The sequence below is a fragment of the Herbaspirillum hiltneri N3 genome, from assembly GCF_001267925.1.
Classification (GTDB): Bacteria; Pseudomonadota; Gammaproteobacteria; order Burkholderiales; family Burkholderiaceae_D; genus Herbaspirillum; species Herbaspirillum hiltneri.
The window spans coordinates 3,376,190-3,433,170 of the sequence record NZ_CP011409.1 but is presented as its reverse complement, the minus strand read 5'-3'; the positions used below and the strand labels follow the sequence as shown (position 1 = coordinate 3,433,170).

Here is a 56,981-nt window from a genome sequence, read left to right as displayed (position 1 = left end):
GTTGTTCTTGTTTGATGCACTCTTATAAAAACAGCGGCGTCAGCGCCAGATCTTCGCCAGCGTCTTGATCGCTGTGGTGATGGAAGCCTCGTCGGCGCCGCCGAAACCCATCACCAGCCCGGCCTCGTGGCGGCGTGCCGAACCAGGCAGCCAGAAGCGCGTCAGGCCGTCGATCTCGATACCGGCTGCGGCGGCGCGGTCGATCATGTCGTCCTGCTGTCTGATGGTCGGCACGCGCACCGAGCAATGCAGGCCCGCATCGATTTCCGGCAGGCTGATGCCGCCCGGCAGATGACGCTGCCAGCCGTCGACCATGGCATCGCGGCGCGCCCGGCTGGCGCGGCGCATGCGGCGCACGTGGCGCTGGAAATGGCCTTGCGCCATGAACTCCGCCATCACCGCTTGATCCGGCACCGAAGAGTGGCGGTCGTATTGCATGCGCAGGTTGATCAGCGGCGTCGCCAGCGCCGGCGGTGCGACGATGTAGCCGAGCCGCAGGCCGGGGAAGGCAATCTTGGAAAATGTCCCCATGTGCAGCACGCGGCCGCTGCGGTCGAGCGAGGCCAGCAAGGCCAGCGGCGTGCCGCTGTAACGGTATTCGCCGTCGTAGTCGTCTTCCAGGATGTAGCTCTGGCTGGCCTCGGCCCAGGCCAACAATTCAAGCCGGCGCGCCAGCGACAGCGTGACGCCGCTGGGGTACTGATGCGACGGCGTGACGTAGGCCAGACGCACATCCGGATGGGCGTGCAATTCCTGCGTGATGATGCCTTCGGCGTCGACGCCGATGCCGACCACCTTGCCGCCGTTGAGCGTCAGCGCCGATGCGGCGCGCGGATAACCGGGATTTTCCATTGCCGCCGTGTCGCCCGGATTGAGCAGCAATTGCGCGCACATGAATAACGCCTGCTGAGTGCCGGCGGTGATGATGATCTGGTCGGGATCGCACATCAGTCCGCGCGAATTGCGCAAGTAGCCGGCCAGCATTTCGCGCAGTTGCGGATCGCCGGCGGGGTCGCTGTAGCCGATGCGGTTTTCGGTGCCGCGCCGCCAGAAGTCGGCCTGCAAGCGCGCCCAGACATCGCCCGGGAACAGGTCCAGGGCCGGCACGCCGATACGGAAAGTGCGCGGCTTGCCCGGCGGCGGCAGCACCTTGGCGGACACGGCCATGCGCTGTCCGAGTTCGGAAAGGCGCGGTGCGATGTCGATCCTGCCGGACGCCGGTGTGCGCGCAATGTCGCTGGCCGGCGCCGAGACGTAGGTGCCGTCGCCTACGCGCGCGCTGATGTAGCCCTCGGCGTACAGCTGGTCATAGGCGCGGACCACCGTGGTGCGCGAGATGCTGAGCGCCAGCGCCAGTTCGCGCGTGGTCGGCAGCTTCACCTGCCGGTCGATCTGGCCCTTGAGGATGCGGTCGCGCAGGCCTTGGTACAGCTGCACGGCGAGACCTTTGCCGGGCGCGAGGTGCAGCCCGGTCAGGTCGAACGGAAACGGCGAAGCAGGGATGCTGTTCTGCATTGGTTTTATGAAAATAGAGAATATTGGCTCTTTTGAAAGACCAAATTTATCATTAATCTGTGCAGCATGCTCAACAATTCTTCAAGAAAACCGTGAACAGCCCAGCCATGACGATCTCTGCAAATTCCGCTGTACAGAACCGGTTCGGACAACCGGTCGGCGCCGCCCTGCCGGACTGGACACCACGTCCATTGCCTCCGGCCAGCCCCATGTACGGGCGTTACTGCCGCGTCGAGCCGATTCGTCCGGCGCACGCGGACCAATTATTCGATGCCAACGGCGACGACCAGGACGGCCGCAATTTCACCTACCTGTTCGTCGAACCTCCGGCCGGTATTGATGAATACCGCGCATGGGTGGAAAAGATGAGCGTCAGCAAGGATCCGATGATGCACGCCATCATCAATCTCGACAGCGGCGAGGCGGTGGGCGTCGGTTCCTTCATGCGCATCGATCCCAATTTCGGCGTGATCGAGATCGGCAACATCAATTTTTCGCCGCGCCTGCAACGCACCCGCGCTGCCACCGAGGCGATGTTCCTGATGATGCGCCGCGCCTTCGATGAACTCGGCTATCGCCGCTACGAATGGAAGTGCGACAGTTTGAATGCGCCGTCGCGCGCCGCGGCTGCGCGCTACGGATTCACCTTTGAAGGCGTGTTCCGCCAGGCAGTGGTGTACAAAAATCGCAGCCGCGATACGGCGTGGTTCTCGATCATCGACAGCGAATGGCCGCAGGTCAAGAGCGCCTTTGAACACTGGCTCGATCCGGAGAATTTCGATGCACAAGGGCGGCAGCGCGAGAGTCTCGGCGCATTGATGGCGCGCCACCGCAAGGCGAAGTAAGCCGCCGCGCCATAAAATGGCGTCTCCGATTTATCCGTAAAAGTAAAAAGACATGCGCGAATCCAGTTTGTCGTCCCGCCAGGCCATCGTCCTCCTTGGTGTCGTTGTATTGATATGGGGCACGACCTGGCCGGTCAACAAAGCCATCCTGCATTACCTGTCGCCGATCTGGTCGACGGCGATACGGTCGTGCATCGGCACCTTGGTGCTGGTGATCCTGTGCCTGGCGCGCGGCCGGCTGGTGCTGCCGCAGCGCGGCGACCTGCCGGTGGTGTTCAGCGTCGGCCTGCTGCACATGACCGCGTATTCGATACTCGGCAATGTCGGCATGCAGCACGTTGCCGCCGGACGCTCGGTGGTGCTGGCCTACACCACGCCAATGTGGGTCGCGCCCTGTGCGCGCCTGTTCCTGGGCGAGGCGTTCACGCTGCGACGCGCCATCGGCACGGTGTTCGGCTTGCTCGGGCTGGTGCTGATCTTCAATCCGCTGGCGTTCGACTGGGGCAATCATGACTCCGTGCTCGGCAACGGCCTGATTTTGCTGGGAGCGATGTTCTGGGCCGCCAGCATCCTGTATGTGCGCGGTCATCGCTGGATCGGCGAACCGTTCGATCTGCTGGTGTGGCAGGCGCTGACCGCAAGTTGCGTGCTGGTACCGTGCGCCTTCTTGTTTGAAGGCCCGCCGCAGTTCGAGTGGAGTGTTCCGCTGGTCGGCTTGCAAGTCTACAGCGCCACGTTCGGCATCGCCATTGCCTACTGGGCGATCAATAAAGTCAACCATTCGCTACCTGCGATGACCACTTCGCTGGGGCTGCTGGGAGTGCCGGTGTTCGGTATCGTCTGTTCCTCGCTGGCCCTGGGGGAAACGCTGGAACTCAGCCTGGTGGCCTCGATGGCGCTGATCATCATCGGCATCGCCATCGGCGCATTGCCGGAAAAACGGGCAGCGGCCTAGGAGGCAGTGGCAGCAGGCCACTCTTCCAGAATACGGCGGCGCGTGGCGCCTGAGTTCAGCCATTGCAGTGTTTCGTTCCACAGGCTCTGGCGGAAACGTTCGTGGAAGAAGGCGAAATGGCCGATTTCTCTGATGTGCAGATCGGCCGGGGCCAGGCTCACCAGCGTGCGTGCGCTGCCGGTGTAGTAATGCAGCAGGCGCGTCACCGCAGCGGGAGTGCCGAATGGATCGTCGCTGATCGTGTAGGCTAGGGTAGGGCCGCCCAGGTTGCCGAAATATTGCACCCGCGCGGCGTCGGGATGTTCAAGTTTCGCACGGCGGAATGCCCATTCGCGCGCGACGCCGGCCGGCAAATCTTCCAGCCAGCCTAGCAGGCGGCCGGGGAAGTAGCCGGCCACCGCGGTCAATAGCGGCATCAGCACATGCCATTTCAGGAGCATCCGCTTGCGCGCAGCGGGCGCATAGTCGCGCCAATAGGCGTATTGCGCGCCGACGATCAGCAGCCGGTCGATCCTCCAGTTCGATGCTGCGTAGCCGGGCATGACGCCGCCGATGCTGTGGCCGATGACATGGATGGCGCTGTCGGGGAAGTTATTCGCGGCCCATTGCAGGATGCCCTCGAAGTCCTTGCTGCCCCAGTCGAACTTGCCGGCGCGCAGTCGTCGCAGGGAATCCGTGCGCGAGGCGCCGATGCCGCGGTAATCCCAGGTGATCGCCAGATAGCCGTGTTCGGCCAGAAAGCGGGCGTAGCGCGCGTAGTAGGCAGCCTTGACGCCGGTTGCACAATTGATGATCGCGATGCGGCCGGGTAGCGGCGCATCCCCGGTGTAGAACAGCGTCGCGCCGAGCAGGTAGCCGTCGGTCGCTTCAATCTGGATGGGGGATTCGATGCGCATGGGTCGGCAAGTGGGTGAATTGGAGGCAACCAGGGAAATTTGTTGTAGCGCCTTCATTGTAGGAAGCGCTTCACCTTTGCATAAGCTATGCTGTCTTCATCAATTTGTTGAGAATAAGTCACCAATATGAGCCTCGATGCCAATTCACTGATCATCTTCTGCCACGTCGCCAAGGCCGGTAGCCTGAGCAAGGCCGCCAAGGCACTGAGCCTGTCACGCTCGGCGCTGAGCCACCGCATCAAGGCGATCGAAGGGCGGCTGGGTTGCCAGCTGCTGATGCGCACCACGCGCCGGGTCGGGCTGACCGAGGCCGGCTACCGGCTGGCTGAACACGCCGACCGCATGGCCGACATCCTCAAGGACGCCAACATGCTGGCGCACGGCCTCAATGAAGACACGGCGGGACTGGTGCGGATTTCGGCGCCGCTGACGCTCGGTTCGGTGTGGCTCAAACCTCTGCTGATGTCCTACATGCAGGCCAATCCACGGGTGCAGGTCGACCTGCGTTTCAGCGAGCAGGCGGTCGACGTCACCAGCGATCCGGTCGACCTGGCGATCCGGGTAGCGTCGCAGTTGCCGGACAATGTCGTGGCGAAGAAGCTGTTCGGCATTTCGTGGCGGCTGTGCGCCAGTCCCGATCTGGCGGGGCGCTACGCCGCTGAGCTGGCGGCCGGCAATCTGGCGGTGCTGCCGCTGGCGGGTTTTTCGCGCAGCCGCCAGTTCACGCAGCCGTTGATTTCACGCGGCGGCGTTGCCATGCCGCTGGCGAACGAGACGGTGCTGCTGTCGAACGACCTCGATGTCGTACGCGAAGCGGTGCGGCGGTCCTTGTGCGTGGCGGTGATGCCGGATTATTTCATCACGGAAGACCTGGCGTCGGGACGTCTGGTCAATCTATTGCCGGACGCGCAGGTGGAGGTTGGCATCGGCGACCACGTGTATGCGCTGCACTTGCCGGGACGCCTGTTGCCGGCGCGCGTGCGCAGCCTGATCGCGTTCCTGGCGCAGGAGAGCGTGAGACAGTGATCTGCATGTTTGGTCTCCCTGATTGTTGAGATTTTTAAAACACAAGATGGGAAAAATCTTTTTGCGCGAGACTTCTTCCCAAGCGCGAAACAGTTGACGTAGAATCGTCAACGGACCTCTCGGGTCCAACGTCGCTCGGACGGTTCCGGGCGCTCACGTGAAAGTACAACATGACTCAATCCCGCAGTCCGCGCAGCTTTGCGCGCATCGATCGTCTTCCCCCCTACGTTTTCAACATCACCGCCGAACTCAAGATGGCCGCACGCCGCCGTGGCGAGGACATCATCGACATGTCGATGGGCAATCCCGATGGCGCCACGCCGCCGCATATCGTCGAGAAACTGGTCGAAGTGGCGCAGCGTCCCGACACGCACGGCTATTCCGCGTCGAAAGGCATTCCACGCCTGCGCCGGGCCATTGCGCACTGGTACAAGAGCCGCTACGACGTCGAGTTCAACCCGGACAGCGAGGCGATCGTCACGATCGGTTCCAAGGAAGGCCTTGCGCATCTGATGCTGGCGACGCTGGACAAGGGCGATACGGTGCTGGTGCCGAATCCGAGCTATCCGATTCATATCTACGGTGCGGTGATTGCCGGCGCCGACATCCGCTCGGTGCGCATGAGCCCGGACGTGGACTTTTTCTCCGAACTGGAACGTGCCATCCGCGAGAGCTATCCCAAGCCCAAGATGATGGTGCTGGGCTTCCCGTCGAATCCGACCGCTCAATGCGTGGAGCTGGAATTCTTCGAGCGCGTGATCAAGCTGGCGCGCGAGCACAACATCCTGGTGGTGCACGACCTGGCGTACGCCGATATCACCTTCGACGGCTGGAAAGCGCCGTCCATCATGCAGGTCGAGGGCGCACGCGAAGTGGCGGTGGAATTCTTCACGCTGTCCAAAAGCTACAACATGGCAGGCTGGCGCATCGGTTTCATGGTCGGCAACAAGGAACTGGTGGCGGCGCTGGCGCGCATCAAGAGTTACCACGACTATGGCAGTTTCACGCCGGTGCAGGTGGCCGCAATCGCCGCCCTGGAAGGCGATCAGTCCTGCGTGGAAGAAATCCGCGCCAACTATGAAAGCCGCCGCAACGTGCTGGTCAAGGGCTTGCACGAAGCCGGCTGGATGGTGGACGTGCCGAAGGCGTCGATGTACATCTGGGCGCGCATTCCCGAGGCCTATCGTCATCTCGGCTCGCTGGAGTTTTCGCGCCAGTTGCTCGACAAGGCCAAGGTCTGCGTCTCGCCCGGCATCGGCTTCGGCGAATACGGCGACGAATACGTGCGCTTCGCGCTGATCGAAAACGAAGCGCGCATCCGTCAGGCGATCCGCGGCATCAAGAGCATGCTGCGCGGTGAAAAGGAAGCCCCGCCGAAAGACAAGGCTGTCCGCAGATCTCAGGCCTGAAGCAGTGGTCCGAGCGCACCGAGTGTGACGACGATCAATCCGAGGATCAGGTTGATGCCGACGATGCGCCGGATCTGTCCGAGTGCGGCCCCGCCGGCAGCCCAGTCTTCAGCGGCCACGGCGCGCTTGAGGCGGCGGTAGGGGGCGAAGAACAGGTGCGCGAAGATCAGCATCATCAGGATGCCGAGTCCGGCCATGCCCGAGATGTACACCGGCGGTTTGCCCATCTGCGCCATCATGGGCAGGCCGCTGGCGAGGATCAGCGCGATTGCCAGCCACACCCACGTGAAGAACTTGCCGAACACGCCGTTCCACAGCGCCAGCCGTGCCGGGGGCTGCAACACGGCGGCCGCAACCGGACGCAGGCAGAGGTAGGCGAAGAACATGCCGCCGACCCAGACGGTGAAACCGAGAATATGCAAATATTTGGCGAAGAGCATCATGGCAGTAGCGAATAGTGAGAACCTGGCAATGGACTGCTGGCAGTCCGGCGAAAGCCGATTGTCGCATGCCCGGCGCAAGTACGGGACGCCGCCGTTCGCATTGCCCCAGATCATAAAAATAACCTTGTGAAGACCCATCCATGATTACCCTGAGCGCCTTGTACATCTACCCCATCAAATCCTGCGGCGGCATCAGCCTGTCGCAAGCCGCCATCGGCGAGTTCGGCCTGGACCTGGACCGCAGCTGGATGCTGGTCGACCGCGACGGACGCTTCCTGTCTCAACGCGAATACGGGCGCATGGCGACGATCTCTACGGCATTGGAAGACGACACGCCGGCGCTGCTGACGGTGCGGGCCCCCGGCATGGCAGACCTTCACTTGCCGTCACGCATCGAGGACGGCGCCGCCAGGTTGGCGGTGACGATATGGGACGATGGCGTCGACGCACTTGACTGCGGCGCCGTTGCGCATCGCTGGTTTTCGGATTACCTGCAGGCCGACGTGCGACTGGTGCGTTTCGATCCGCAGTCCCGGCGCGTCTGTAGCCCGCGCTGGACTGGCGATCACACGGCGACGACGCAATTTTCCGACGGCTTCCCGATTCTGGTGATCGGAGAAGCATCGCTGCAAGACCTGAATCAGCGCCTGCAAAAGAAGGGCGCACCGGCATTGTCGATGGATCGCTTCCGGCCCAACCTGGTGTTGTCCGGACTGGAGGCATACGAAGAGGATTATGTCGACACGCTGAGCTTCGGTCCGGCAGGCAGGGAGGTGGTGCTCAAGCTGGTCAAGCCGTGTGCGCGCTGTCCGGTGCCGGGCATCGATCAGCGGACAGGTCTGCGCGACGCCGGCTGGCCTGATGAGCCGCTCGACACACTGGCCGCTTACCGCGCCAACGAACGCGTCGGCGGCGGTCTGACCTTCGGCCAGAATGCGATCGTGGTGCAGGGCTGGGGCAATCTGATCAGCGTCGGGCAAGACGTCGCGGGAGAACTGGCTTTCTGATCCCTGCCTTCAGACATGTGCTGCCGCATCGCCTCTAATTTCCACAGGGCAGCGTTCTTTTATTTGTCCTACTCGGCATCCGTTCTTTGAGGTACATTCCCATGAGAATGGGCATAAAACTTGCGATCCCCGGCCAGGAGATCAATGTTTTCCATGCAAGCGTATTGTTGAGAATCTGGGGAAATGAACGAATGAAGATGCTGGGTTCTTTTAAACTGCTGTGCCTGGGCGCAGCAGCGTTGTTGTCGGTGGCCGCAATGGCCGAAGACAGGACCGTATTGATAGGCTACGCGGCGCCGCTGACCGGCGCCTCAGGTTCCATCGGCGCCAGTCTGGTGCAGGCGGCGGAAATCGCCGTCGACGATGCCAACCGGCAAGGCCTGCACATCAATGGTGACAAGCTGGTATTCAAGCTGCTGGTGCAGGACGACCGTTCCGACATGCGTACCGGTCTTCTGGTGGCGGAATATTTGGTGAAAAGCGGTGTCGTCGGCGTCATCGGTCACTGGAACTCGGGCGTCGGCATTCCGGCTTCGCGTATCTACAGCAAGGCCGGCGTCGTCCAGATTGCGCAAGCCACCACATCGCATGCCTACACGCAGCAGTCCTTTCCGACCGCTTTCCGCATCGTGCCGCATGACGACGAGAACGCTTACTACACCGCCGAATACGTGGTGCGCCAGATGAAGGCGCAGCGCATCGCCATCATCGACGACCAGACCCCGTTCGGTAACGGCTACGCCAAGCAGTTCGCGCAATCGGTCGCGTCGTTCAAAGGCAATATCGTCAGCCAATACGGCATCAGCAGCCGCACTTCGGATTTCAACGCGGTGCTCAGGAACATCATGAAGCAGAATCCCGATGTGGTCTTCTTCGGCGGGCTCGACGCGCAGGCGGGACAACTGGCGCGCGAGTTGCGCCGCTTCGGCATCGAGGCGCCGCTGGTCGGCGTCGGCGGCACAGTCGGGCCGCAATTCCTGAAGGCCGCAGGTGAAGCCGCCAACGGCACCATCGCGCTGGAACCGGGTCCGGCGTCTTACAAAGGGATGCAATGGCAGCAGTTCGACAAGGCTTACAAGAGCCGTTACGGGGACGACATGGGCTTGTACGCGCCGTTTTCCTACGATGCGGTGCAGGTGCTGGTGGCGGCGATACGGCAAGCCAATTCGCTTGAGCGGCAACGGATAGTGGCGGCGATGCATCAGGTCAGGCACAATGGCCTGACCGGGCCGGTGGCGTTCGATGAAGAAGGCAACCTGGCCAATCCGGTGTTCACCATTTACCAGGTCCGGAACCAGAAATGGATGCCGCTGAAAACCATCGGCGGCAAGAAATAATCATTCCGCCAGACCATCAACCAGCCCGAAAATACATGCCCGTCATCCGCATCATCACCGCCGTCAATTTCAACAAGCAAGGCCACGTGCAATACGTGCGCTGGGGACTGGCGGATACCGACACCAATCGCTGGACCAGCGCGCCCAGCGAGAGCCATATCGTCCATGTGCTGGAAGCGCTCAAGTATGGAGAGGACGTGTGGACGGTTTTCCCTGAAGGCGACCAGGTCGTGGCAGGCCCGCGCGTGCATGCGGTGAAGCTCAGACCGGGACTGAAGACGATCGCGATCCTGCATCCGGAAGGCGAAGAGCCGGAGTCACGGTATACGCTGGAGCGGTTGCCGGTGTTCTGATGCGGAGGAGCGGGAAGAGAGGATAGAGGCAGGGGATAGCGGCGGCGGGGATGGCGTCATCCCCGGCAATCGAGGCCCGGGGATGCCGGGGATGCCGAGGATGATCTAGCGGCGGCGTTTATTTCTTCGGACGGCCGACCTTCAATGGCGTCAAGCCTGCCAGCAATGTTTTCAGCTTGCCGGTTTCCAGGTTCTTGATCAGCGACACGCCGATGCGCAGCAGATCGCTCTTCTTGATTTCAAATCCGGCCTTGAGGCAAGCTTTCTTGACCTGGCCCAGGACTTCGTATTCGGTTTCCGGCATGGTGAAGCTGTCACGCACTTGCTTGACTTTCTTGAGCTTCAGTTCGGCCTTCTTTTCGATCTTGGCGACGGCTTTGGCAACTGGTTTGGTGACCGGTTTGACGATGGCTTTGGCGATCGGTGCGAGCGGCTTCTTCAGCGCGGGTGCAACTGGCTTGACGACCGGTTTTTTGGCGGCGACGGTCTTTGCTGCGACTGCCGGTTTGGCTGCGACTTTTTTCACCGCAGGTTTTTTTGCTGCGGGCGCTTTCGCCGGCGCCTTGGCTGCAGGCTTCGCAGCCGGCTTTGCTGCTGCGCGTACAGCTGGTTTTGCCTGAGTTTTTTGTGTTGCCATGGTTGCTCCCTTAAAAAATAATATAAACAATATATATTTTTTTAACGCATTGGGCAATCGCAAACGCGCTGCCCGCCTGTTTTCAACGCTTTTTACCGATTTTGCTTTCACATGAAAACAGTGTAATCGTTTTCATCGTCATTTGAATCCGCATCGCATTACGATGCCTCTCCATCCCGGATCCAGTCCCGGATCTGTTGCGCCACCCAATCCGGCTCGTCCAGGGTGAGGTCGTGTCCGCCGTTTTCATGTGCACGCAGCGGCGCTTGCCAGCGTTGTGCCAGCGTCCGGGAGCAGCGTGGATTGACCAGCCTGTCGCCCAGCCCGCACAAGACCAGCAAGTCTGCCGCCGGCGGCTGTTGCGGCGCCTCATAGCGCATCGCCGCCGACAACTGGCGCAAGGCGTTGGTGCGCGTCACCGGCTGTTCGCGCAGGTAGCGCATCCATTCGCTCAGCAGCCGCGCCGGCGGATGGCGGTTGCTGGTGAGGCGGAGAATGGCGCGTTCGCGCCAGGCATTGTCGTCCTTGCCGACGGCCAGGCGCAGCAGCGTCGCATAATTGCGCGGGCGCAGACGCTGGTAGAACGGACTGAACGGACGTAGGCTGGTGTTGATCAATACCGCTTTTTCAATCTCGCCGGCGTGGCGCGTCGCCCAATCGCAGGCCACCATGGCGCCGAGCGACAGCGCCAGCAAGTTATAGGGTGGGGCGATGCCGCGTTCCTGCAACTGTCGGCGGCAGGCTTCGCTCATGTGGTGTACGGAGTCGGGACTGCGCTGGCGATACAGGCTGCCGTTGCCGGGAAGATCAAGCATGACGATGTCGGCGGCCGGCACATGCGTCGCCAGAATTCGCGGAAAGTCCCCCCAGTGCCGCGTCTCGCGCATGAGGCCGCGCAACAGGATCCATGGCCTCATGCCGGCGTCACCCTGACCGGCGTGCTGCCGTCTTCGCTGGGCAGCCAGTGCTGATGGGCGCAAGCGGCGCGCGTGAGGAAGTCGAACCATACCAGGTGGCTACGCAGTACGCGTTGCAGCCGATGCGGCGCGTTGGGGTTGAACATGCCGGCGCGCGAGAAGAGTTGGCGCGGATTCTTCTTGACCCAGCGCCATGAGCCCATTTCCAGCGTCAGCGGCAGGAACACGTGGTCGGTCTCCGCAGCGGTCTGCAGATACAGGTAATCCCACAAATCGCCATGCGTCAGGTATTGCATGCTCTGCGGTTCGAACAGGTAATTGTGGTCGGCGTAGGTCTGGCTGAACAAGTCCTGGAGCGCCTGGATCTGCGGCATGTGGCGTATCGGTTGCGAGCTGTGCGCGAACGGAAACCAGATGCGATCCTGCAGGCCGAATCCCGAATGGCAATCGAGCGCGACACTGAATTTGCGGCTGCTCAGTTCCTGCCGCACGACATCGCACAATGCCTGCGCCTCGGCCTGCATCGGCGCGTCGGCCGGTCCGCGATACCACGGCAGGCGCGCGCTGAAACGCTGGCCGCCGAGCATGAAGGGGACTTTTTCCAGCGAGTCGACGGGCGCATTGCGCATCAGGTCGATGCCGTTGGCGTTGCAGCGGGTGTTGTTCCACATGCCGGCAGGATTGACCAGCGGCATGAAGATCAGGCGCACTGATTCGAGTTGATGGTGCAAGACCTTGTCCCACTTGAGACGGCCCAGCAGGCTGCGCAGAAAGGCCAGCAGGATCCGTGTGCCGATGCGCTCCAGCCCGTGCACGCCACCGAAGAATCCGACCGCAGGCGCTTGCGGATCGGTGCTGCCGATACTGAGTACGTACACCGGGAAATGGTGCCCCTGGAATTCGACGTTGCAGGCCGAGCGCGCTTCCAGCAGCGGCGCACCGGCCTGGATGATGCGTTCCAGTTCGATCAGTTCAGATAGCTTCAAATCCATGCGGCTGCCGGCTCCATAGGCACAACGTCATTATGCGGACTGCTGTCCGCAACTATTCTTGCACACAAATGCGGCGGCAAAATGACAAGGATGTTTCACGAGTGTGAAACGAGCGAGCAAAAAAAGGAGCCTGTGCCCACCATCATAGCGATGGCGAGGACAGGCCAAGAGGGGAAGAGCAAATGAAACTGCTTGCTACAGGAGACGACGGCGCTACAAAAATTCTTCGTGCCCGCACAAACCGGGCCGGTCAGGCAATCTTGGCCAGACGCACGGGTGGTTCTACTGCGTTCTTTTCTTCTTCAGCGGCGTGGACTTCATGCAGGTATTCGCTGAATTCCTTGCCCACTTCGGCGTGCTTGGCGCCCATCGCCACGGTGGCTTTCAGGTAGCCCAGCTTGGAGCCGCAATCGTAGCGCTTGCCTTCGTAGCGATAGGCGAGCACGGTTTCGTCGTGCATCAGATCGGCGATGCCGTCGGTCAGCTGGATCTCGCCGCCGGCGCCTTTGCCGATGTTTTCAAGGCGATCGAAGATGGCCGGGGTCAGCACATAGCGTCCGACCACGGCGAGCGTGGAGGGCGCCATGTCCGGCGCCGGCTTCTCGACGATGCCGCTGATGACGTCCAGGCGATCGCTGTGGGCGCTGCCGGGGTCCGTGCTGACGATGCCGTATTGCCGGGTGTCGTTGCGCGGCACGTCCTGCACCGCGAGCAGACTCTTCTGTTCGGTGTCGAATACGTCCAGCATCTGCGCCAGCACGTTCTTGCCGCCTTCGGGCGCGTCCATGAAATCGTCCGCCAGCACGACGGCGAAAGGCTCGTCGCCCACCAGCGATTTGGCGCACAGCACGGCGTGGCCCAGACCCAATGGCGCCGACTGGCGGATGTAGACGCAGTTGACGTGTTTGGGGATGACGTTGCGCGCAAATTCCAGCAGCTTGGTCTTGCCGGCCGCTTCCAGTTCGGTTTCGAGTTCGTAGGCCGTGTCGAAGTGGTCTTCGATGGCGCGCTTGTTGCGGCCGGTGATGAAGATCATTTCGGTAATGCCCGCTTCAACGGCTTCTTCGACGGCGTACTGGATCAGCGGCTTGTCGACGATGGGCAACATTTCTTTCGGCTGCGCTTTGGTGGCCGGCAAAAAGCGGCTGCCGAGACCCGCGACGGGGAAGACGGCTTTAGTGATTTTTTTCATGATGTTCCTGGCTGATTGAAGGAAGGACGAATATGGAGCGAATGCAAGGACATGCCGTCAAGATTTTTGTCTTGCCGACTGTCGCTGGCGCCGGGTCTTGTGCAGCGACACCAGCATCGCGCAGGAATGAAACAGCGGCGCCGCGCCGGGACAGGCCTGGCTTAGAAACCCGGCAGCGAGGAAAGGCCAGGAGCCGTCATCGCCAAAGCGATTGCTCAACCGATTGCCAAGGCGGTTATTGATCTGCGTTCGAACCTTGCGAAGTTGATGCATGGCGCTTCCCCGTTATTTAGTTGACGCCAGCATAAAAAATCCACCCGGTGTTTGGCTATAGGAAACATTCCTTTTGATTTGTAGGAATTCGAGAATGTAGGACAAGCCGCGAAGTCCCTGAACGCGTGCATTTGCCGCTTGTCCTACACGTGATTTGGCGGCTGTCCGATATTTCTGTTCCGGTCCTCCAAATAAGATTCTTGCAGCTGCCCGCCAACCGACCGGTTGCAGGCGGTGCTTAAAGAAAAATAACTTCGAAAGGAACATCATGTCTCATGGAATCATTGTCTGGCTGATCATCGGCGCGGTTGCAGGCTGGCTGGCCGGTGTACTGGTCAAGGGCGGCGGCTTCGGGCTGCTGGTCGATATCCTGGTCGGCATCGTCGGCGCGTTCATCGGCGGCTGGCTGGCCGGCTTGCTTGGCATCGGCATCGGCGGCGGCATCGCTGCATCCATCGTCACCGCCACCATCGGCGCGGTTGTTCTCTTGTTGATCTTGCGGCTTGTCCGGCGCGCTTAGAACGTGTTTACGATCTGTAGCGAGCGGCCCTCAGTTGTCGCTAAACGGCACGGAAACACCGGAATGTACATAAGTACATGAGGATGTTGAGTACCGTTTAGCGGCAAATCAGGAGCGCGCAGTAAGATCGCAAACACGTTCTCAGGCTGCCAGTCTGCGCGCCAGCACCTGCTTGCCTTGTTCGGCCAGGTCCCAGAACAGGCCCGCCATGACTTGCAGCGATTCGCGCGAGACGCTGGCAAGTATATGCTCGTTGGGCGCGTGCTGTGAGCAGGCCGGGTAGGAATGCGGCACCCACAGCGTGGGCAAGCCGAGCACGTCGGAGAATACGTCGTTGGGCAGCGATCCGCCGAGGTTGGGCAGCAGCGTCGGCTGCTTGCCGCTGGTTTCCTGCATCGACGCCAGACCCCAGCGCACCCACTCGTCATCAGGATTGAGGCGGGTGGCGGAAAACTGGATGCCCGACAGCGTCACTTCGACATCGGTATAGCCATGGGCATCGAGATACGAACGGATGTTGGCGATGAAATTGCGGTCGTCGCTGCCGACCACGAAACGGATCTGGCAATGTGCGTGGGCGTGACCGGGAATCGCATTGACCGGCGCTTCCGGATTGCCGGTCTTGAAGGCCAGCACTTCCAGTGTGTTCCAGCCGAACACGCGCTCGGCCGGCGTCATGCCGGGTTCGCCCCAGTCGGCATCGACTTCTGGATCATTGGGGCCGCCGCCGACTTCGACATCGCGCAGCGCGTGGCGCACGCTGTCGGGCAAGCCATCCGGCAACAGGCTGGGCACGCGGATGCGGCCCTTGCCGTCGACCAGGCAGGCAATCGCATTGGCCAGGCGCACGCCGGGGTTGCGCAGCAGGCCACCCCAGTTGCCGGAGTGGTGGCCGCCGTCGCGCGCGTTGACGCGCAGGTCGAAATTGCAGCCGCCGCGCGAGCCCAGGAACATGGTCGGCGTCGGCGCATTGACGCGCGGACCGTCGGAGGCGATGAAGAGATCCGACCTCAGTTTCTCGGCGTACTGTGCGGCGACTTCCTTGAGCCCCGGCGAACCGGCCTCTTCTCCCATTTCGAGGATGACCTTGACGTTGTAGCCGAGCTTGCCGCCGCGCAGTTTCAAGACCTCCGCCAGGGCGGCGAAATTGATGGTGTGCTGGGCCTTGTTGTCGGCGATGCCGCGACCGTACCAGCGGTCGCCTTCGACCACGATTTCCCAGGGCTTGAGTCCGGCGCGCCATTGATGGTCGTAGCCGCGCACGACATCGCCGTGGCCGTAGGTCAGCAGGGTAAAGGCAGCGCCTTCCTCGATGCGCTCGGCAAGCAGGAACGGCGTGCCGTCCGGCAGCGGATTGTCGATGATCTCGCAGTGGAAACCGAGGTCTTCCAGTTCGGGCTGGATTTCCAGTCGCAGGTAGTCGTACAGGATAGGCCTGCTTGCGGCTTCCTGGCTTTCGGTACGGATGGCGACGCGTTTTTGCAGTGCCTGCATGAAACGGCCATCGTCAAAATAGGCGCTCGCCTGCGCGATGGCTTGTGCTCTGCTCATGTTGCTTCTCCTGTGTAGTCGTCAATCATTTTTAATGTGGCCGGGCGCGGCCGGCTGCTCTCATTCGCTCGCCGCCAGCTCCGGAATGCCCAGGCCCGGCTCGGGCGTCAGCGCCGACGCCAGCAGCATGCGCGTGTAGGGATGTCCGGGAGCGGAGAAAATCTTTTCACGGGTTTCCAGTTCGACGATGCTGCCCTTGTGCATGACGGCGACGCGGTCGACCAGGTGTTCGACTACGCCCAGGTCATGGCTGATGAAGAGATAGGTCAGGCCGAACTCGGCCTTGAGGTCCAGCAGCAGATTGAGGATCTGCGCCTGCACCGAGACGTCCAGCGCCGACGTCGGTTCATCGCAGATCAGGATGTCCGGCTGCAGAATCAGGGCGCGCGCAATCGCAACGCGCTGGCGCTGGCCGCCGGACAGCTGGTTCGGATACTGGCCGTAAGTGCGCTCCGGCATGCCGACCAGGTCGAGGATCTTGCGCACCGCTTTTTGCCGGTCGGCGGAAGAGCCGACGCGATGCAGCCTGAGCGGCAGGCCGACAATCTCCGACACGGTCTTGCGCGGATTGAGCGAAGAATAGGGGTCCTGGAAGATCGGCTGGATGTGGCGTGCGTTGTCCTTGCGCAGCGTCGGATCGACTTCCTGGCCGTTGATCAGCACATTGCCGCTGCTCGGTTCGAGCAGACCCAGCAGCATCTTGGCCAGCGTGCTCTTGCCGCAACCCGACTCGCCGACCAGGCCTAGCGTCTCGCCGCGATACAAGCGCAGCGACACGTCGTTGACCGCCCTGATCTCGCCGGGCGCCTTGAACATGCCGCGCTTGAGCGCGTACACCTTGCCCAGTGAACATAGCTCGAGCGCAATGTCGCGGTCCGGCTGCGTGTCCGGTGGAGGCGCGGTCGGCGCTACGCCGGTATCGATGGTATTCATGCAGCCACCTCGTTCAATGGCATCGCTTGCGCAGCCGCGATCTTGTGGCAGCGCGCGTAGTGAGTCTTGCCGTCGGCCGCAGTGTTGAGCATCGGCGGCTCCTGTTCGCAAACAGCGTCGGCCAGCGTGCAGCGATTGCGGAAAGCGCAACCGCGGACCTCGCCGGTCAGGCTCGGCACCACGCCGGGAATCGCTTGCAGCCGGCTGCCCGGCGGCGTCTTGCCGCGCACCGGAATGCAGTTCAGCAAACCGCGCGTATAGGGATGCAGGGGCGCCGCGAACAGCTGCGCGACGTCGGTTGTCTCCACCACCTGGCCGGCGTACATCACGGCGACGCGATCGGCGATGCGCGAGACCACGCCGAGATCATGGGTGATGAACACCACGGCAGTGCCGAACTCGCGCTGCAGATCGCGGATCATGCGCAGGATCTGCGCCTGGATGGTGACGTCGAGCGCGGTTGTGGGCTCGTCGGCGATGATCAGGTCGGGACTGCACATCAGCGACATGGCGATCATCACGCGCTGGCGCAGCCCGCCCGATAGTTGATGCGGATATTGGCGCAGGCGGTCCTCGGCGTTGCCGATGCCGGTCCTGTGCAGTAAATAGATGGCGCGCTCGCGCGCTTCGGCGCGGGTGACGCCGGGGTGTTCCAGCATCGCCTCGCACAGCTGGTTGCCGAGCGTATAGGCCGGGTTGAGCGACGTCATCGGCTCCTGGAAGATCATCGCCATGCGCTGGCCGCGCAGCTGGTTGAGCTGTTTTTCCGTCAATCCCTGTAGCTCGACGCCGTCGAATGCGAGGCGGTCGGCCGTACAAATGGCCTTGCGCGGCAACAGTCCCATCAGCGCCAGGGAAGTCATCGACTTGCCGCAGCCGGATTCGCCGACCAGGCACAGCATTTCGCCGCGCCTGACATGGAAGTCGATGCCGCGCTCGATCGCGATGCCGGCCACCTGCAGCCGTTCAGCCAGCAACTTTTCATGCCGGTCCTGCGGGAAGATTTGCAGGAAAGGATAGGGCGTCAGGCCCTCGCCGATGGCGCCGAGCTGCACGTGCGCTCTGTGTTCGCCTTCGGTCCAGAGATTGAAGGCCTGGGCGCGATGCCCTTCGGCCAATACTGCATCGGCCAGGTCGAGCTGGCGGTACAGTTCCAGGGTGCGCGCCTGCACCACCAGTGCGCGCGACGCCGTGCCGGGCGCAGCGGCCTTGTCGAGGATGCGCACACGCACGCCGAACTTGTTGAGCCACAAGGCCAGCACCATGCCGGTAGGGCCGGCGCCGATGATCAATACTTCATGCTGTGCCATGGCAAACGCCTTTCAATGATGGCCGCTACGCATCGATATGCGCCACCAGCGGCAGATGGTCGGATGCGATGCGCGCCAGCGGGCTGGCATGTACATGCACCCGGCGCAGCCGGCGGCGCGGACTGATCCAGATGCGGTCGAGCGAAAACAGCGGCCAGCGCGCCGGAAAGGTGCGCGGTGCCGGCGCCGCCTCGAAGTGCGATACCAGCCAGCGCAGCGGACGTCCCCACACGAACCATTCGTTGACGTCGCCCATCAGGATCACCGGCATGCGATCGGTATCGAAGGCCTGCAGCAGTCGCCTGATCTGGTCGCGCCGCTCGGCAGGACGCAAGCCCAGATGCGTCGCCACTACGCGCAGCGGCTGGCCGTGGCAGTCGAGATCGGCATCGAGCGCACCGCGCGCTTCGCGGCTGCCGAACGACAAGTCGATGGCGCGTGTCGCAAGTACGGGATAGCGGCTCAGCACCGCATTGCCATAGCGGCGTTGAGGTACGTCTTCGGTCGGACCTTCGACGGCATGGAAGCCTGTGGCTTCCTGCAATACCTTCAGTACGTCGGGGCTGTTCGATCCTCCCAGCGGTACTTCCTGCAACGCGATCACGTCGGCGCCGATGTCGAGCAGCACACGTGCAATGCGTTCGGGCGCGAAGCGACCATCGGTCCCGATAGCGCTGTGGATATTGTACGTGGCGACGAGCAGCGGCCAAGGGCCGGCCGATGCCGTCTGCACCGGCGGCGCGAGCACGGCGGCGACCTGATTCATCGTGCGCTCGCAGGTTGCGGGGAAAGCAATTTCTGCAAGCCCAGCGCCATGCCGATCAGCAACACCCCCATGCCCGCCAGCAAGGCGATCGTCGCCAGGCTGGGATGGCGGATCGCTTCCGCCAGATTGTGGGCGAACGCGACCGTGACGACGATGCCGGGCGCCATCCCGAGAAAGGTGCCGATCAGGTAGTCGCGCAAGCCCAGGTGCGATACGCCGGCCACCACATTGGCGACCGTGAATGGCGCAACCGGCAACAGCCGGATCACTACCATGGCTGGAATGCCGCGCCGCGCAAAGCGTCGGCTCATGCTGTTGACACGGCGGCCAAGCAATTGCTGCAGCGTCTCGCGCCCCAGCCAGACACCGAAGCCGAAGCCTGCCAGCGCGCTCAGCAGCGATCCCGCCAATGCATACAGGACGCCATAGAACGGTCCGAACACAATGCCGGTCACTGCGATCAGCAAGGTCACGGGGAACATCAGCATGCCCGCCACGAGATACACCGCCATGACCGCCAGCGGCGTGAAGGGCAGCGCTTCCAGGCCGCGCGCCAGGGCGATCAGCGAACTGAGGTTGAGCCACTCGCGCAGCGGCGTGAAGCGCCATGCCACGGCCAGCGCCAACAGCAGGATACCGAACACGCCGAGACCGATCAGGCGGCGCGGCACCGGCTTGCGCGCATGGGCGGGCACGAACTGTGCAATGAGCTCATCGGGGTTGATCGGTGTTTCCGGATCGAACATCACCTTGTCCGGCATGATCGCTTCGATTTGCGGCAATACGACCGGATCGAGCGGGGCCATGGTGCGGCCTTCGCTTTGCAGGGAAGTGATGGCGGCATGCAGACTGGAACGGCCGGCGATTTCCTGTCTCACCGTTTGCGTGTCGACATTGAGATGCTCGGCCAGCAAGCGGTTGCGCATGTCGGCGATCGCGGTGCGGATACGTGCCTGCTGCGTGGCGTCGCCGTGGGCTTCGATGACGAGATTGCATTCGGTGTCATAAGCCATGGAACGGTTGCTCATGTTGGCCGAGCCGACGCAAAACAGATGATCGTCGACGGCGAACACCTTGCTGTGCACGTTGAGGCAGCCGTCTTGTTCGCTCGCCAGCCGGGGGCAATACATACGGTAGCGGCCGTGCTGATCGGCAGCTTTCAGGCGCTGGTGGATACGCGCGCGCAAATGTCCCATGGTGGCTTGCTCCAGCCAGCCGCTCTGGTTCTGCGGCGATACCACAACGACTTCCGGCGCATCTGCTTCAGCCAGGCGCGCTGCGAGCGCATCGTGCAGCACGTTGGACGTGAAGTATTGGTTCTCGAAGAACAATGCGTGCCGTGCGGCGGCGATGGCGTCGAGATAGAGCCGGCGGATTTCGTAGACGCCGGCGACGCCTTCGCGTTCCGGTTCGGTGCGTGCGATGCCGATCTCGACATCACTCAGGTCTGGTTCCACCCCGGCCGGCCAAAGATCGTCGCCACCGTCCGTCTTGTTCTGCGCCAGCGCGGCTTTGCAACCGGCGCGTGACCAGCGGGTGCGCGCCAGTTCGCCGAGGGCGGCGGCGGCTTCGCCATCGAGCATGGCCTGGACGTCGTGGAAAGGTCCATAAGCTTTGCCGTCGATGTCGCGACGCAACGGCTGGTCGGGCGCATGTTCCGGCGTGTCCCAGCGATTGCGGGTGAGGTCGATGCCGCCGGCAAATGCCAGCTTGTCATCGACCACGACAATTTTCTGATGATGCGAAGCGCCGACCGGATGACTCGCATCCATGTGGAAATACAGTCTGCGCCGTCTGCGCCAGCCATGTTTGTAGGCCGGCGGCCACTCGCGCTCAAGCGCGTACAGCATGGCGAAATCCCAATTGAGAATATAGACGTGCAGTTGCGGCCGCTCTTCAATCAACGCATTGAGAAAGTCGCCCAACCCTTCGGGATAGCCGTCGCTGGCGCCGCCCGGCATCAACCGCATGCGGCTGTCGATATCCCAGCCCAGAATGAATACGCTGTGCCGTGCCTGCCGCAGTGCGGAACGTACGGCGCTGAAATAGGCATCGGCGTCGATCAGCAGCTTGAAACGGCGCGCCGGTGCAACGCGCCAGCAGTTGCGGCCCGGTGTGAGCAGGCGGGGTCCGGATAGCGCTGGCTCGGTATGCATGAAATCCATCGGCCTTTCGGTTATGCCGGCAGCGCGGTCTGCGGCTGCACAGTGCGATAAAGGATTTTCAGCGTAGATCGGACACCTATGCCGGGGTATCGGCGAATGCCCTTTTCCAAAGTCAGACAAAAAGGAAGCCGCCTCCTGAGGGAGGCGTCAACTGTTGCAGTTCCGGAACCCTCGCCAGGCAGCGGGCGGCAACGATCTCTTGATCTCTTCGGCTTCTCAACGCGCCTCTGCCGCATCGCGCACATGCGCAGCAAAACCCGTCACCCCAGGTGCAATGTCCTCGCGCAGCGTCAGCGCCGGAATAGCGTAGTCGCCGGCGTTCTGTGGCCGGAAGGCGATCGGCGTGGTGCTCTCCAGCTTGTCGAGACGTTCGCCGAGCGCTGTCCGGATGCCGGCGTAGCGCGCCGCGTCGATCTTGCCGGTACGGTACACCACGAACGGCGGCAGTACTTCAAAGCCGGGGTAATACAGGATGCCATGGTGGATAGGGAACAGCAGGTCGTCGATCGGCCCGTTGATGCCGCGTGCTGCATAGTGCGACTCCCAGCCGCCGGTGGTCACGATCACCATCGCGCGCTTGCCCGCCAGCGTGCCTTCGCCGAAACGGTCTCCCCAGTGCGCATCGGAATGTTCGCCGACGCCATAGGCGAAGCCGTAAGCGTATACGCGTTCCACCCAGCCCTTCATGATGGCTGGCATCGAATACCACCACAGCGGAAATTGCAGTATCACCGTGTCGGCCCAGCGCAGCTTGTCCTGCTCGCGCACGATGTCCTCGCTTTGCAGGCCGTTCTCGAAGGCGTGCATCGACGCCAGCGATGCATCGAAGCGCTCACCGGTGCGCGGCGCCAGGCTGTCGTCGGCATCGATCGGTGCTTTCCAGTTCATCGCGTACAGGTCGGACACCTGCACGGCGTGGCCGGCCTCTTTCAGGCGGGCGACGGCGAAATCCTTTAGCGAACCGTTGAGCGATCGCGGTTCGGGATGGGCGTACACAATCAGGATATTCATGGCGGGCTTTCAAAGAAAGAAGAAGCGCCCAGCTTAGGTCTGCCTCAGGTATATTGGAAATGAATTTCTGATATTGCAGGTATTGCGAAAGCTGATCATGAACAAACTGCGGCAACTCGATCTCAATCTGCTGGTGACGCTGGACGTGCTGCTGTCCGAGCACAACGTGACGCGTGCAGCGCAGCGGCTGAATTTTTCTCAACCCTCGGTCAGCGTTCATCTGGCCAAGCTGCGCGAGATATTCGGCGACCCCTTGTTGCTGCCGGGACCGCGCGGCATGCAGCCAACCGCACGCGCCGAAGAATTGCGGATACCCTTGCGCGACGCCTTGCAGGCGCTTGAACGCGCGGTGGCGCCGGGAGGCGGATTCGACCCCGCCAGCGCGGACAATACCTGGCGCATTGCCGCCACCGATGCCACCGAAACGGCAGTGTTGCTACCGGCCTTGCCCGGTTTGCGCGCGGCTGCGCCGGGCACGCGCCTGGCGGTGGTCGAGCTGGCGCCTGCGCGCATTGCGCGGCAGGCGGAACAGGGCGAAATCGACCTGGCCTTCCACACCACCGATGACGCGCCGCCCGGCATGCGCCAGCGCGTGCTGTTTCGGGAGCACTATGTCCTGGTCGGGCGCAGCGGCCATCCCAAACTCCGGCGCAAACCGACAGCGGCGCAGTTCTGCACACTGGAGCACGTGATCGTGTCGCCGGATGGCGGCGGTTTTCGCGGCGTTACCGACGAGGCGCTGGCTGCGGCCGGACTGACGCGTCGCGTGGTGTTGTCGGTACCGCATTTCCTGTTCATGATGTCGGTGCTGGCCAATACCGACCTGGTCGCCATGCTGCCGTCGCGGCTGCTGCGCGGGTCGGCTGCGCTGCAGGTGGTCGAACCTCCTGTCGACGTCGCCGGGTATGACATGGCGATGCTATGGCATGAGCGCTCGCATCGGGATCCTGCGCACCAATGGCTACGCGAGCATCTTGCGGATTCTGTGTAGTTCCTCGCTGCCGGCGACTACAGCGTGCTTCCTGTTGTCCTACATTTCAATCAGTGTTTCTCAACCTACTCATTGTGATGGCGTTTGTGGATACTCCTGAATCGCAGGATGGTTTTTTTAACAATCTTCCAGCGATCCTCGCGGGGGATCATGCATCGTCATAAGGCGTCATGAAGCGCGAGGTACAGGGTTCGGCAGGGCGGAAAATATCTACCGGGACAAGCTCTTGGACACCAACAATAAAGAACCAATGGCGATTGACGCTGCGGATGCCAGTGCGCCGCGCGTCGCATTTGACCTGCAGTTGCGGCTTCTCGGCGCTTTGCTCGCCCTGTGCATCCTGACGTCGCTGGCGCTGTTGAGCGTGCTCGGTTTTGTCCAGTGGCGCACGCTGCACGAACAGGCCGCGTTGTCCGCCGCGCGCGCCACCGTGGTTGCCAAGGAGCATGCCGACAAGGTGTTTGAACTGAATGCGGCGCTCAAGGGGCGGGTCGAAGATGCGCTCGTCGGGATGAGTGAAGAGAGCATCCGCGCCGGTGAAAAGAATATCCATACGAAATTGCGCCGCATGATTGCCGGCTTGCCGCAAGTCATCGCCGTGGCCGTCGTCGACAAGAACGGCGACGTGCTGGCTCATAGCCGTGACTATCCGGCGCCGCCGATCTCGATTGCGGACCGCGATTATTTCATCGCGCTCAAAGAAGGCAAGCAAGAGTCGGTCTCGCCGATTGTGGTCGGACGGCGGACGATGCAACCGATGTTTACCGATGGCGTGGCGCGGCGATCCGAAGATGGAGAATTCCAGGGAATCATCCTGGTGTCGCTGGACCCCAATTATTTCCTGTCGTTCTACGAAGAAATGCTCCCTGGGGAAATGCATCAGTCCCTGTCGCTGGTGCGGCAGGATGGCGCAATCCTGGTGCGCTATCCGAAAATGCCGAAAGTGATGGCCGTCGTGCCGCCGTCCGCGCCATTCTTTCTCGGCATCGGGGCAGATCCGATCTCGGGCGCTCTGACGGGTGTCTCGCCGCTGGACGGCACCAAAAAAATCATCGCTTACCGGCGTGTCGCCAACCACGACCTCTATGTCGTTTCGGCAGGTTCGCTTTCCCACGTGTGGAATTCCTGGCTTTCCTATATGGCGCTGGCGGCGGGTTTGCTGCTGGTGCCGAGCGGCTTGCTGTGCGGAATCATCATTTTTTCCATCCGCAAGGTCAAGGATCAGCGCATTGCCTGGGCGCATTGGCGCCATGAGTTCACCTTGCGCCACAAGGCGGAATCCACGCTGCGCGAATCGCAGAAATTCGAAGCGCTCGGCAAACTGCTGGGCCGCGTGGCGCACGATTTCAACAATTGCCTGATGGTGGTCACGACCGGCATCCAGATCATCCGCCTCAAGCGCATCGCCGGCGTCGAGAAGCAGATCGACGCCATTGAACGCGCGGTCAACGGCGGCCAGCAACTGACGCGGCAATTGCTGGGCGTCAGCCGCCGTCAGCCGCTCAAGCCGGAAGTATTCCTGCTGCAGACGCGCATGTCCGAGTGGCAGACCTTGCTGCTCAATCCGATCGGCGCGGAGCGCTGCACCATCATCGTGGAGCCCGACACCTGGCCGGTCTGCGTCGATCCGATCGAATTGCAGCTGGCGCTGATCAACGTGCTCATGAATGCGCGCGACGCCAGTCCTTCAGAGGGCAAGATCACGCTGCAGATCGGCAACGTCCTCAAGCGCAATGACCAGCAGACGCATGATTATTTTGTCCGCCTGGCCGTCATCGATCACGGCGTCGGCATGTCGGAGAGTGCGCGCCGGCAGGCATTCGATCCGCTGTTTACGACCAAGGAAGCCGGCAAGGGAACCGGGCTGGGATTATCGCAGGTGCAGAATTTTTCACGCGCAGCCGGCGGCCATGTCGAACTGGAAAGCACGCTTGGCGTCGGCACCACGGTATCCATCTTCCTGCCGGCCGCCGAAGGAGCGTCGCAAACGCCGGAGCAAGCCGTGGCGCCTGCGGCGATGAAGCCGCTAAAGCTGCTGCTGGTCGAAGATAACCTGGACGTTGCCGACGGCATCATCACGCTGCTGCAGACGGCCGGACACACGGTCACGCACATGAAGAACGCGATGGATGCGGAGCAATTCCTGCTGGACAACCAGGTCGAGCTGGTGATCTCCGACATCCACATGCCGGGAGGCATCACCGGCATCGCGCTGGCGAAGAAGCTGAAACTGTCGCACCCGGCGCTGCCGGTGATCCTCATCAGCGGCTATGCCGAAGACCTGCAGTCGGCGATGAAGAGCGGCTTCAAGGTGGTGTCGAAGCCGTTCTCGCTGGAGAGCATCAATCGGCATTTGCAGATTGACGCCGATCAAAAGGGATGAGGAGCGCAGCACGGCGACGGCCGCCCCCGGAATGGCCTATCATGAGAGCTGATTCATAATACGGCCGGACAAACGCGAACCGGGAAAAACCAAGCATGAAGAATCTGCCGCCCACCGCCACCTTGCGCGCGTTTGAAGTCGCGACACGGCATGCGACTTTCACCTCCGCTTCCGAAGAGTTGCATGTCACCCAGAGCGCGGTCAGCCATCAGCTGAAGAGTCTTGAAGAGACATGGGGATTGCAGTTGTTCAAGCGGGGCAAGACCTTGAGCCTGACTCCCGCAGGTGCGGCGCTCGCCCCCATCGTCCGGGAATTCTTCATGAACCTGGAAGCGACGCTGGCCGATTTGCGGGTGCAGGAAGGCAAGGTCCGGCTCAAGGTCAGCACCACTTATTCCTTCGCGCTGAAATGGCTGCTGCCCAGGTTGCCGGGCTTGTCGCAGCAGCATCCGGAATTGCTGGTTTCGCTGGAAACAACCGACACTGCCATCAATTTCAGGCCGACCGAGCCCGATGTGGCGATTCGCTTCGGCACCGGGAATTATCCCGGGCTGTATTCGGAATTCCTGTTCAGGGAACAGATTTTTCCGGTTGCCAGTCCCGATCTCCTGCAGCGCCTCGGGACGCCGCGCAAGCCCGCCGATCTTTTGCGCTATCCGCTGTTGATGCGGGCCGGCGCGGATCTGGTGCCTAAGTGGGAGCATTGGTTCCAGCAAGTGGGCGTCAGCATGTCGACGCTCAAGGAAAACGTCCGCTTCGCGGATACCAACATGACGATCGAGGCGGCGTTGCTGGGGCAGGGCGTGGCGCTGGCGCGCAGCGGACATGTGGAACATGAACTGGCCGACGGCAGCCTGATCAGACTGTTCAAGCTGCCGTTCCCGTCTCCCATGGCCTACTACTTCGTCTGTCCGAAAGGCGTGGAATCCCAGCCCCATGTCGTCAGCTTCCGCGACTGGCTCCTGGCGGAGTCCGGCGCAGCCCTGCAAAGCTATTGATCGTTGGTCCATTGATCATGCATGAGAATTTACTCATGCCGCAATGAGGAGACTTCGCTTTAGTTTCCGCGCGTGCGTGCTTACCATGGCGCATGCCTTTTCACCTCGTCCTTCTGATCCTTTTTGCGGCGCTTCTGCATGCCGGCTGGAATGCGCTCCTGCGCGGCGGTGCCGACCGTCTCTGGTCAATGACGGTGATGTGCGTGGCGGTCGCGATCGCCAGCGCCGCAGTCGCCGTGTCAGCCGCACCGCCGGCCAGGGCGAGCTGGGTGTACGCGGTGCTTTCGGCACTGCTGCATGTCGGCTACAACCTGTTCCTCGTCAAGAGCTATCAGGCCGGGGACCTCGGGAAAACCTATCCGATTGCGCGCGGATCCTCTCCCATACTGGTGACCATCGGTGCGGCGCTGTTCGCCGGTGAACAGGTGGGCGCCGCGGCTTTGCTGGGCGTTGTCCTGGTGTCGGGCGGCATCGTTTCCCTGGCCTTCAAAGGACGCAAGCTTGCGGCGCCGAGCCTGCCGTATGCGCTGGGAACCGGATGTTTCATCGCCGCCTACAGCGTGGTGGACGGCATCGGCGTGCGCCTGTCCGGCGCCCCGATAGCCTATACGGCCTGGATGTGCGTGCTGTGGGGTTTCCTGATGCCGGCGGTGTATGCCGGCCGTCGCGGCGCAGCCAGCCTGTTTGCGATCCGGCCCGGATTCTTCACTGCTTTCGCGGGCGGGCTGGTGTCATTGCTGGCGTACGGAATTGTCATCTACGCCATGTCCGGCGCACCCATGGGCGCGGTCTCGGCATTGCGCGAAACCAGCGTGCTGTTCGCGGCATTGATCGGCTATTTCTTCCTGGGCGAAGCGTTGACCGTCCCGAAACTGCTTGCCTGCGCGGCGATTGCCGCCGGCACCATTCTTATCGGCTGACCGTCCGTCCTGCCGGTAGCACTCAACATCACTTCATGGAGGTTCGTACAATGAATACCGTCTCGCCCGCACCCGTCATTCTGATCACCGGCGGCAGCCGTGGCATGGGCGCCGCCACTGCGCGGCTGGCCGCAGCGCAAGGCTACGATGTGGCGATCAGCTATGTCCAGGACGAATCCGCAGCCCTGGCAGTGGTGTCGGACGTCGAAGCGGCCGGACGCCGGGCCTTGCCGGTGCGTGCCGACAGCGCCGATCCGGAGCAGGTCGCCCGGCTGTTCGCCGGCATCGACCGGGAATTCGGCCGTATCGATGTGCTGGTCAACAACGCGGCAATACTGCAGCGGCAGTCGAGGCTGGAAGACATCGGCTTCGAGCGGATGCAGCGCATCTTCGCCGTCAACGCGATCGGTCCCATGCTGTGCGCTCAGCAGGCGATCAGGCGCATGTCCTATCGCCACCAGGGGCGAGGCGGCGCGGTGATCAATATTTCATCGGCGTCGGCGCGGCTTGGCAGTCCTAACGAATATGTGGATTACGCCGCCTCCAAGGGCGCGCTGGAAACCTTCACCACGGGCCTGGCCAGGGAAGTCGCGCGGGAAGGGATACGCGTCAACTGCATCCGCCCCGGGCACATTTATACCGACATGCATGCCAGCGGCGGCGAGCCGGGACGGGTGGATCGCGTCAAGGATTCGATTCCGATGGGAAGAGGCGGCCAGCCGGAAGAAGTGGCGCGCGCGGTGCTGTGGCTGGCCAGCGCGGAGGCTTCCTTTACCACCGGCACTTTCCTTGATGTCACCGGGGGGAAATGAGGATGCGAGAAGACGCAGCGTAAACATTCGCGCAATCCCGGCCAGAGTCGCTGCTATAATGCGTTCCTTTTCCGGTCTCCTGCGCCGGAAACACCCAAGGCCTGAGTGGTGAAATTGGTAGACACAGCGGACTTAAAATCCGCCGCTTACCTGGAAAGGGGCGTACCGGTTCGATTCCGGTCTCAGGCACCAAAAGCTGTTTTCGGCAAGTCAGAATAAATCCGCAATCAAATCCAGAAGCTCGCCAGAAATTCGCCAGAAGTCTGTACGTCTTGCGCGCGTGTTGTTGTCCCGACGCTGTTCCTCCCCTTGGCCCTTGCAGTCACGCCGTGCCGCCACCGGCCATTTCCAGTCTGTAACATCCACGCAGGTAGTAAAATGTGGGTTACTCCAATTCAAATCGGTTGAGACCATGACACAAGCTGTATTGAAGACAGTTCAATGTATTTCGCCTTCCGGTTTGCATTCCATGGCGTACAAAGAGTGGGGCGATCCGCATAATCCGAATGTGCTGGTCTGCGTCCACGGCGTGACGCGAGTGAGCGACGACTTTGACGTGATGGCGCGGGACCTGTGCGACACCTATCGGGTGGTGTGTCCCGACGTGGTCGGCCGCGGCCGTTCCGGCCGCCTGGGCAATCCCCAGCACTATGCGATTCCGCAGTACGTCAGCGACATGGTCACGCTGCTGGCGCGGCTGGATGCCGAAAGCGTCGACTGGTTCGGCACCTCGATGGGCGGCCTGATCGGCATGGGACTTGCATCCTTGCCGGACAATCCGGTGCGCCGCCTGGTGCTCAACGATATCGGCCCGTCCATCAATGGTTCGGCGCTGGCGCGCATCGGTGAATATATCGGCCAGGACGTGCGTTTCGCCACGTTCGAGGAAGCCGCGTTATATATCAGGACGATCTCTGCGAGCTTCGGCCCGCATACCGATGAAGAGTGGCACAAGCTGGCAAGCGACGTTTTGCGCCAGGATGAAGAGGGCAAATGGAAGCGGCATTACGACTTGCGCCTGGCCGAGCCGTTCAAGGCCATGACGCCGGAAGCGGCCAGCGTCGGCGAAGCGATGCTATGGGCCGCTTACGATGCGATCCGCTGTCCGACGCTGCTGGTGCGCGGCGCGCAATCCGACCTGCTGCTGCCGGAGGTGGCGCAGGCCATGACACAACGCGGTCCCAAGGCCAAACTGGTGGAGCTGGAGGGAGTCGGCCACGCACCGACTTTCATGCACGCCCGGCAAATCCAGGTGGCCAAGGACTTTTTGCTCGGTTGAGCTGATTCGCAACCGGGCTCTTATTGATTGAAAGGAAGCATCATGACAGTTCAACGTCTGCACGTCGGCAAGCGTCTTTCCGAAGTCGCCATCCATAACGGCACCGTCTACCTGGCGGGCCAGATCGCCGAAGACACCACCCAGAACATCGAAGGCCAGACGCGCGAAGTGCTGGGCCATATCGACCGCCTGCTGGCTGAAGCCGGCAGCAGCAAGGAGCATATCCTGTCGTGCCAGATCTATATCGCCGACGTCAAGGATTTCGAAGGCATGAACGCCGTGTGGGATGCCTGGGTAGCCGCCGGCAACACGCCTCCGCGCGCTACCGTCGAAGCCAAGCTGGCGCGTCCGGAATTGCTGGTCGAAATCATCATCGTCGCCGCGCAAAAGTAATCTTTCAAGCAATCTCCAACGCGGTCTTCAACGCGCGGTCTTCAACGTTCTATCGTATTCGGGCAAAGGTTTCATGGTTTCTGTCGTCGCAGTTCAGCAGGAGGGCAATGCCTCCATCGTCGCCGGCCTGAGTCCGGAAGACAGCGCGCGCGTGCTGGAGGCGCTGGCCTTCGTCGAGCCGATCTATCGCGGCAAGTCGATTACCTCAGGGCAGGATGCGCTGGCATTCGTGCAGGGCGTGGCAGGGGTGCTGACGGCGCTGAACGTCGACGCCGAGACGCGCATCGCCGGGCTGCTGTTCGAACTGCATATCCTCGATCTCGACGTGGCGGCGACGATCGAAGAGCGCTACGGCAAGGATATCGCCGACCTGGTCGCCGGCGTGCGCCAGCTGATGCGTTTCCATGGTCTGACTTTCCAGCATCCGCAGGAAGTCTTGCGCGGCAAGAACGCGGCGCAGCAGGCTGCGGCGCAGATCGAGACCCTGCGCAAGATGCTGCTGGCCATGGCCACCGACATGCGCGTGGTGCTGGTGCGCCTGGCCTCGCGCGTGACGACCTTGCGCTATTTCGCCGAGAACAAGATGGAGAACGAGACCACCGCGCAATATGCGCGCGAGACCTTCGATCTCTATGCGCCGCTGGCCAATCGCCTCGGCATCTGGCAGCTCAAATGGGAGCTGGAGGATTTATCCTTCCGCTTCATCGAGCCGGTCACGTACAAGCGCATCGCCAAGATGCTGGAAGAGAAGCGCATCGAGCGCGCCGAGTTTGTCGCAACCGCCATCGAGCGCCTGCGCACCGAGCTGACTACCGCCGACATCAAGGCGGAAGTCTCGGGGCGGCCCAAGCACATCTACAGCATCTGGAACAAGATGCGCGGCAAGTCCATCGATTTCTCCGAGCTGTACGACGTGCGCGCCTTCCGTGTCATCGTCGACGATGTCAAGGATTGCTACACGGTGCTCGGCATCATCCACAACATCTGGGTGCCGATTCCCAAGGAATTCGACGATTACATTTCGCGCCCCAAGCAGAACGGCTATCAGTCGCTGCACACGGTGGTGGTGGCGGAAGACGGTCGTCCGCTGGAAGTGCAGATCCGCACGCGTGAAATGCATCATTTCGCCGAATACGGCGTGGCCGCGCACTGGCGCTACAAGGAAAGCGGCGGTTCCAATTTCGCCGCGCAGAAGTACGACGAAAAGATCGCCTGGCTGCGCCAGCTGCTGGCCTGGAAGAGCGAAGTTTCCGACGCCGTCGTGGAGCAGGAAGAAGTGCGCCGCGACTGGGTCGAGAAGCTCAAGTCGACCACGCTCGACGAGCGCATCTATGTCTTGACGCCGCAGGCGCGCGTGATCGAATTGCCGAGCGGCGCCACGCCGATCGATTTCGCCTATCACCTGCACAGCGATGTCGGCCATCGCTGCCGCGGTGCTCGCGTCGACGGCGTCATGGTGCCGCTCAATACGCCGCTCAAGAACGGCCAGACCGTCGATATCATCACCGTCAAGAGCGGCCCCGGCGTCGGTCCGTCGCGCGACTGGCTGAGCGCCGGTTATGCCGCCAGTTCGCGCACGCGCTCCAAGGTGCGCGCCTGGTTCAACGCCATCGAACAGCAAGAGACGCTGGCGCACGGCCGCACCGTGCTGGAAAAAACGCTGCAGCGCGAAGGCAAGACCGCCGTCAACCTGGAAGAACTGGCGCACAAGCTCGGCTTCGCCAAGGTCGACGATCTGTGCCTGTCGCTGGGCAAGGACGAATTCAGCCCGCGCCAGATCGAGCAGATGTTGCATGAAGGCGAGGAGGGCAAGGAGAGTCGCCAGACCGAGCCCGACGAAGCCTCCATCACCCGCAAGAGCCGCGCCTCCAGCGTGGTGCAGGGCGCCAAGTCCGGCGTGCTGGTGGTCGGCACCGAAGGCTTGATGACGCAGCTGGCGCGTTGCTGCAAGCCGGCGCCGCCGGACACCATCGTCGGCTTCGTCACGCGCGGCAAGGGCGTGTCGATCCATCGCCTGACATGCAAGAACTTCACCGAGATGAGCAGCAAGGCGCCCGAACGCGTCATCCAGACCGAATGGGGCGCATCCGGCAAGGACACGGTCTATCCGGTCGACATCTTCGTGCTGGCCGGTGACCGCCAGGGTTTGCTGCGCGATATTTCGGAAATCTTCCTGCGCGAAAAGATCAACGTCATCGGCGTCAGCACGCAAAGCATGAAGGGGCAGGCGCGCATGGGCTTCACCGCCGAGATCGGTTCGACTGCGCAATTACAGAAGGCGCTGGCCGTGATCCGCGAAGTGAAGGGTGTGCTGGAAGCCAGGCGGCAGTAGGCGTTGCGGCTGGTTGCCTGATTGCCGCAGAGTCGCCGGGGAAGATTTTTTTAAAAACTTTTCGCCGGGACTAGCCAAAAATAAAAAATGCCCCTATAATCTCGCTTCTTCACTAGGCGCGTAGCTCAGCTGGTTAGAGCACTACCTTGACATGGTAGGGGTCGTTGGTTCGAGTCCAATCGTGCCTACCAATATTCTTGATGTTGTCGAATATTGGTATCGAAGCAGGCGGCAAGGCTTCGTAAAAACAGCATCAAAAGCAAAATGAATAATGGAAGCGCAGTCCCGGCTTCCATTTTTGCTTTTCGTCTTCCGGATTTCTCTTCTTCTTCTTCTTCTTCTTCTTCTTCTTCTTCTTCCTCGTTCAGTTTCCCCGGCGCGAAAAAAAGCCACCGCAAGCGATGGCTCTCAGCGACAACTTCACAACTGTTTTTATTGATTATTCGTTTTCCCCGCAACGGGTTCGTCCGTGCCGGGCGACACTGGCACGTTCAATACGGCGTCGCGCTTGTCCAGCAGATGCTGGCGCAGGATCGCCGCCAGGCGTTTGCCGTCGCGCGCTTCCAGCGCCTTGACCATCTCGTCGTGATCGTGGGCAGCGCTGTCCCATTTTTCCGGGCGGAAGTTTGACTTGAAGCGCAGCGCCTGCAGGCGGCGGTTCAGGCCGAGATAGGTCTGGTGCAGCACCGAGTTGCGGGCGGCTTCGTTGATCTTGTTGTGGATGGCCTGGTTGCGGCTGTAATAGCCGGGCAGGTCGTTCTGCGCCTTGCAGGCCAGCATGGCGTAGTGCAGCGCCTTGATCTCGGCGACTTCCACCGGCGTGATGCGCTCGCATGCCAGTTCGCCGGACATGGCTTCCAGGCCGCTCATGAGTTCGAAGGTTTCCCAGATCTCGGTCTCTGTCATCTTCGACACCGACGCGCCGCGGTTGGGCGAGATTTCGATCAGGCCTTCGGCAGCCAACACCTTCAATGCTTCGCGCAAGGGCGTACGCGAAATGCCCAGCGTCTCGCACAGTTCGCGTTCGTTCAGTTTGGTGCCCGGCATCAGCACTGCTTCCACGATCAGATTGCGCAGATGCTCCACGACGGTGTCGTGCAGGCGCTGGCGCTCCAGTTTCGGCAGGGCGGCGGGGCTGCTTGGTTTCTCGGTCTGGTTTAGCTCAATGGTTGAATTTTGCATTCAAAATCCTTAATTTACTTCCTGACGCTATTTTAGCATCCATCGCTTCATTGCAAAAATACCAGCTTTCCGGTGTTGTATGGATGAAAAATATTGCCGCAAGACGCCTGCTTCTGATCTCAAGTAGTTATATATACACGGTTTTCCGCCAAAACCGCCGCCTCACTCGGTACTGGGAGTAAGGACTGCAATGACCAAATAATTCTTTACCTCTCCGAATCTCACTGATAAAGTATTTTGCATTCAAAATACAAAAATGAGTAAAAGACGAATTTCAAAGGAGAAATAAATGTTAAAACTCGACTTTCATCCAGCCGGCCGTCATTTCCTGCAAATTCCTGGTCCCAGCCCTGTGCCTGATCGCATCCTGCGCGCCATGAGCTTGCCCACCATCGACCATCGCGGCCCGGAATTCGGCGCGCTGGGCCGGCAGGTGCTGGATGGCATTAAGAAGATTTTCAAGACCGAGCAGCCGGTCATCATCTATCCGGCCTCCGGCACCGGCGCCTGGGAAGCTGCGCTGACCAACACCCTCAGCGCAGGCGACACCGTGCTGATGTACGAGACCGGCCACTTCGCCACGCTGTGGAAGAAGATGGCCGAAGCGCTCGGCCTGAAGCCTGAGTTCCTCGGCCTGCCCGGCATCGAGGGCTGGCGCCGCGGCGTGCAGGCCGACCTGATCGAAGAGCGCCTGCGCAAGGACAGCGGCCATCAGATCAAGGCCGTCTGCGTGGTGCATAACGAGACCTCGACCGGCGTGACCTCCGATATCGCTGCGGTGCGCCGCGCCATCGATGCCGCCGGCCATCCGGCGCTGCTGCTGGTGGATACGATTTCCGGCCTGGCGTCGGCGGATTATCGCCATGACGAGTGGGGCGTGGACGTGACCGTCTCTGGTTCGCAAAAGGGTCTGATGCTGCCGCCCGGCATCAGCTTCAATGCCGTGTCGAAAAAAGCGATTGAAGCCAGCAAGTCTTCCAGGTTGCCGAAGGCTTTCTGGGGCTGGAATGAAATCATCGAGATGAATGCCACCGGTTATTGGCCGTACACGCCCAACACCAATCTGCTGTACGGCTTGCATGAAGCGCTGGAGATGATCCTGGGCGAAGGCCTGGACAACGTCTTCGCGCGCCATGAGCGCCTGGCAGAAGCCTGCCGCCAGGCTGTCACGGCCTGGGGCCTGGAGATCCAGTGCGCCGATCCGGCCGTGTATTCGCCGGTGCTGACGGGCGTGATGACGCCGGCCGGTTTCGACGCGGATGCGATCCGCAAGGTGATTTACGAGAACTTCAACATGTCCCTCGGCACCGGCCTGGGCAAGATGAAGGGCGGCATGTTCCGCATCGGCCATCTGGGTGAAGCCAATGACCTGACGCTGATGGCGACGTTGGCCGGCTGCGAAATGGGACTGAAGCTGGCGGGCGTCAAGCTGGCCGGCAGCGGCGTGCAAGCCGCGATGGACAACCTGACCGCGAAGAAGAACAAGCCGGCGCTGAAGGTCGCCTGATCATGCGAATCCGCCCGACTTGGCAAATGAAAAAGCAATAACGGAGGAAAGAACGCCGGCGCAGACCTTATGCAAGGACTGCGCCGGCAATGTGGATCAATCACGAAGGACCGGCGCAGCAACAACCCGCAGAGGAATCGAAACCACAGGTTTCACGGCGCGCCGGGGTACCCATACTGGAGACAAAGCAATGAGACACCTGCGCTTGCGCGCGACTACGGTCGTGCTATTGATGTTATGCATGATGTACTTCATCACCTACCTTGATCGCGTCAACGTCAGCACCGCCGCGGCCGGTTTTGCCAAGGAATTCAACCTCTCGAAGACGGAAATCGGTCTGGTCTTTTCGGCCTTCGCCTATCCCTATCTGGTATTTCAGATTATCGGCGGCTGGGTCAGCGACAAGTTCGGTGCGCGCCGCACGCTGATCTGGTGCGGCTTGCTGTGGGCGCTGGCGACGGTGCTGACCGGTTTTGCGGGCGGCCTGATTTCGCTGCTGCTGGCGCGCCTGCTGCTCGGTCTCGGCGAAGGCGCCACTTTCCCGGCGGCGACCACGGCAATGTCGCGCTGGGTGGCAAAAGACAAGCGCGGTTTCGCCCAGGGCATCACCCATGCGTTCGCCCGCATCGGCAATGCGGTGGCGCCGGCAGCGGTGGTGTGGATCATGGCCGAACACGGCTGGCGCGAGTCGTTCTATATCTTCGGCGCGTTCAGCCTGGTGTGGGTGATCGTCTGGGCCTTCGTGTTCACGGAAGATCCGGTCAGGCATCCGCGCATTACGCCGGAAGAGCTGGCGATCCTGCCGCCCGGCAAAAAGAAGAGCCCGCAGATTCCATGGGGACCGCTGTTCAAGCGCATGATGCCGGTCACTATCGTCTACTTCTGCTACGGCTGGACCTTGTGGCTGTTCCTGAGCTGGATCCCGCAATACTTCCTGCACAGCTATGACCTCGACATCAAGAAATCGGCGCTGTTCGCATCCAGCGTGTTCTTCGCCGGCGTGGTGGGCGACACCTTGGGCGGCATCGTCAGCGACAAGATCCTGAGAAGCACCGGCAACCTCAAGCGCGCCCGCAGCTACATGGTGTCGGTGTGCATGCTGCTGACCTTGCTGTCGCTGTTGCCGCTGATGTTCACTCACAACCTGTATGTATCGATCATCAGCCTGAGCGCAGGTTTCTTCTTCGCTGAAATGACGATCGGGCCGATGTGGGCGATTCCGATGGATATCGCGCCGGAATATTCGGGCACCGCCAGCGGCATGATGAATACCGGTTCGGCACTGGCCGCGATCATTTCGCCCGTGCTGTCGGGCTACCTGATCGATAAAACCGGCAACTGGGAACTGCCTTTCCTCGGCAGCATGGTGCTGATGGGTTTTGGCGTGTTGCTGGCGTTCCGCATGCAGCCTGACAGCAAGTTCGAAAACACCACGCCGGATGCAGGCGGCCAGGCAATCAAGGCGCGCGCCTGATTGCATCGGCGTGCATCAATGCATCAATGCGGGAATGCCGTGCGGGCGAATCGAGCCGGCGGCATTCCCGCGCATCATTCCATCGAGGTAGCCATGACAACTTTACTCTTCGCAGCTGAAGAGCTCGGCCATCTGCTGAGCGACGCCTACGCACGGCAGGCGATGGCGATCGTGCCGCCGGAGCTGGCGCCGATTCATTTTGAATTGAGCTGAGCGAATTCAGCTGGATCTTATCTTCGTTTTTTGACAGGACTACTTCATGCTGGTCAAGCCCATCCATCTGATTCCGTCAAGCGGGCGGAACACTGCAGCCACTACGCCATTCGCCATGCAATTGCAGCGCGAGATGCGCGGCGAAGTCATGTTCGGCAAAGCCGATCGCGGTCGTTACGCAACCGATGCATCCATCTATCAGATCATGCCCCTGGGCGTGGTGGTGCCGCGCGATCAGGCTGACCTGAAGCTGGCGCTCGACATCGCGCGCCAGCATCGCATGCCGGTGCTGGCGCGGGGCGCGGGCACCAGCCAGTGCGGCCAGACCGTCGGCGAGGCGCTGGTCGTCGACAACAGCAAATATCTGAATCAGGTGATCGACTTCGATCCAGCCGCGCGCACGATCACGGTTGAACCGGGCATGGTGCTCGATCATCTCAATGCCTGGCTCAAGCCGCACGGGCTGTGGTTTCCGGTCGATGTGTCGACGGCGGCGCAATGCACGATAGGCGGCATGTCGGGTAACAACTCCTGCGGTTCGCGTTCGATCGAATACGGGAACATGGTGCACAACGTGCTGGCCATCGATGCGGTGCTGGCCGACGGCGCCGAAGGCCGTTTCGGCCGTCTGCCGGAGATGCCCGGCAGTGGCCGCATCGGCGACATCGTGCGCGGATTGCAAGCGATTGCGCAGCGCGAGCGCGGCGAAATCATCGAGCGCGTTCCCAAGGTCCTGCGCCGCGTCGCCGGCTATAACATCGACATCTTCGATTGCCAGAACCCGCGCGCCTACACCGACGACGGTGTCGCCAACCTGGCGCACATCCTGATCGGTTCGGAAGGCACGCTGGCTTATAGCCGCCAGATCACGCTGGCGCTGATGCCGCTGCCGGCGCACAAGGTGCTCGGGGTGGTCAACTTTCCGACTTTTTATCAGTCGATGGACATGACCCAGCACATCGTCAAGCTGGGGCCGACCGCCGTCGAGCTGGTCGACCGTACCATGATCGATCTGGCGATCAGCAATCCGGCCTTCAAGCCGGTGATCGAGAAAGCGCTGGTCGGCCGGCCGGAGGCGATCCTGCTGGTGGAGTTCGCCGGCGAGAATCTCGACCGGCAGCTGGATAAACTGAAGCTGTTGAGCGAGCTGATGGGCGACCTCGGCTTGCCCGGCTCGGTGGTCGATATGCCTGTCGCCAGCGAGCAGAAGGCGCTGTGGGATGTGCGCAAAGCCGGCCTCAACATCATGATGAGCATGAAGGGTGACGGCAAGCCGGTATCCTTCATCGAAGACTGCGCCGTGCCGCTGGAGCATCTTGCCGAGTACACGCGCCAGTTGACCGAAGTCTTCCACAAGTACGGCACCGAAGGCACCTGGTACGCGCACGCCAGCGTCGGCACCCTGCACGTGCGGCCGATTCTCGACATGCGGCGCGGCGGCGCCAAAGACATGCGCGAGATCGCCGAAGCCGCCGCCGTGCTGGTGCGCAAATACAAGGGCGCCTATTCGGGCGAACATGGCGACGGCTTGTGCCGCGGCGAATGGGTGGCGTGGCAGTACGGACCGAAACTCAACGCCGCCTTCAGCGAGATCAAGGACTTGTTCGACCCGGACAACCGCTTCAATCCGGACAAGATCGTGCGGCCGCCGAAGATGGACGAAGCGGTCAACTTCCGCTTTGCCCCCGGCTATCGCGAACTGCCTTACCGTCCCGCGCTGGACTGGTCGCAATGGAACGTCAAGCGCGATCCGCTGAGCGGCAAGGAAAGCGCTCCGGGCAGCGGCGGCGACCGCAGCGACGGCCTCGCCAAGCTGGTCGAGATGTGCAACAACAACGGCCACTGCCGCAAGTTCGACGCCGGCACCATGTGCCCGAGCTATCGCGTCACGCACGATGAAAAACACGTCACGCGCGGCCGCGCCAACACGTTGCGGCTGGCCTTGTCGGGCCAGCTCGGCAGCGAAGGGCTGGCCAGTCCCGAGGTCAGGGAAGTGCTGGACCTGTGCGTCTCCTGCAAGGGCTGCAAGCGCGATTGCCCGACCGGTGTCGACATGGCCAAGGTCAAGATCGAAGCGCGCTCTGCATGGGCGGCCAGGAACGGCACCAGTCTGCGCGACAAGCTGATCGCCTACATGCCGGCTTACGCATCTTATGCGGGCAGCGTCGGTGGCGCATTGGCGCTGGCGGAAAGGATTCCGGTGATTTCCGGCTGGGTGAAGGGCTTGCTGGGGCTGGCGCCGCAACGCTCGCTGCCGCGTTTCCGCAAATCGTTCCTGGGCAATGTGCGCAGTTCGCCGATGACGCAGACAGGCAAGGAAGTCCTGCTTTTCGTCGACACCTTCAACAACAATATGGAGCCGGAGAATGCCCGCGCGGCACAGCAGGTGCTGGAGGCTGCCGGTTACCGGGTGCATTTCAATACCTTGCCGGGCCAGCGTCCCCTGTGTTGCGGCCGCACGTATCTGGCCGCCGGGCTGGTCGATCAGGCCAAGGCCGAAGCGCGCCGCACGCTTGATGCGCTGATGCCCTACGTGCGCAAGGGCGTGGCCGTGGTCGGGCTGGAGCCGTCCTGCCTGCTGTCCTTGCGCGACGAGTTCCTCAATTACGGTTATGGCGAAGAGGCGAAGCAGCTGGCGCAGTCGGCTTTCCTGTTTGAAGAGTTCCTGGTGCAGGAACACAAGGCCGGCAAGCTGAAGCTCGATCTGAAGCCCTTGCCGTCCAACAAGATCGTGTTGCACGGGCATTGCCATCAAAAGGCCTTTGACGCCTTCCGTCCGGTGCCGATGGTGCTGCAATGGATTCCGCAAGCGGACGTGTCGGTGGTGGAGTCCTCGTGCTGCGGCATGGCCGGCAGCTTCGGCTACGAAGAGGAGCACTACGCGGCATCGATGGCGATGGCGGAGTTGTCCTTATTGCCGGCGGTGCGCAAGGCCGCGGCGGATGCGATCGTGGTGGCCGACGGCACCAGCTGCCGTCATCAGATCCACGACGGCGCGGGGAGGGAGGCTCTCCACGTCGCGCGCGTGCTGGCGGCGGCGCTGGACGCTTAGGACATTGGTTTTCCGCAGGCGCGTTGTTTATTTGCGCCTGCGGCTTTGACATAATCATTTTTTGTGCTATATTGTTTGCTGTTCCTCGGTTCACAACCGGGCGGCAGGCCGAAAATCAATAAAAAGTGTTCGGTCAGCTGGTGAAGGTTACTCCGCATTACTTCTTCATTTTTGGCCGGTTCCGGTCATGTCTGTAGCAGCAATTCATTTGTAAATCTTCCTCGATACACAAGTTTTAACAAGAGGCTTCCTTGCGCATGTTCAGTTTTCGGCGTTCGTGCCGATACCAGAGCAGATTCACCTTTCGTCGTCGCCACTTTCCAGATAGGACTGGGCGACGGGAATCTCCTCTTGTATCCGCATTGCGCGTGCACATCCGTACATTGCCGATTGTTTGATTGCCGTGTCGATACCAGAGCAGATTCACCTTTCGCGCCACCACTTTCCAGATAGGACTGGGTGGCGGGATTCTTCTCTTGTATCGGCATCCGGGCAAGCCGGTCGCGCATCTCCGTTTCATCGTACCGATACAAGAGCAGGTTCCTCTTGAGGCCACTTTCCAGATAGGACTGGGCTTCGGGAGGCTGTTCTTGTATCGGTATTTCCACGCATGGGTGCGGCATTGTTTGATTGTTGCTATAATCCTCGCCTGTTTCATGGTTGTTTTCCGCCATGTCTGTTCAGCACCACCCCAACATCTGTAAGAGCGAGAAAGGCAAACCGGTTATGACACCGCGAACTACCACCAAGGTCTCTACGCGACGCTAGTCGGGTTCTTTTTCGTCTTCTGAAAAAGCGCGGCTGGTCCGCGTTTTTTTTCGTCCTTATTTTCCGTATTCTTCCGCATTCTATAAATCAAGCTTCGGCAAAATATGCCGGGATGGAGTTCAAAATGGTTTCAGTACGTCTCCCCGATGGTTCGCAACGTCAATTCGATGCACCCGTCACCGTGGCGCAAGTCGCCGCCAACATCGGCGCCGGCCTGGCCAAAGCGGCGCTGGCCGGCAAGGTCGACGGCAAGCTGGTCGACACATCTTTCCTGATCGAAAAGGATTCCGATCTGGCCATCGTTACCGACAAGGATGCGGACGGCCTGGAGGTGATCCGTCACTCGACCGCCCACTTGTTGGCGTATGCGGTGAAAGAGCTGTTCCCCGACGCACAGGTGACCATCGGTCCGGTGATCGACAACGGCTTCTATTACGACTTCGCCTACAAGCGTCCGTTTACGCCGGAAGACCTGGCCGCGATCGAAAAGAAAATGGCCGAGCTGGCCAAGAAGGACGAGCCGGTCACCCGCAAGGTGTTGCCGCGCGACGAAGCGGTGGCCTACTTCAAATCCATCGGCGAGGCCTACAAGGCCGAGATCATCGAATCCATCCCGCAGGATCAGGATGTCTCGCTCTATACCGAAGGCGGCTTCACCGACTTGTGCCGCGGTCCGCACGTGCCGTCCACCGGCAAGCTGAAGGTCTTCAAGCTGATGAAGCTGGCCGGCGCCTACTGGCGCGGCGACTCCAACAACGAGATGCTGCAGCGTGTCTACGGCACTGCCTGGGCCAAGAAGGAAGATCAGGAAAGCTACCTGCACATGCTGGAAGAAGCCGAAAAGCGCGACCACCGCAAGCTGGGACGCGCGCTGGACTTCTTCCACTTCCAGGACGAAGCGCCGGGCCTGATTTTCTGGCATCCGAAGGGCTGGTCGATCTGGCAGCAGGTCGAGCAATACATGCGTCGCGTGTATCAGGACAGCGGCTACCAGGAAGTCAAGGCGCCGCAAATCCTCGACCGCTCGCTGTGGGAAAAGACCGGCCATTGGGAAAACTACCGTGAAAACATGTTCACGACCGAGTCGGAAAACCGCGCCTATGCATTGAAGCCGATGAATTGCCCGGGCCATATCCAGATCTACAATTCCGGCCTGCACAGCTATCGCGACCTGCCGCTGCGTTACGGCGAGTTCGGCCAATGCCACCGCAACGAGCCTTCCGGCGCGCTGCACGGCATGATGCGCGTGCGCGGCTTTACCCAGGATGACGGTCACATCTTCTGTACCGAAGACCAGATCCAGGACGAAGTCGCCGCCTTCAACAAGGTGGTGCGCGAGGTCTACGACAATTTCGGCTTTACCGACGTCGCCGTGAAGCTGGCGCTGCGTCCGGAAAAGCGCATCGGCGAAGAAGCGGTCTGGGACAAGGCGGAAAATGCTCTGCGTGAAGCGATCCGCGCTTCCGGCACCGAATGGGAAGAGTTGCCGGGCGAAGGCGCGTTCTACGGTCCGAAGATCGAATATCACCTGAAGGATTCGATCGGCCGTTCCTGGCAGTGCGGCACCATGCAGGTCGATTTCTCGATGCCGGCGCGCCTGGGAGCGGAATATGTCACGGAAGACAACGACCGCAAGGTCCCGGTCATGCTGCACCGTGCGATTGTCGGTTCGCTGGAGCGTTTCATCGCGATTCTGATCGAAAACCACGCCGGCGCCATGCCGTTGTGGCTTGCTCCCGAGCAAGTCGTGATCCTGAATATTTCCGATGCGCAAGCCGAATACGTCAAAAACGTTGCTCAAACGCTGAAAAAACAAGGGTTTAGAGTGGTGACCGATTTGCGTAACGAGAAGATTACCTATAAAATACGGCAGCATTCTTTACAGAAGCCGCCCTATATTCTGGTGGTCGGCGATAAAGAGCGCGATACAAATACAGTGGCCGTGCGTGCGCGGGGCAATGTCGATCTGGGTGTCATGCCTATCGACGTCTTGGTGGAACGCCTCAGAACCGAGGTGGAAACCAAAGCCTAAAGGAGCAAAGCTCCTTCCAGCGCAAGAGCACGGCTTAATTTATTGGACGTTAAAAGGAAACTGCAATAGCTACTGACAAGTCGCATCGCATCAACGGTGAAATTACTGCACCGGAATTGCGTTTATCCGGGGTCAATAACGAGCCGCTTGGCATCGTCAATTTGGCTGAAGCTTTCCGTCTGGCGGAAGAGGCTAATGTGGATCTGGTGGAAATCGCACCGACCGCACAACCCCCTGTCGCGCGCCTCATGGATTATGGCAAGTTCAAATATCAGGAGCAGAAGAAAGCTCATGAAGCCAAGCTGAAGCAGAAAGTCATCCAGGTCAAGGAAGTCAAATTCCGCCCTGGCACGGATGACGGCGATTACAACATCAAGGTGCGTAACCTGACCAAGTTCCTGGAAGAGGGTGACAAGACCAAGATCACGCTGCGTTTCCGCGGCCGTGAAATGGCTCACCAGGAAATCGGCATGCGCGTGTTGGAGCGCCTGAAGGTCGATCTGGAGCCGTTTGGCCAGGTCGAGCAGTTTCCGAAGATGGAAGGACGCCAGATGATCATGGTCCTGGCGCCTAAAAAGAAGAAGTAAGCAGAAACAAGTACGAAGAAGCAGCCATGCTTCTTCGCGCATCGCAGGACAAGTCATTGCGATGCGTATTCCGGTCCAGCAAGCGATAGCTGTAGCGAAGCCGAAGATTTTGTCGGGAGGCAGTCGTTTTGTTTCCCGCAAAAGCAGCAGTGAAAACTGCTGCCAATAAGTGAGAGCAGGCATCCAAGAGCAACGCATTGTTGCCACCTGCAATCATCAAAAAATGGAGCTGTCCGAAAAGGACAGATAGTGTCATGCCAAAAATGAAGACGAAAAGCAGCGCCAAAAAGCGCTTCCGCGTCCGTCCAGGCGGTACCGTTAAACGCGGTCAAGCGTTCAAACGTCACATCCTGACCAAAAAGACCACCAAGAACAAACGTCAATTGCGCGGCGCAGTGGGAGTCCACGAGACTAACCTGTCGTCGGTTCGCGCAATGCTGCCGTTCGCTTAACCTCACACTAAGGAGCTACTATGCCTAGAGTTAAACGTGGGGTAACAGCACGTGCCCGTCATAAAAAAGTCCTGGCGCAAGCCAAGGGTTACCGTGGTCGCCGCAGCACCGTCTATCGTATCGCCAAGCAAGCAGTCATGCGCGCCGGCCAATACGCATATCGTGACCGCCGCAACAAGAAGCGCGTTTTCCGTGCCCTGTGGATCGCCCGTATCAACGCTGCTGCTCGTGAGCATGGCGTGACATACAGCGTGTTCATGAACGGCCTGAAGCGTGCTTCGATCGAACTGGACCGCAAGGTTCTGGCCGATATGGCAGTGACTGACAAGCCAGCGTTCGCTGCGATTGTCAATCAGGTGAAGGCCAACATCGCTAAGTAATTGGCCGTGTTGATGCAGCCGTCGTCCGGTACCGGGCGGCGCTGCAAAAATCCTGCGGGGCAGAGGTGAAATACCTATGCCCCGTAGTCGTTTCAGGCAGTCCGTTTCAGATCGCACTCAGTTGCAATTTGAAGCAGCTGTTTTCATTCCGATTTCATTTTTTCGACTTCGTCGTCAAGGCCGAACGGCTTTTGGATTACTCAGATTTCCATCTGAATGGAGCGAGACTTACCGCATGAATCCCCTAGAACAACTCGTTGCACAGGCCCAGGCCGATTTCGCCGGCGCACCTGACGCCGCCGCCCTGGAAAACGCCAAAGCCAAGTATCTCGGCAAGACCGGACAGATTACCGAGCAGATGAAGGGCCTGGGCAAGCTGGCGCCGGAAGAGCGCAAAGTGCAGGGCGCCGTCATCAATGCCGCCAAGGAGCAGATCGAGAACGCGCTGACCGCGCGCCGTGACGCTCTCGCCAACGCGCAGATGCAGGAACGCCTGAACGCCGAAGCGATCGATGTCACCTTGCCGGGCCGCGGCCGTGGCAAGGGCGGCATTCATCCGGTGATGCGTTCGTGGGAACGGGTTGAAGAAATCTTCCGCTCGATCGGCTTCGACGTCGCCGACGGTCCGGAAATCGAAACCGACTGGACCAATTTCTCCGCCCTGAACAGCCCGGAAAACCACCCCGCGCGTTCGATGCAGGACACCTTCTACATCGAAGGCAACGACACCCAGGGCAAACCGCTGCTGCTGCGCACGCACACCAGTCCGATGCAGGTGCGTTATGCGCGCATGAACAAGCCGCCGATCAAGGTCATTGCGCCGGGCCGTACCTATCGCGTCGACAGCGATGCAACCCATTCGCCGATGTTCCACCAGGTCGAAGGCCTGTGGATCGCCGAAGATATCAGCTTCGCCGACCTCAAGGGCGTCTACCTCAATTTCGTCAAGGCCTTCTTCGAAACCGACGATCTGCAGGTGCGCTTCCGCCCCTCGTATTTCCCGTTCACCGAACCGTCGGCGGAAATCGACATCGCCTTCGGCAGCGGTCCGCTGAAGGGCCGCTGGCTTGAAGTGTCCGGCGCCGGCCAGGTGCATCCGAGCGTGGTGCGCAACATGGGTCTCGATCCCGAACAATACATCGGCTTCGCGTTCGGCTCCGGCCTGGAGCGCCTGACGATGCTGCGCTATGGCATCAACGACCTGCGCCTGTTCTACGAAGGCGATTTGCGTTTCTTGAAACAATTCAATTAACGCAATTCAACTAACGCGATTCAATTGAACAATGTGATGCAGGGCAGGTGCGAACGCATTCGCGCCGCTCTGCGAACTGTGTGGACTGTCCGGATTTCCGGATCATAGCTGAAGGTTGGAATCATGCAATTCTCTGAAAACTGGTTGCGCACCATGGTCAATCCGAAGATGACTTCGGATGAGTTGTCGCACATGCTGACGATGTCGGGCCTGGAAGTGGAAGAAGTCGAAGCGGTCGCGCCGCCGTTCTCCAACGTGGTCGTCGGCGAAGTGCTGGAAGTCGCCAAGCACCCCAACGCCGATCGCCTGAACGTCTGCCAGGTGGACGTCAAGACCGGCACCATCCTCAACATCGTCTGCGGCGCGCCGAACGTGCGCGTCGGCATGAAAGTGCCTTGCGCGATGGCCGGCGCCGTGCTGCCTCCGGGTGCCGACGGCAAGCCGTTCGAGATCAAGGTCGGCCAGCTGCGCGGCGTCGAGTCGCAAGGCATGCTGTGCTCCGCGCGCGAATTGAAGCTGTCGGAAGATCACGGCGGCTTGCTCGAGTTGCCGGACGATGCGCCGGTCGGCCAGAATTTCCGCGATTACTTCCTGCTTAACGACCTCAAGTTCACCATCAAGCTGACGCCGAACAAGGCCGATTGCCTGTCCGTGCTCGGCGTGGCGCGCGAAGTGTCGGCCCTGACCGATACGCCGCTGAAGCAACCGACGTTCCAGACCGTCGCCGTCAACCTCGACGAAAAACTGCCGGTCAAAATTTCTGCGCCGGACCTGTGCGGTCGTTTTGCCGGTCGCGTGATCCGTGGCCTGAACGCCAGGGCGGCGACCCCGCAATGGATGAAGCAGCGCCTTGAGCGCAGCGGCCAGCGTCCGATCTCCGCGCTGGTGGATATTTCCAACTACGTCATGCTGGAACTGGGCCGTCCGTCGCACGTGTTCGACCTGGACAAAATCCACGGCAGCCTTGACGTGCGCTGGGGCAAGAAGGGCGAGCAGATCAAGCTCCTCAACGGCAACACCGTTGAAGTCGACGAATGGGTCGGCGTGATCGCCGACGACAAGGAGCTCGAATCGCTGGCCGGCATCATGGGCGGCGACGCCACCTCGGTCTCGCTCGACACCACCAATATCTACCTGGAAGCCGCGTTCTGGTTCCCGCAAGCGATCCAGGGCCGTGCACGCCGCTATAACTTCTCGACCGATGCAGCGCATCGCTTCGAGCGCGGCGTCGACTTCGCCACCGTGGTCGAACATATCGAGCGCATCACCGCCTTGCTGGTCGAAATCTGCGGCATGCCCGACACCAAGGTCGCAGCGGTCGACGACCAGATCGTCAACCTCCCCAAACGCGAACCGGTCAAGGTGCGCACTGCGCGCGCCACCAAGGTGATCGGCGTGGCCATCACCGACGACATGATCGCCAATATCTTCACCCGCCTCGGCCTGCAATTCACGCAAGAGCCGGGCCTGTTTGCGGTCACGCCGCCGTCGTTCCGCTTCGACATCGAAATCGAAGAAGACCTGATCGAAGAAATCGCGCGCGTGTACGGCTTTGAAAACATCCCGGCCTTGCCGCCGGTGGCCGCCAGCGAAATGAAGATCGCGCCGGAAAACATCCGCTCGTTGTTCGCCATCCGTCATCTGCTGGCTGATCTCGATTATCAGGAAGTGGTCAATTTCAGCTTCGTCGACAGCGCATGGGAAGCCGACTTCGCCGGCAACCAGGCGCCGATCAAGCTGCTCAATCCGATTGCCAGCCAGATGAACGTGATGCGCTCCTCGCTGATCGCCAGCCTGGTCGCCAACGTGCGTTACAACATCAACCGCAAGGCCAACCGCGTGCGCGTGTTCGAAATCGGTGCGGTGTTCCATCGCGATGCGCAAGTCCAGGACGGTCCGCTGGAAGTGGCCGGCTATCGTCAACCGAAGCGCGTCGCCGGCCTGGCCTACGGCCCGGTGGCTGACGAGCAATGGGGCCAGGATGCACGTAATGTCGATTTCTTCGACGTCAAAGCGGATCTGGAAGCCTTGTTCGCGCCGCGCGCCTTGCGTTTTGCGCGTGTCGATCATCCGTCGCTGCATCCGGGACGCTCGGCCCAGGTCATGCTGGACGGCAAGGACATCGGCCTGATCGGTGAACTGCATCCGCGCCTGCAACAGAAATACGACCTGCCGCTGGCGCCGGTCGTGTTCGAAGTCGATGCGGCTGCGCTGCAGCAGCGTGATGTGCCCGCTTACGTGGAAATCTCCAAATTCCCGGCGGTCACGCGCGACCTCGCACTGGTCGTCAAACAAGCGGTTCAGGTCCAGGAATTGCGTGATATTTTCGCTGCTGAACAGCAGGACAACGCTGTCTGCCGAATCATCCAAGCCTTTGTTTTATTTGATGAATATCAAGGAAAGGGTCTGGAAAATGACGAAAAAAGTCTTGCTTTCCGATTCACCTTGCAAGATACTCAAAACACACTCCAGGACGACACAGTTGACGCTGCAATGGCCGCTATCGTAGCCGCTGCGACGGGTAAGCTTGCCGCCAGATTGCGTGCATAACAATTTATAAATCGGTAAGAGGCGACTCACCCGTCATGAACAACGTGAATTCAAGCGAATTTCAATCTGTGCTGGATGCCGACCTGCAACGCGCCGTACTCGAATCCGAGGTGCGCTCGCAGGCGGAAAAAAATCTCCCGACGCTGACCAAGGCAGAACTTGCCGAACTTTTGTTCGAGCAAGTTGGTCTCAACAAGCGCGAAGCGAAGGACATGGTTGAAACTTTCTTCGACGAAATTCGCAATGCGCTCGAACGCGGCGAAGCGGTCAAGCTCTCTGGATTCGGTAATTTCCAGTTGCGCGACAAGCCGCAGCGCCCCGGTCGCAATCCCAAGACGGGCGAAGAGATTCCGATTACTGCGCGTCGCGTCGTCACTTTCCACGCCAGCCAGAAGCTCAAGGAAATGGTCGAGGTATCGAGCGGCCAGCCTCTCGCCCTTGCTGTGTAACGTACCCATTCCATGAACGAACGCGTCAATAAACCTGCGGTGATCGTATTGCCGCCGATTCCCGCCAAACGCTATTTCACTATCGGTGAAGTCAGCGAACTGTGCGGCGTCAAGCCGCACGTACTGCGCTACTGGGAGCAGGAATTCACCCAGCTCAAGCCGGTCAAGCGGCGCGGCAATCGCCGCTATTACCAGCATCATGAAGTGCTGCTGATCCGCCGTATCCGCGAACTGCTGTACGAGCAAGGCTTCACCATCAGCGGCGCCCGCAACAAGCTCGACGGTCACTTGCATGAAGACCAGCAGGAGATCGCCGAAGACATCGAGATCTCGATAGGCGCCGAAGAAATCGAAGCCATGCGCGCCGAGCTCAGCGGCATCCTGCAATTGCTGAGTCCGCGCACCTGATCCGGTCCACGCCGCTGCGGCGATGATGCACGACAAGAAGCTGCCGGCAACGGCGGCTTTTTTTGCTTCTGGCGTATGGATGACATGACAAAAACGGAACGTGAGCAGAACATGAACCACGGCGTTCGTAACGGCGTCGCCTGGCGCGCCATGCAGGAAAGCGATTTGCCTGCTGTGACGGCGATTGCCGCAGAAGTGCATCCGGACTATCCGGAATCGCCTGCGGTGTTCGTCGAGCGGTTGCGCCTGTTTGCGGCGGGCTGCCTGATCGCCGCCGATGCGAACGGGACCGTGCTCGGTTACGCCATCGCCCATCCGGCCGTGCTGGGGCAGCCACCGGCGCTGGATTCCTTATTGGGGGAATTGCCGCCGCAGGCTGATTGCCTGTACCTGCACGACGTCGCATTGACCGAGGCGACGCGCCAGTCCGGTCTCGGCGGCGCGCTGGTCGGATACCTCAGGGAGTTGGCCTTCGCTCAGGGATTTGCCTGCGCCGCATTGATGGCGGTCAATAACTCGGCGGCGTACTGGCGGCGGCATAGTTTCATCTCGTTCGCACGCGTCGACGCGGCATTGGCGAAGAAGATCGCCAGCTACGGCAGCGATGCGCAATACCTGGTATCGGATACCGGCCGGCAATCCCGCTGAATTACAACCCCGCGCGCGCCAGCTCGGCCACGCGCTCCACGCGCCGCGTCGACACCAGGATGGAGCCGCCCGGATTGCGTTGCAGCGCTTGACGCAATACGTCCGCACCGTCGCTTCCCGGCTGCGCGCCTCCCGCCAGATATCCATACGTGAATTGCAATGCGCGCTGATGCTGCGCGAGGACGTCAGCCTGGCGTTTGTCCAGGCTGTCGCGCACCTGCACGACCGGCGCCAGCGACGGTGCGGCTTGCAGCATGGCGGCGATCATCGGCGCTTCGCCGGCGATGCCGAAGTGGCGGATCTTGCCGGCTTGCACCTGCGACTCCAGCCAGCGTTGCCATTCCTCGGCGGCGATCAGCGCCTGCACCGGCTCGTGCAGGAACAGCACGTCCAGCCAATCGCGGCGCAGGCGTCGCAAGCTGTCGTCGAGGCTCTTTTGCGCGCGTGCGACGCTCCAGTCGACCACCGGTTTGTTCAGGGTCGGCAAGGCCTTGCCGGCGACTTTGCGCAGCAGGATTTCGGGGATGCCGGGGCCGGCGCCGTTCGGTCCGTACAGACCGACCTTGCTGGCGATGGTGATGCGCTGCAATTCAGCCGCGGGCAATTCGCCGAGCGATTTTTCCGCCAGGCCGAAGCCGTAATACGGCGACGTGTCGAAGTGCGTGAAGCCGGCGTCGAGCGCCGCCCTCAGCAGCGCCTGCCGCTGCGGGCCCTTGAACAGGTGATGCAAGCTGGCGGTGCCGAACGACAGCCGGCTGACGTCCAGCGAAGTGCCGGGGATACGGATGGTTTGCATGCGCGGGGATCCGGGTTGGAATGAAAGGGGAGTGTGGGCGGCGTAGGGAGCACGCGTCGGCGTGGCGGCATCTGCCGCGACAGGTGCGCTCAGGCGCTGCGCAAGCCGATCCGCCAGCCTGGCCGCCAGCGCTACCGCGAGGAAGGTCGGATTGGCTTCGCCGGTGGTCGGGAAAACGCTGCTCGAAGCAATGTGCAGATTGGCGACGCCATGCACCTGGCAATGGCGATCCACCACGCCAAATTGCGGATCGTCATGCATGCGCGTGGTGCCGACCTGGTGGAAACCATCGGTGGCCTGTTCCAGGATATGGCCGATGCGCTGATCCGGCGAACGATGGTATTCGACCGTGCCTTTGCCGGCGGCGCGCAGTTGCCGGTCGAGGATTTCGTGCGCCTTGAGCGCCGATTCGGCATCGTCCCTGAGATAGCGGAAATCGATGGTCAGGCGCGGCATGCCGTGGGCGTCGCGCTCCTGGTTCAGCATCACGCGGCTGTCCGGATTGGGAATCTGCTCGGCGTGGTAGTTGAGCGCATAAGTACCGCCCTGATTGCGCAGCACGAAACCCGGCTTGCGCACCGCAGAGGCATAGCGCAGGCGCAGAATGGTCAGCACGTCGGCCGCGGCTTGCCAGGGACGGCGCAGTACGTTGAGCAGATGCGCGCCATAGCGATATGGTGGCGGTCCGACATGACGCAGGCGGATCGCTTCCGAAATCATGCGGCGGCCGATGGCTGGGATCGACAGCCCGAGGAACACCAGCGACAGCGTCGGATTGCGATGGCGCTCGTCGTGGAACGGCGGATTGTCCGCGAAGAACGAGGTGTTCAGCACGTGATGCCGGCGCTGCGCCTGTTCCGATATCGTGAAGCGGCGGCGTACGTATGCACCGGTGTCGTCGGCCGAAAAATCGAGGTCGGCGAAATCGCCCGGCTGCGTCAACGTCAGGCTGGCGATGCTGCCGAAGATGTGGCCCATGTAGTAGCGGCCGAGCGGCCCGCCGATGCCGCCGAACAGGGCCGGATGTCCCTGTTGCACCGACAGCAGCAGGCGTGTGGTTTCAAGCCCGCCGCCGGCCAGTACGTAGTGCCGCGCCTGCGGAACGATAGCGACATTCCGGTGACGCGCCTGCAGCGACTTGACCGAGCGCTCGTCGTCGTCGAAGGCGATGCCCGTGACGGTGGCGTCGAACAGGATGTTGATGTCAGGCGAGGCCAGCACGCGCGGGCCGAGCTTGCCCACCAGCTTCGGCTGGCGCGCCCAGCGCTCCAGTTGCGACAGTTCGACTTCACTCATTTCAGGCCAGTGCTGTGGAGGCTGGCGGAATTGCGCGGTGCCGCAGTCGAGGTAGTCGGCGGCCTTGCCGTACCACGGCAGCACCTCGTCCAGTGTGAATGGCCATCCCGAGTGCGGCACATACTTGCGCGCTTCGAAGTCGATCGCCTCGAACGGCACGCAGCGTCCGCCCCACAGCCAGGAACTGCCGCCCAGCGCGCGGTTCGACGCCAGTTCCATCGGCGCGTGAGCCTGCCGGTCGAGTACGGTGGCGTGCGACCATGCCTGCGTCGCCGGATTGTGCTCGGCGCCGCCGGACTCCAGCAGCAGCACCTGCAGGCCGTGCGTCGCTGCTTCCAGCGCCAGCGTGAGTCCGACCGGGCCGGCGCCGACTACGCAGAGATCGAAGGTCCGGTCGGCCGGCAGCGCTGTCAGTATCGGCATGGAAGCGAGAAACGCGGATTCATTGAGATGCTCATTTCTTGCCGAAGAAGTGGTGCTTCAGGCGCGCCATCTGCCATTGGCGCAGATAGCGCCGGAATTCGAGATTTTCATAGCGCGGCAGGCGGCGCAGGCCGGACCAGAAATAGCTGAAGATCATCAGCAAGCCGCCGATGATCACCGGCTTTTCGCGCATGCGGTTGATGCCGGTGGCGATCGCGTACAGCGGATGGTAGCCCATGTACCAATTGCCCCGGCCCCAGCGCAGACGGCCTTCGTAGATGTGCTTATCGGACGAACCCATGATGCGGTGGTGCCACAGCCAGGCCTTGGGATCGTAGTAGCAGAACGTCTTCCAGCCCTTCATCCACGCCGTATGGACGTCGATGCCATCCCACGACAGATGCTGGACGAAGCCGCCGATGTCTTCGAACGCGGTGCGCTTGTACAGCTTGAACTGGCCGGCCACCTGCTCGTCAATATGGCTTTCTTCGATGAACTGGCCGTCCTCGTGGCGATACACCTTGCCGGACACGGCCGCCAGCTTGGGATCCTCATCGAGCTTCTGGAACATGTGTTCCAGGTAGTGCGGGCCGAAGGACATGTCTCCATCGAGCTTGGCGATGTACTGGTAATCCTTGTGCCGGATGTGCTCGACGCCGAAATTGAAGGCGGCGATGACGCCGCCGCCCAGCTTGCGGAAGCCGCGGTTCTGGCGCGGCACGAGGCGGATGAAGGGATATTTTTCGGCGTATTCGCGCACGATGTCCGGGGTGGCGTCGGCCGAGCCGTCATCCACCAGGATCCATTCCAGCGGCCGGAACGTCTGCGCCACCATCGAGTCCATCGTCAGGCGCAGGTATTGCGACTCGTCGCGCACCGGCGAGATGATGACCAGCGGCACGACGCGCGGATCAGTCGCTGGAGGCGCTTCCACCGGCTCCAGGGGCTGTTTTTGAGCCTGCTTTTTGGCCTGTTGCTGAGCGTCCTGCATAAGGTCTTCCTTGTGCATATCTTGTCTCGTGTAAATAAATTTGTAGCCGGGCTCAGTCTTGCTTATGCTTGCGTATGCTGTCTGATACAGACACCCAAATCAAGAATTAATGAGTAAATTGATGTCAAATAGCGAGTATTCATCTCGTAATATTGCTAGAATGATATCAAAGTAATGATGTTATATAGTTAACTATTTTGAGTGGCGTGTGACTGCTGACACCTTGGGTTCCTGAATTCGAATCGCTTCTTCACCTCGCCGGAACGCATGACAAAACAAACCGCATTTCCGACGTCTTCTCTGTTCGGACTCGATATCTGCGCTGCGAGTTTCACCGGCGCCGCTGCACAATTGATGCAACTGGCCGGCCGCCGCGAGGGACCGCCGGCGATCGTGGTGACGCCCAACGTCGATCATGTGGTGCGGCTCGACGCCGATGCGCAGTTTCGCCGGCTGTATGTGCAAGCCGATTACATTTTTGCCGACGGCATGCCCTTGGTCTGGGCCAGCCGCCACAGCGCGACGCCGTTGCCCGAACGGGTGACCGGCTCCGATCTGTTCGTACAGCTTGCGCGCACGGCGGCAACGCAGCAATTGCCCGTCTTCGTGATCGGCGGCATGCCGGGTCAGGAAGCCATGCTGACCGACGCGTTCGAACGCGTGTATCCGGGTTTGCAAGTGGAGTTGTATTGCCCGTCCATGCAATTCGACCCCACCGGCACCGAAGGACTTGAAGCGCTGCGGCGCGTGAACGCGATGCGGCCCGGCATCGTGTTCGTGTGCCTCGGCATGCCCAAGCAGGAGCGTTGGGCATTCGCCCACAAGGACGACATGCAGGCCGGCGTCGTCATGTGCGTCGGCGCGGCGATGGAGTTTGCGCTCGGCTTCAAGTCGCGCGCGCCGCTCTGGATGCAGAAAATCGGCATGGAGTGGTTCTGGCGCCTGGCCTCGGAGCCGCGCCGCCTGTGGCGCCGCTACATCGTGCAGGGCTCGAAGTTCGCCGGACTGCTGCAGCGCGAGTGGGGGCAGCAAAAGCAGCAGCGTACAATCAATGACAACCAGAAGACAGGGAGCGGCCATTGAGCTTTTATTCCGACAAGCGCAACCACCACACTACCTTGCTCGGGTTGGCCATCGGCGCAGCCTATGCGTTGACGATCATCCTGACGCTGGAAATCTGCGTCGCGATTTATCAATGGGCGGACTTCGCCACCTTCAATTTCGTCGCCGTCGTCGCCGGCGTGACCGGTTTCATCGTCTTCAGCGACTTGCGCCGCTATGCCGTCGACAATGCCGCGCTCATGGTGCATCGCTTCGGCACCATCGTGAGGCTGTGGATCGGCACCTTCTTCGTGGTGGTGCTGGCGTTGTACCTGACCAAGACCGGCACCGAGTTTTCGCGGGTGGTGATGACGCTGTGGCTGGTCGTTACGCCATTCACGCTGACGCTGACCTCGCTGGGTTGCCGCTGGTGGGCCTTGCGCATGTACACCGCCAAGGGCGAACGCCGTACGGCGATCTTTGTCGGCTTCAGCGAGGATGCGCAGCGCCTGGCGGAGTCGTTCCAGACCTCAAAAATGCTGGGCATCACGCCGATGGGATTCTTCGACAATCGCCAAGGTACGCAGCGTGTCGGATCCGAGCTGCCTCGCCTGGGCAGCCTGATGGAAGCGATCGAATGGATCGAGCGCAATCCGGTGGACGTCGTGTTCGTCGGCCTGGTGCATGCGCGCACCAGCGACATCGCACCGGTGGTGGATGCACTGCATGATTCGGTGGCGTCGGTGTATTTCGTGCCGGATTCCAAACTGTTCGGGCTGGGTCATATGCAATACGCCGAGATGGCAGGCACGCCGGTGCTGGTGGCCTATGAGACGCCATTCATCGGCATCACGCGCCTGCTCAAGCGCTTCGTCGACGTCATCATGTCGTTCCTGATCCTGCTGCTGCTGAGCCCGGCCCTGCTGGCCATCGCCATCGGGGTCAAGCTGTCGTCGCCGGGGCCGGTGGTGTTCCGCCAGATGCGCTACGGCGTCGGCGGGCAGAAGATTGTGGTGTCGAAATTCCGTTCCATGCGCAACGATCCCTTGCCACGAACCGGCGAAATCAAACAGGCGACGGTCGGCGATGCGCGCGTGACGCCGTTCGGACGTTTCCTGCGCAAGACCTCGCTCGATGAACTGCCGCAATTCTTCAATGTCCTGGAAGGCTCGATGAGCATCGTCGGACCGCGCCCGCATGCGGTCCAGCATAACGAGCTGTATCGCAAGCAGGTCAAGGGTTACATGCTGCGCCACAAGGTCAAGCCCGGCATCACCGGCTGGGCCCAGGTCAACGGCCTGCGCGGCGAGACCGACACGCTCGACAAGATGCAGCGCCGCATTGAATACGACCTGTACTACATCCGCAACTGGTCGCTCGGGCTCGACTTCAAAATCATTTTGCGCACGGTGCTGGTGGTCTTCAAAGACCGCAACGCCTACTAGAGCGGCGTCGCGCAAGCTGAATGAAAGCCTTATCCCGACACTTGCTTAGCGAGCTGGCCCCGGACATTGCCGGGCGTTTTGCCGACGGCGTCGCCATCCGCATCCATACGTCCTTCGAACAGGCCGAACAACGCTGGCGCGCCGCGCAGGATACGTGTGCGTGTTACGGCTTCCAGGCCTATGACTGGCTCGCGACCTGGCATAGAACGCTGGGCAAGCGGCAGGGCTGGGAAGTCCTGCTGGTCGAACTGACCGATGCCGATGATCGCACCCTGATGCTGCTGCCGCTGGGGCGGCGGCGCCAATACGGCCTGCGCGTTGCGGGCTTTTTGGGCGGCGAAGTGACCGACTACAACGCACCGCTGCTGCGCGCCGATGCCGATCTCTCGGCTTTTTCCATGTTGTGGCCGGTGATCATGCGGCTGCTCGGCGGCGTCGACGTGTTTCGCGCGCGCCGCATGCCGCAGCACGTCGAAGGCGTGGCCAATCCTGTGGCGGCGCTGGCGGGCATGCAGCACACCGAACAAGCCCACGTGGCGACGCTCACGGCCGGTTTCGAGGAATTCCAGAAACAGCGCAGCGCCAAGGTGTTCGCCGATACGCGCCGGCAATTGCGGCGGCTGGGCGAGCTCGGTACGGTGCAATTGCTGATCGATGCGTCGCCGCCGCAGCGCGCGCAAGTGGTGGAGGCCATGGCGCGCCAAAAGGCGCGGCGCTGGCATGAGACCGGCAGTCGCGACTTGTTCGCGGAGGAGGGCTATCTGGCCTTCTATCAGGATCTCGCCGCGCAGGGACTGGGCGGCGGCGCGGTGGTGGTGTCGGCGCTGTACGTCAATGAACATCTGGTCGCCACGCATTGGGGGATCCGCTACGGCAAGCGCTTCTACTGGCTGATGCCGGGGTATGAAGACGGCGAGTGGGGGCGTTATTCGGTGGGACGCGTTTTGCTCGACGCGGTGGTGCGCGATTGCATCGCCCAGGGCCTGGCGCTGTTCGATCTCACGGTCGGCGACGAAGCCTACAAACAGCAATGGGCCGACCACATCCTGCCGCTGTATGCCGGCCAGCAAGGCCACAGTCTGCGCGGCAAGCTGGCGGTAACGCTGGACCGGACCTACCGCCGCCTGCGCGAACGGGCGCGCGCCAACGAGACCTTGCGCAAGCTGGTCAGGCGTCTGCGGGGGCAGCGTACTGCAGCAGATAGTCGATAGCAGCATTCACCGGCAACACCTTGCAGCCGGCTGCCAGCGCCGCCGCGACCGCCTGTTCGAGCCGCTCGGGCGTGAAGCCGTAGCGGCTCGGCGGATCTTCCACATCATGCGTATTCACAATCAGCCAACCCTTGCGGCGCACCGTACGCTGCAGCAGCGTGTCGTAATTCTCGGCGTCGACGTGCACGTCGTAGAGGCGATGCGTTTTCAGCGCATTCAGGTCGGCGTAGTCTTCATGCGTACCGCCACCGGTAATGCGGCTGGAGCGGAAGCGCTTGCTGCAGATGCGTTTGGCGTTGTAGGCATAGGCGCCGAACGGATAGGCGAAATTCAGGGTGAGCGGATCAACGCCCAGTTCTGCCAGGAAGGCGGCATTGCGGTCCAGTTCCTGCTCCAGTTCCGCAGCGGTCAGCGTGTCGCAGCGGATGTGCGAGTAGCTGTGGCAGCCGAGTTCGTGGCCGGCAGCCAGCAAGGTGCGGAGCTGTTCGCGCGAGTGGCAGGGTTTGCCTTCCTCGAGCGCATCGGTGAGGCCGCCGGCGACGTAAAAGGTGCCGCGCGCACCGTGCCGCTCAAGCGCCTGGGCGCCGGCCACGCACGCTGATGCGGGTACGTCGTCGAAGGTGAAGCTGACCACGCCGACATCGGCGCGCAGCGGCAGTATTT

Annotated in this window: 52 protein-coding genes and 2 tRNA genes (1 of these 54 cut by a window edge); 33 read left to right on the top strand and 21 right to left on the bottom strand. The window is 61.4% G+C overall.

The genetic code is table 11. The annotated features are described in order from the left end of the window. Nucleotides 1-39: 39 nt before the first annotated feature. Nucleotides 40-1,515, bottom strand: a complete 1,476-nt coding sequence (gene pdxR / locus F506_RS15660) for a MocR-like pyridoxine biosynthesis transcription factor PdxR (RefSeq protein WP_083457948.1) — start codon at nt 1,513-1,515, stop codon at nt 40-42. Between the two features lie 107 nt (nt 1,516-1,622). On the opposite strand from pdxR, the gene F506_RS15655 reads away from it, so the two are divergent. Together F506_RS15655 and F506_RS15650 are read left to right on the top strand one after the other, a co-directional pair. Then, complete coding sequence (locus F506_RS15655) at nt 1,623-2,360, top strand: GNAT family N-acetyltransferase (protein WP_053201705.1); 738 nt, start codon at nt 1,623-1,625, stop codon at nt 2,358-2,360. A gap of 52 nt (nt 2,361-2,412) precedes the next feature. Further along, entirely contained in the window at nt 2,413-3,315 is a 903-nt protein-coding gene (locus tag F506_RS15650) for a DMT family transporter (protein ID WP_053198911.1), read from the top strand. Here the strand turns inward: F506_RS15650 and F506_RS15645 are convergent. Next, nucleotides 3,312-4,211, bottom strand: coding sequence for an alpha/beta hydrolase family protein (locus F506_RS15645; RefSeq protein WP_053198909.1), 900 nt, complete (start codon nt 4,209-4,211; stop codon nt 3,312-3,314). The two genes, F506_RS15650 and F506_RS15645, sit on opposite strands and share 4 nt — an antisense overlap. Before the next feature lie 126 nt (nt 4,212-4,337). On the opposite strand from F506_RS15645, the gene F506_RS15640 reads away from it, so the two are divergent. Next, nucleotides 4,338-5,237: a LysR family transcriptional regulator gene (locus tag F506_RS15640; protein ID WP_053198908.1), complete on the top strand. Its 900-nt coding sequence runs from the start codon at nt 4,338-4,340 to the stop codon at nt 5,235-5,237. 170 nt (nt 5,238-5,407) lie between these two features. After that, the gene (gene alaC, locus F506_RS15635) at nt 5,408-6,646 is read left to right on the top strand and encodes an alanine transaminase (RefSeq protein ID WP_053198906.1); all 1,239 of its coding nucleotides are present in this window, start codon (nt 5,408-5,410) and stop codon (nt 6,644-6,646) included. Here the strand turns inward: alaC and F506_RS15630 are convergent. Then, a complete protein-coding gene (locus F506_RS15630; RefSeq protein ID WP_053201702.1) occupies nt 6,637-7,086 on the bottom strand; it encodes a CopD family protein in 450 nt (149 codons plus the stop codon). The two genes, alaC and F506_RS15630, sit on opposite strands and share 10 nt — an antisense overlap. A gap of 143 nt (nt 7,087-7,229) precedes the next feature. Here F506_RS15630 and F506_RS15625 point away from each other — a divergent pair, with 143 nt between their 5' ends. From F506_RS15625 to F506_RS15615, 3 genes are all read left to right on the top strand, one after another. Then, nucleotides 7,230-8,096: an MOSC domain-containing protein gene (locus tag F506_RS15625; RefSeq protein WP_053198904.1), complete on the top strand. Its 867-nt coding sequence runs from the start codon at nt 7,230-7,232 to the stop codon at nt 8,094-8,096. A gap of 197 nt (nt 8,097-8,293) precedes the next feature. Continuing rightward, nucleotides 8,294-9,433: a branched-chain amino acid ABC transporter substrate-binding protein gene (locus F506_RS15620; protein WP_235471172.1), complete on the top strand. Its 1,140-nt coding sequence runs from the start codon at nt 8,294-8,296 to the stop codon at nt 9,431-9,433. 35 nt (nt 9,434-9,468) lie between these two features. Next, complete coding sequence (locus F506_RS15615) at nt 9,469-9,786, top strand: hypothetical protein (protein ID WP_053198900.1); 318 nt, start codon at nt 9,469-9,471, stop codon at nt 9,784-9,786. A gap of 118 nt (nt 9,787-9,904) precedes the next feature. Here F506_RS15615 and F506_RS15610 read toward each other — a convergent pair whose 3' ends face one another. The 6 genes from F506_RS15610 to F506_RS23190 form a co-directional block, all read right to left on the bottom strand. Then, complete coding sequence (locus F506_RS15610) at nt 9,905-10,534, bottom strand: hypothetical protein (RefSeq protein WP_235471171.1); 630 nt, start codon at nt 10,532-10,534, stop codon at nt 9,905-9,907. A gap of 47 nt (nt 10,535-10,581) precedes the next feature. Further along, complete coding sequence (locus F506_RS15605; RefSeq protein ID WP_053198895.1) at nt 10,582-11,340, bottom strand: alpha/beta fold hydrolase; 759 nt, start codon at nt 11,338-11,340, stop codon at nt 10,582-10,584. Next, nucleotides 11,337-12,332 (bottom strand): M14 family zinc carboxypeptidase, encoded by a 996-nt coding sequence (locus F506_RS15600; RefSeq protein WP_053198893.1) that lies wholly within the window; start codon nt 12,330-12,332, stop codon nt 11,337-11,339. The genes F506_RS15605 and F506_RS15600 overlap by 4 nt, the downstream gene beginning before the upstream one ends. A gap of 250 nt (nt 12,333-12,582) precedes the next feature. Then, nucleotides 12,583-13,524 carry a UTP--glucose-1-phosphate uridylyltransferase GalU gene (gene galU, locus F506_RS15595; protein ID WP_053198892.1) on the bottom strand — a complete coding sequence of 314 codons (942 nt, stop codon included), beginning with the start codon at nt 13,522-13,524 and terminating at the stop codon, nt 12,583-12,585. Between the two features lie 57 nt (nt 13,525-13,581). Next, on the bottom strand, nt 13,582-13,797 hold the full coding sequence (locus tag F506_RS23195; protein WP_144424071.1) for a hypothetical protein: 216 nt from the start codon (nt 13,795-13,797) through the stop codon (nt 13,582-13,584). Between the two features lie 12 nt (nt 13,798-13,809). After that, nucleotides 13,810-14,067, bottom strand: a complete 258-nt coding sequence (locus F506_RS23190; protein ID WP_144424070.1) for a hypothetical protein — start codon at nt 14,065-14,067, stop codon at nt 13,810-13,812. Here F506_RS23190 and F506_RS15590 point away from each other — a divergent pair. After that, nucleotides 14,066-14,317 carry a GlsB/YeaQ/YmgE family stress response membrane protein gene (locus F506_RS15590; protein ID WP_053198890.1) on the top strand — a complete coding sequence of 84 codons (252 nt, stop codon included), beginning with the start codon at nt 14,066-14,068 and terminating at the stop codon, nt 14,315-14,317. The two genes, F506_RS23190 and F506_RS15590, sit on opposite strands and share 2 nt — an antisense overlap. Nucleotides 14,318-14,458: 141 nt before the next feature. On the opposite strand, the gene F506_RS15585 is transcribed toward F506_RS15590, so the two are convergent. From F506_RS15585 to F506_RS15560, 6 genes are all read right to left on the bottom strand, one after another. Continuing rightward, on the bottom strand, nt 14,459-15,868 hold the full coding sequence (locus F506_RS15585) for a M20 family metallopeptidase (protein ID WP_053195555.1): 1,410 nt from the start codon (nt 15,866-15,868) through the stop codon (nt 14,459-14,461). A gap of 60 nt (nt 15,869-15,928) precedes the next feature. Next, nucleotides 15,929-16,801 (bottom strand): ATP-binding cassette domain-containing protein, encoded by an 873-nt coding sequence (locus F506_RS15580; protein ID WP_053195556.1) that lies wholly within the window; start codon nt 16,799-16,801, stop codon nt 15,929-15,931. Continuing rightward, entirely contained in the window at nt 16,798-18,111 is a 1,314-nt protein-coding gene (locus F506_RS15575) for an oligopeptide/dipeptide ABC transporter ATP-binding protein (protein ID WP_083457939.1), read from the bottom strand. Before F506_RS15575 ends, F506_RS15580 begins: the two co-directional genes overlap by 4 nt. Nucleotides 18,112-18,136: 25 nt before the next feature. Continuing rightward, complete coding sequence (locus F506_RS15570; protein WP_053198888.1) at nt 18,137-18,877, bottom strand: endonuclease/exonuclease/phosphatase family protein; 741 nt, start codon at nt 18,875-18,877, stop codon at nt 18,137-18,139. Further along, on the bottom strand, nt 18,874-21,033 hold the full coding sequence (locus tag F506_RS15565; protein WP_200907676.1) for a VTT domain-containing protein: 2,160 nt from the start codon (nt 21,031-21,033) through the stop codon (nt 18,874-18,876). The genes F506_RS15570 and F506_RS15565 overlap by 4 nt, the downstream gene beginning before the upstream one ends. Nucleotides 21,034-21,258: 225 nt before the next feature. After that, nucleotides 21,259-22,053, bottom strand: coding sequence for an NAD(P)H-dependent oxidoreductase (locus tag F506_RS15560; RefSeq protein ID WP_053198886.1), 795 nt, complete (start codon nt 22,051-22,053; stop codon nt 21,259-21,261). Between the two features lie 97 nt (nt 22,054-22,150). On the opposite strand from F506_RS15560, the gene F506_RS15555 reads away from it, so the two are divergent. The 10 genes from F506_RS15555 (at nt 22,151) to F506_RS15510 (ending at nt 32,352) form a co-directional block, all read left to right on the top strand. Then, a complete protein-coding gene (locus F506_RS15555) occupies nt 22,151-23,044 on the top strand; it encodes a LysR family transcriptional regulator (protein ID WP_053201696.1) in 894 nt (297 codons plus the stop codon). A 226-nt stretch (nt 23,045-23,270) separates the two neighbouring features. Further along, nucleotides 23,271-25,427, top strand: coding sequence for a hybrid sensor histidine kinase/response regulator (locus F506_RS15550; protein WP_053198884.1), 2,157 nt, complete (start codon nt 23,271-23,273; stop codon nt 25,425-25,427). 95 nt (nt 25,428-25,522) lie between these two features. After that, nucleotides 25,523-26,425: a transcriptional regulator GcvA gene (gene gcvA, locus F506_RS15545; RefSeq protein ID WP_053198882.1), complete on the top strand. Its 903-nt coding sequence runs from the start codon at nt 25,523-25,525 to the stop codon at nt 26,423-26,425. Nucleotides 26,426-26,517: 92 nt separating this feature from the next. Further along, nucleotides 26,518-27,345 (top strand): EamA family transporter, encoded by an 828-nt coding sequence (locus F506_RS15540; protein WP_053198880.1) that lies wholly within the window; start codon nt 26,518-26,520, stop codon nt 27,343-27,345. Between the two features lie 50 nt (nt 27,346-27,395). Continuing rightward, nucleotides 27,396-28,157 (top strand): glucose 1-dehydrogenase, encoded by a 762-nt coding sequence (locus F506_RS15535; RefSeq protein WP_053198877.1) that lies wholly within the window; start codon nt 27,396-27,398, stop codon nt 28,155-28,157. A gap of 99 nt (nt 28,158-28,256) precedes the next feature. Continuing rightward, nucleotides 28,257-28,349: transfer RNA gene (locus F506_RS15530), tRNA-Leu, on the top strand. A 220-nt stretch (nt 28,350-28,569) separates the two neighbouring features. Further along, a complete protein-coding gene (locus F506_RS15525; RefSeq protein ID WP_053198875.1) occupies nt 28,570-29,436 on the top strand; it encodes an alpha/beta fold hydrolase in 867 nt (288 codons plus the stop codon). A gap of 42 nt (nt 29,437-29,478) precedes the next feature. After that, nucleotides 29,479-29,829, top strand: coding sequence for a RidA family protein (locus F506_RS15520; RefSeq protein ID WP_053198873.1), 351 nt, complete (start codon nt 29,479-29,481; stop codon nt 29,827-29,829). Between the two features lie 73 nt (nt 29,830-29,902). Next, nucleotides 29,903-32,161 (top strand): RelA/SpoT family protein, encoded by a 2,259-nt coding sequence (locus F506_RS15515; RefSeq protein WP_053198871.1) that lies wholly within the window; start codon nt 29,903-29,905, stop codon nt 32,159-32,161. Nucleotides 32,162-32,275: 114 nt separating this feature from the next. Further along, nucleotides 32,276-32,352 (top strand) — tRNA-Val (locus F506_RS15510). On the opposite strand, the gene F506_RS23185 is transcribed toward F506_RS15510, so the two are convergent. After that, nucleotides 32,347-32,559, bottom strand: coding sequence for a hypothetical protein (locus tag F506_RS23185; protein ID WP_144424069.1), 213 nt, complete (start codon nt 32,557-32,559; stop codon nt 32,347-32,349). The genes F506_RS15510 and F506_RS23185 overlap by 6 nt on opposite strands. A 34-nt stretch (nt 32,560-32,593) precedes the next feature. Then, nucleotides 32,594-33,343, bottom strand: coding sequence for a GntR family transcriptional regulator (locus tag F506_RS15505; protein ID WP_053198869.1), 750 nt, complete (start codon nt 33,341-33,343; stop codon nt 32,594-32,596). A gap of 289 nt (nt 33,344-33,632) precedes the next feature. Here F506_RS15505 and F506_RS15500 point away from each other — a divergent pair, with 289 nt between their 5' ends. From F506_RS15500 to F506_RS15485, 3 genes are all read left to right on the top strand, one after another. Beyond that, entirely contained in the window at nt 33,633-34,850 is a 1,218-nt protein-coding gene (locus F506_RS15500) for a pyridoxal-phosphate-dependent aminotransferase family protein (RefSeq protein WP_053198867.1), read from the top strand. A 190-nt stretch (nt 34,851-35,040) separates the two neighbouring features. Next, nucleotides 35,041-36,324: an MFS transporter gene (locus F506_RS15495; RefSeq protein WP_053198865.1), complete on the top strand. Its 1,284-nt coding sequence runs from the start codon at nt 35,041-35,043 to the stop codon at nt 36,322-36,324. Between the two features lie 259 nt (nt 36,325-36,583). Next, a complete protein-coding gene (locus F506_RS15485; protein WP_053198862.1) occupies nt 36,584-39,589 on the top strand; it encodes an FAD-binding and (Fe-S)-binding domain-containing protein in 3,006 nt (1,001 codons plus the stop codon). A 185-nt stretch (nt 39,590-39,774) separates the two neighbouring features. On the opposite strand, the gene F506_RS23175 is transcribed toward F506_RS15485, so the two are convergent. Next, nucleotides 39,775-40,263: a hypothetical protein gene (locus F506_RS23175; protein ID WP_144424068.1), complete on the bottom strand. Its 489-nt coding sequence runs from the start codon at nt 40,261-40,263 to the stop codon at nt 39,775-39,777. A 218-nt stretch (nt 40,264-40,481) separates the two neighbouring features. Between F506_RS23175 and thrS the strand changes: the two genes are divergently transcribed. The 9 genes from thrS to F506_RS15440 all read left to right on the top strand — a co-directional run bounded on the left by thrS (nt 40,482) and on the right by F506_RS15440 (nt 49,115). Further along, nucleotides 40,482-42,389, top strand: coding sequence for a threonine--tRNA ligase (gene thrS, locus F506_RS15480; RefSeq protein WP_053201694.1), 1,908 nt, complete (start codon nt 40,482-40,484; stop codon nt 42,387-42,389). 65 nt (nt 42,390-42,454) lie between these two features. Further along, the gene (infC, locus tag F506_RS15475; protein ID WP_083457935.1) at nt 42,455-42,976 is read left to right on the top strand and encodes a translation initiation factor IF-3; all 522 of its coding nucleotides are present in this window, start codon (nt 42,455-42,457) and stop codon (nt 42,974-42,976) included. Between the two features lie 254 nt (nt 42,977-43,230). After that, a complete protein-coding gene (rpmI, locus tag F506_RS15470) occupies nt 43,231-43,428 on the top strand; it encodes a 50S ribosomal protein L35 (protein WP_053198860.1) in 198 nt (65 codons plus the stop codon). A gap of 20 nt (nt 43,429-43,448) precedes the next feature. Continuing rightward, a complete protein-coding gene (gene rplT / locus F506_RS15465) occupies nt 43,449-43,808 on the top strand; it encodes a 50S ribosomal protein L20 (protein ID WP_007882754.1) in 360 nt (119 codons plus the stop codon). Between the two features lie 235 nt (nt 43,809-44,043). Then, entirely contained in the window at nt 44,044-45,060 is a 1,017-nt protein-coding gene (pheS, locus tag F506_RS15460; protein ID WP_053198857.1) for a phenylalanine--tRNA ligase subunit alpha, read from the top strand. A 123-nt stretch (nt 45,061-45,183) separates the two neighbouring features. Continuing rightward, nucleotides 45,184-47,610 carry a phenylalanine--tRNA ligase subunit beta gene (gene pheT, locus F506_RS15455; protein ID WP_053198855.1) on the top strand — a complete coding sequence of 809 codons (2,427 nt, stop codon included), beginning with the start codon at nt 45,184-45,186 and terminating at the stop codon, nt 47,608-47,610. 35 nt (nt 47,611-47,645) lie between these two features. Continuing rightward, a complete protein-coding gene (locus tag F506_RS15450) occupies nt 47,646-48,059 on the top strand; it encodes an integration host factor subunit alpha (RefSeq protein ID WP_050977690.1) in 414 nt (137 codons plus the stop codon). 12 nt (nt 48,060-48,071) lie between these two features. Further along, nucleotides 48,072-48,467, top strand: a complete 396-nt coding sequence (locus F506_RS15445; RefSeq protein ID WP_053198853.1) for a MerR family transcriptional regulator — start codon at nt 48,072-48,074, stop codon at nt 48,465-48,467. Between the two features lie 84 nt (nt 48,468-48,551). Next, nucleotides 48,552-49,115 (top strand): GNAT family N-acetyltransferase, encoded by a 564-nt coding sequence (locus tag F506_RS15440; RefSeq protein ID WP_235471170.1) that lies wholly within the window; start codon nt 48,552-48,554, stop codon nt 49,113-49,115. 1 nt (nt 49,116) lies between these two features. Here F506_RS15440 and F506_RS22730 read toward each other — a convergent pair whose 3' ends face one another. Further along, complete coding sequence (locus F506_RS22730) at nt 49,117-51,630, bottom strand: aldo/keto reductase (RefSeq protein WP_083457932.1); 2,514 nt, start codon at nt 51,628-51,630, stop codon at nt 49,117-49,119. Between the two features lie 31 nt (nt 51,631-51,661). Further along, nucleotides 51,662-52,621: a glycosyltransferase gene (locus tag F506_RS15430; protein ID WP_053198851.1), complete on the bottom strand. Its 960-nt coding sequence runs from the start codon at nt 52,619-52,621 to the stop codon at nt 51,662-51,664. A gap of 267 nt (nt 52,622-52,888) precedes the next feature. On the opposite strand from F506_RS15430, the gene F506_RS15425 reads away from it, so the two are divergent. The 3 genes from F506_RS15425 to F506_RS15415 are packed head-to-tail and all read left to right on the top strand — an operon-like array spanning nt 52,889 to nt 56,318. Then, entirely contained in the window at nt 52,889-53,704 is an 816-nt protein-coding gene (locus tag F506_RS15425) for a WecB/TagA/CpsF family glycosyltransferase (RefSeq protein WP_053198849.1), read from the top strand. After that, nucleotides 53,701-55,107, top strand: a complete 1,407-nt coding sequence (locus F506_RS15420; protein WP_053198847.1) for an undecaprenyl-phosphate glucose phosphotransferase — start codon at nt 53,701-53,703, stop codon at nt 55,105-55,107. The genes F506_RS15425 and F506_RS15420 overlap by 4 nt, the downstream gene beginning before the upstream one ends. 20 nt (nt 55,108-55,127) lie before the next feature. Continuing rightward, complete coding sequence (locus tag F506_RS15415) at nt 55,128-56,318, top strand: GNAT family N-acetyltransferase (RefSeq protein ID WP_053198846.1); 1,191 nt, start codon at nt 55,128-55,130, stop codon at nt 56,316-56,318. Here the strand turns inward: F506_RS15415 and F506_RS15410 are convergent. Beyond that, nucleotides 56,275-56,981, bottom strand: partial view of a polysaccharide deacetylase family protein gene (locus F506_RS15410; protein WP_053198844.1) — the 3' portion only. 67 nt of this gene lie beyond the right edge of the window; only the last 707 of its 774 coding nucleotides appear in the window; its start codon lies beyond the right edge, outside the window; its stop codon occupies nt 56,275-56,277. The genes F506_RS15415 and F506_RS15410 overlap by 44 nt on opposite strands.

Bases quoted from the DNA above. Each gene is read 5' to 3' on its own strand.
- pdxR (WP_083457948.1), bottom strand. From the start codon at position 1,515: ATGCAGAACAGCATCCCTGCTTCGCCGTTTCCGTTCGACCTGACCGGG.
- F506_RS15655 (WP_053201705.1), top strand. From the start codon at position 1,623: ATGACGATCTCTGCAAATTCCGCTGTACAGAACCGGTTCGGACAACCG.
- F506_RS15650 (WP_053198911.1), top strand. From the start codon at position 2,413: ATGCGCGAATCCAGTTTGTCGTCCCGCCAGGCCATCGTCCTCCTTGGT.
- F506_RS15645 (WP_053198909.1), bottom strand. From the start codon at position 4,211: ATGCGCATCGAATCCCCCATCCAGATTGAAGCGACCGACGGCTACCTG.
- F506_RS15640 (WP_053198908.1), top strand. From the start codon at position 4,338: ATGAGCCTCGATGCCAATTCACTGATCATCTTCTGCCACGTCGCCAAG.
- alaC (WP_053198906.1), top strand. From the start codon at position 5,408: ATGACTCAATCCCGCAGTCCGCGCAGCTTTGCGCGCATCGATCGTCTT.
- F506_RS15630 (WP_053201702.1), bottom strand. From the start codon at position 7,086: ATGCTCTTCGCCAAATATTTGCATATTCTCGGTTTCACCGTCTGGGTC.
- F506_RS15625 (WP_053198904.1), top strand. From the start codon at position 7,230: ATGATTACCCTGAGCGCCTTGTACATCTACCCCATCAAATCCTGCGGC.
- F506_RS15620 (WP_235471172.1), top strand. From the start codon at position 8,294: ATGCTGGGTTCTTTTAAACTGCTGTGCCTGGGCGCAGCAGCGTTGTTG.
- F506_RS15615 (WP_053198900.1), top strand. From the start codon at position 9,469: ATGCCCGTCATCCGCATCATCACCGCCGTCAATTTCAACAAGCAAGGC.
- F506_RS15605 (WP_053198895.1), bottom strand. From the start codon at position 11,340: ATGAGGCCATGGATCCTGTTGCGCGGCCTCATGCGCGAGACGCGGCAC.
- F506_RS15600 (WP_053198893.1), bottom strand. From the start codon at position 12,332: ATGGATTTGAAGCTATCTGAACTGATCGAACTGGAACGCATCATCCAG.
- galU (WP_053198892.1), bottom strand. From the start codon at position 13,524: ATGAAAAAAATCACTAAAGCCGTCTTCCCCGTCGCGGGTCTCGGCAGC.
- F506_RS23195 (WP_144424071.1), bottom strand. From the start codon at position 13,797: ATGCATCAACTTCGCAAGGTTCGAACGCAGATCAATAACCGCCTTGGC.
- F506_RS15590 (WP_053198890.1), top strand. From the start codon at position 14,066: ATGTCTCATGGAATCATTGTCTGGCTGATCATCGGCGCGGTTGCAGGC.
- F506_RS23190 (WP_144424070.1), bottom strand. From the start codon at position 14,067: ATGATGTTCCTTTCGAAGTTATTTTTCTTTAAGCACCGCCTGCAACCG.
- F506_RS15585 (WP_053195555.1), bottom strand. From the start codon at position 15,868: ATGAGCAGAGCACAAGCCATCGCGCAGGCGAGCGCCTATTTTGACGAT.
- F506_RS15580 (WP_053195556.1), bottom strand. From the start codon at position 16,801: ATGAATACCATCGATACCGGCGTAGCGCCGACCGCGCCTCCACCGGAC.
- F506_RS15575 (WP_083457939.1), bottom strand. From the start codon at position 18,111: ATGGCACAGCATGAAGTATTGATCATCGGCGCCGGCCCTACCGGCATG.
- F506_RS15570 (WP_053198888.1), bottom strand. From the start codon at position 18,877: ATGAATCAGGTCGCCGCCGTGCTCGCGCCGCCGGTGCAGACGGCATCG.
- F506_RS15565 (WP_200907676.1), bottom strand. From the start codon at position 21,033: ATGCATACCGAGCCAGCGCTATCCGGACCCCGCCTGCTCACACCGGGC.
- F506_RS15560 (WP_053198886.1), bottom strand. From the start codon at position 22,053: ATGAATATCCTGATTGTGTACGCCCATCCCGAACCGCGATCGCTCAAC.
- F506_RS15555 (WP_053201696.1), top strand. From the start codon at position 22,151: ATGAACAAACTGCGGCAACTCGATCTCAATCTGCTGGTGACGCTGGAC.
- gcvA (WP_053198882.1), top strand. From the start codon at position 25,523: ATGAAGAATCTGCCGCCCACCGCCACCTTGCGCGCGTTTGAAGTCGCG.
- F506_RS15540 (WP_053198880.1), top strand. From the start codon at position 26,518: ATGCCTTTTCACCTCGTCCTTCTGATCCTTTTTGCGGCGCTTCTGCAT.
- F506_RS15535 (WP_053198877.1), top strand. From the start codon at position 27,396: ATGAATACCGTCTCGCCCGCACCCGTCATTCTGATCACCGGCGGCAGC.
- F506_RS15525 (WP_053198875.1), top strand. From the start codon at position 28,570: ATGACACAAGCTGTATTGAAGACAGTTCAATGTATTTCGCCTTCCGGT.
- F506_RS15520 (WP_053198873.1), top strand. From the start codon at position 29,479: ATGACAGTTCAACGTCTGCACGTCGGCAAGCGTCTTTCCGAAGTCGCC.
- F506_RS15515 (WP_053198871.1), top strand. From the start codon at position 29,903: ATGGTTTCTGTCGTCGCAGTTCAGCAGGAGGGCAATGCCTCCATCGTC.
- F506_RS15505 (WP_053198869.1), bottom strand. From the start codon at position 33,343: ATGCAAAATTCAACCATTGAGCTAAACCAGACCGAGAAACCAAGCAGC.
- F506_RS15500 (WP_053198867.1), top strand. From the start codon at position 33,633: ATGTTAAAACTCGACTTTCATCCAGCCGGCCGTCATTTCCTGCAAATT.
- F506_RS15495 (WP_053198865.1), top strand. From the start codon at position 35,041: ATGAGACACCTGCGCTTGCGCGCGACTACGGTCGTGCTATTGATGTTA.
- F506_RS15485 (WP_053198862.1), top strand. From the start codon at position 36,584: ATGCTGGTCAAGCCCATCCATCTGATTCCGTCAAGCGGGCGGAACACT.
- F506_RS23175 (WP_144424068.1), bottom strand. From the start codon at position 40,263: ATGGCGGAAAACAACCATGAAACAGGCGAGGATTATAGCAACAATCAA.
- thrS (WP_053201694.1), top strand. From the start codon at position 40,482: ATGGTTTCAGTACGTCTCCCCGATGGTTCGCAACGTCAATTCGATGCA.
- rpmI (WP_053198860.1), top strand. From the start codon at position 43,231: ATGCCAAAAATGAAGACGAAAAGCAGCGCCAAAAAGCGCTTCCGCGTC.
- rplT (WP_007882754.1), top strand. From the start codon at position 43,449: ATGCCTAGAGTTAAACGTGGGGTAACAGCACGTGCCCGTCATAAAAAA.
- pheS (WP_053198857.1), top strand. From the start codon at position 44,044: ATGAATCCCCTAGAACAACTCGTTGCACAGGCCCAGGCCGATTTCGCC.
- pheT (WP_053198855.1), top strand. From the start codon at position 45,184: ATGCAATTCTCTGAAAACTGGTTGCGCACCATGGTCAATCCGAAGATG.
- F506_RS15450 (WP_050977690.1), top strand. From the start codon at position 47,646: ATGAACAACGTGAATTCAAGCGAATTTCAATCTGTGCTGGATGCCGAC.
- F506_RS15445 (WP_053198853.1), top strand. From the start codon at position 48,072: ATGAACGAACGCGTCAATAAACCTGCGGTGATCGTATTGCCGCCGATT.
- F506_RS15440 (WP_235471170.1), top strand. From the start codon at position 48,552: ATGACAAAAACGGAACGTGAGCAGAACATGAACCACGGCGTTCGTAAC.
- F506_RS22730 (WP_083457932.1), bottom strand. From the start codon at position 51,630: ATGCCGATACTGACAGCGCTGCCGGCCGACCGGACCTTCGATCTCTGC.
- F506_RS15430 (WP_053198851.1), bottom strand. From the start codon at position 52,621: ATGCAGGACGCTCAGCAACAGGCCAAAAAGCAGGCTCAAAAACAGCCC.
- F506_RS15425 (WP_053198849.1), top strand. From the start codon at position 52,889: ATGACAAAACAAACCGCATTTCCGACGTCTTCTCTGTTCGGACTCGAT.
- F506_RS15415 (WP_053198846.1), top strand. From the start codon at position 55,128: ATGAAAGCCTTATCCCGACACTTGCTTAGCGAGCTGGCCCCGGACATT.